At 61.3% G+C, this 56,348-nt stretch carries 60 protein-coding genes, 2 pseudogenes and 1 riboswitch (2 of these 63 cut by a window edge); of the genes and pseudogenes, 11 read left to right on the top strand and 51 right to left on the bottom strand.

What is annotated here, in order from left to right; all coding sequences use genetic code 11:
* From DW913_RS02195 to yqeB, 23 genes are all read right to left on the bottom strand, one after another.
* A protein-coding gene (locus DW913_RS02195) for an arginine repressor (protein ID WP_006235280.1) crosses the window boundary here: on the bottom strand, positions 1-31 show its 5' end (the start). Its footprint begins 407 nt before the window's first position; only the first 31 of its 438 coding nucleotides appear in the window; the start codon lies at positions 29-31; the stop codon falls past the left edge of the window.
* Between the two features lie 132 nt (positions 32-163).
* Complete coding sequence (locus tag DW913_RS02190) at positions 164-1,162, bottom strand: glycosyltransferase (RefSeq protein WP_158549267.1); 999 nt, start codon at positions 1,160-1,162, stop codon at positions 164-166.
* 203 nt (positions 1,163-1,365) lie between these two features.
* Positions 1,366-2,190, bottom strand: coding sequence for a tRNA pseudouridine(38-40) synthase TruA (gene truA, locus DW913_RS02185; RefSeq protein ID WP_117629206.1), 825 nt, complete (start codon positions 2,188-2,190; stop codon positions 1,366-1,368).
* A 92-nt stretch (positions 2,191-2,282) separates the two neighbouring features.
* Positions 2,283-2,750, bottom strand: coding sequence for a 50S ribosomal protein L17 (rplQ, locus tag DW913_RS02180; protein WP_006235277.1), 468 nt, complete (start codon positions 2,748-2,750; stop codon positions 2,283-2,285).
* A 30-nt stretch (positions 2,751-2,780) separates the two neighbouring features.
* Complete coding sequence (locus DW913_RS02175; RefSeq protein ID WP_006235276.1) at positions 2,781-3,722, bottom strand: DNA-directed RNA polymerase subunit alpha; 942 nt, start codon at positions 3,720-3,722, stop codon at positions 2,781-2,783.
* A gap of 32 nt (positions 3,723-3,754) precedes the next feature.
* Positions 3,755-4,351, bottom strand: coding sequence for a 30S ribosomal protein S4 (gene rpsD / locus DW913_RS02170; protein ID WP_006235275.1), 597 nt, complete (start codon positions 4,349-4,351; stop codon positions 3,755-3,757).
* A gap of 19 nt (positions 4,352-4,370) precedes the next feature.
* Positions 4,371-4,775, bottom strand: coding sequence for a 30S ribosomal protein S11 (rpsK, locus tag DW913_RS02165; protein ID WP_006235274.1), 405 nt, complete (start codon positions 4,773-4,775; stop codon positions 4,371-4,373).
* Between the two features lie 14 nt (positions 4,776-4,789).
* Positions 4,790-5,164, bottom strand: coding sequence for a 30S ribosomal protein S13 (rpsM, locus tag DW913_RS02160; protein ID WP_022094275.1), 375 nt, complete (start codon positions 5,162-5,164; stop codon positions 4,790-4,792).
* A 14-nt stretch (positions 5,165-5,178) separates the two neighbouring features.
* Entirely contained in the window at positions 5,179-5,292 is a 114-nt protein-coding gene (rpmJ, locus tag DW913_RS02155) for a 50S ribosomal protein L36 (protein ID WP_006363204.1), read from the bottom strand.
* 150 nt (positions 5,293-5,442) lie between these two features.
* Complete coding sequence (infA, locus tag DW913_RS02150) at positions 5,443-5,661, bottom strand: translation initiation factor IF-1 (protein WP_035137443.1); 219 nt, start codon at positions 5,659-5,661, stop codon at positions 5,443-5,445.
* Between the two features lie 104 nt (positions 5,662-5,765).
* The gene (gene map / locus DW913_RS02145) at positions 5,766-6,554 is read right to left on the bottom strand and encodes a type I methionyl aminopeptidase (RefSeq protein ID WP_117639640.1); all 789 of its coding nucleotides are present in this window, start codon (positions 6,552-6,554) and stop codon (positions 5,766-5,768) included.
* On the bottom strand, positions 6,551-7,177 hold the full coding sequence (locus DW913_RS02140) for an adenylate kinase (RefSeq protein ID WP_055252238.1): 627 nt from the start codon (positions 7,175-7,177) through the stop codon (positions 6,551-6,553). Before DW913_RS02140 ends, map begins: the two co-directional genes overlap by 4 nt.
* Positions 7,178-7,195: 18 nt before the next feature.
* Positions 7,196-8,482, bottom strand: coding sequence for a preprotein translocase subunit SecY (secY, locus tag DW913_RS02135; protein ID WP_035137447.1), 1,287 nt, complete (start codon positions 8,480-8,482; stop codon positions 7,196-7,198).
* Complete coding sequence (gene rplO / locus DW913_RS02130; protein ID WP_006235267.1) at positions 8,476-8,925, bottom strand: 50S ribosomal protein L15; 450 nt, start codon at positions 8,923-8,925, stop codon at positions 8,476-8,478. The genes secY and rplO overlap by 7 nt, the downstream gene beginning before the upstream one ends.
* A 3-nt stretch (positions 8,926-8,928) precedes the next feature.
* Positions 8,929-9,111 carry a 50S ribosomal protein L30 gene (rpmD, locus tag DW913_RS02125; RefSeq protein ID WP_006235266.1) on the bottom strand — a complete coding sequence of 61 codons (183 nt, stop codon included), beginning with the start codon at positions 9,109-9,111 and terminating at the stop codon, positions 8,929-8,931.
* Between the two features lie 2 nt (positions 9,112-9,113).
* Positions 9,114-9,638: a 30S ribosomal protein S5 gene (gene rpsE, locus DW913_RS02120; RefSeq protein WP_055252236.1), complete on the bottom strand. Its 525-nt coding sequence runs from the start codon at positions 9,636-9,638 to the stop codon at positions 9,114-9,116.
* Between the two features lie 14 nt (positions 9,639-9,652).
* Positions 9,653-10,021, bottom strand: coding sequence for a 50S ribosomal protein L18 (gene rplR / locus DW913_RS02115; RefSeq protein ID WP_006235264.1), 369 nt, complete (start codon positions 10,019-10,021; stop codon positions 9,653-9,655).
* A 75-nt stretch (positions 10,022-10,096) separates the two neighbouring features.
* On the bottom strand, positions 10,097-10,633 hold the full coding sequence (gene rplF, locus DW913_RS02110) for a 50S ribosomal protein L6 (protein ID WP_117564182.1): 537 nt from the start codon (positions 10,631-10,633) through the stop codon (positions 10,097-10,099).
* 33 nt (positions 10,634-10,666) lie between these two features.
* The gene (rpsH, locus tag DW913_RS02105) at positions 10,667-11,065 is read right to left on the bottom strand and encodes a 30S ribosomal protein S8 (RefSeq protein WP_006235262.1); all 399 of its coding nucleotides are present in this window, start codon (positions 11,063-11,065) and stop codon (positions 10,667-10,669) included.
* 119 nt (positions 11,066-11,184) lie between these two features.
* On the bottom strand, positions 11,185-11,370 hold the full coding sequence (locus DW913_RS02100; RefSeq protein WP_022094280.1) for a type Z 30S ribosomal protein S14: 186 nt from the start codon (positions 11,368-11,370) through the stop codon (positions 11,185-11,187).
* 79 nt (positions 11,371-11,449) lie between these two features.
* Positions 11,450-12,007, bottom strand: coding sequence for a 50S ribosomal protein L5 (gene rplE, locus DW913_RS02095; RefSeq protein ID WP_006235260.1), 558 nt, complete (start codon positions 12,005-12,007; stop codon positions 11,450-11,452).
* Positions 12,008-12,329: 322 nt separating this feature from the next.
* Positions 12,330-13,373: an XdhC family protein gene (locus DW913_RS02090; RefSeq protein WP_117639638.1), complete on the bottom strand. Its 1,044-nt coding sequence runs from the start codon at positions 13,371-13,373 to the stop codon at positions 12,330-12,332.
* Between the two features lie 9 nt (positions 13,374-13,382).
* Entirely contained in the window at positions 13,383-14,177 is a 795-nt protein-coding gene (gene yqeB / locus DW913_RS02085) for a selenium-dependent molybdenum cofactor biosynthesis protein YqeB (RefSeq protein ID WP_117639636.1), read from the bottom strand.
* 102 nt (positions 14,178-14,279) lie between these two features.
* Between yqeB and yqeC the strand changes: the two genes are divergently transcribed.
* Positions 14,280-15,014 (top strand): selenium cofactor biosynthesis protein YqeC, encoded by a 735-nt coding sequence (gene yqeC / locus DW913_RS02080; RefSeq protein ID WP_117639634.1) that lies wholly within the window; start codon positions 14,280-14,282, stop codon positions 15,012-15,014.
* Between the two features lie 119 nt (positions 15,015-15,133).
* On the opposite strand, the gene hydA is transcribed toward yqeC, so the two are convergent.
* The 5 genes from hydA to dpaL form a co-directional block, all read right to left on the bottom strand.
* Positions 15,134-16,501: a dihydropyrimidinase gene (gene hydA / locus DW913_RS02075; protein ID WP_117639631.1), complete on the bottom strand. Its 1,368-nt coding sequence runs from the start codon at positions 16,499-16,501 to the stop codon at positions 15,134-15,136.
* Between the two features lie 9 nt (positions 16,502-16,510).
* Positions 16,511-17,125 (bottom strand): nucleotidyltransferase family protein, encoded by a 615-nt coding sequence (locus DW913_RS02070; RefSeq protein ID WP_158549265.1) that lies wholly within the window; start codon positions 17,123-17,125, stop codon positions 16,511-16,513.
* A gap of 152 nt (positions 17,126-17,277) precedes the next feature.
* Positions 17,278-18,480, bottom strand: coding sequence for a knotted carbamoyltransferase YgeW (gene ygeW, locus DW913_RS02065; RefSeq protein ID WP_055252229.1), 1,203 nt, complete (start codon positions 18,478-18,480; stop codon positions 17,278-17,280).
* 201 nt (positions 18,481-18,681) lie between these two features.
* Positions 18,682-20,067, bottom strand: coding sequence for a YgeY family selenium metabolism-linked hydrolase (locus DW913_RS02060; protein WP_117797443.1), 1,386 nt, complete (start codon positions 20,065-20,067; stop codon positions 18,682-18,684).
* Positions 20,068-20,304: 237 nt separating this feature from the next.
* Positions 20,305-21,519 carry a diaminopropionate ammonia-lyase gene (gene dpaL, locus DW913_RS02055; RefSeq protein WP_117797442.1) on the bottom strand — a complete coding sequence of 405 codons (1,215 nt, stop codon included), beginning with the start codon at positions 21,517-21,519 and terminating at the stop codon, positions 20,305-20,307.
* 277 nt (positions 21,520-21,796) lie between these two features.
* On the opposite strand from dpaL, the gene DW913_RS02050 reads away from it, so the two are divergent.
* The 3 genes from DW913_RS02050 to DW913_RS02035 all read left to right on the top strand — a co-directional run bounded on the left by DW913_RS02050 (position 21,797) and on the right by DW913_RS02035 (position 24,287).
* Positions 21,797-22,450 (top strand): transcriptional regulator, encoded by a 654-nt coding sequence (locus tag DW913_RS02050; RefSeq protein ID WP_117797441.1) that lies wholly within the window; start codon positions 21,797-21,799, stop codon positions 22,448-22,450.
* Between the two features lie 123 nt (positions 22,451-22,573).
* Positions 22,574-23,557: a hypothetical protein gene (locus tag DW913_RS10245; RefSeq protein ID WP_158566172.1), complete on the top strand. Its 984-nt coding sequence runs from the start codon at positions 22,574-22,576 to the stop codon at positions 23,555-23,557.
* Between the two features lie 265 nt (positions 23,558-23,822).
* A riboswitch (SAM riboswitch) is annotated at positions 23,823-23,913 on the top strand.
* A gap of 8 nt (positions 23,914-23,921) precedes the next feature.
* The gene (locus DW913_RS02035; protein ID WP_117797438.1) at positions 23,922-24,287 is read left to right on the top strand and encodes a hypothetical protein; all 366 of its coding nucleotides are present in this window, start codon (positions 23,922-23,924) and stop codon (positions 24,285-24,287) included.
* Positions 24,288-24,365: 78 nt separating this feature from the next.
* Here the strand turns inward: DW913_RS02035 and DW913_RS02030 are convergent, their stop codons facing one another.
* Positions 24,366-25,187, bottom strand: a complete 822-nt coding sequence (locus DW913_RS02030; protein WP_158566171.1) for a 3'-5' exonuclease — start codon at positions 25,185-25,187, stop codon at positions 24,366-24,368.
* A gap of 1,099 nt (positions 25,188-26,286) precedes the next feature.
* Between DW913_RS02030 and DW913_RS02025 the strand changes: the two genes are divergently transcribed.
* Positions 26,287-27,285: a hypothetical protein gene (locus DW913_RS02025; protein ID WP_117797436.1), complete on the top strand. Its 999-nt coding sequence runs from the start codon at positions 26,287-26,289 to the stop codon at positions 27,283-27,285.
* Positions 27,286-27,630: 345 nt separating this feature from the next.
* Here DW913_RS02025 and xdh read toward each other — a convergent pair whose 3' ends face one another.
* The 5 genes from xdh to DW913_RS02000 form a co-directional block, all read right to left on the bottom strand.
* Positions 27,631-30,408: a selenium-dependent xanthine dehydrogenase gene (gene xdh / locus DW913_RS02020; RefSeq protein WP_117797435.1), complete on the bottom strand. Its 2,778-nt coding sequence runs from the start codon at positions 30,406-30,408 to the stop codon at positions 27,631-27,633.
* A gap of 12 nt (positions 30,409-30,420) precedes the next feature.
* Positions 30,421-30,900 carry a 4Fe-4S binding protein gene (locus DW913_RS02015; protein ID WP_117797434.1) on the bottom strand — a complete coding sequence of 160 codons (480 nt, stop codon included), beginning with the start codon at positions 30,898-30,900 and terminating at the stop codon, positions 30,421-30,423.
* Between the two features lie 11 nt (positions 30,901-30,911).
* On the bottom strand, positions 30,912-33,911 hold the full coding sequence (gene ygfK, locus DW913_RS02010; RefSeq protein WP_117797433.1) for a putative selenate reductase subunit YgfK: 3,000 nt from the start codon (positions 33,909-33,911) through the stop codon (positions 30,912-30,914).
* Between the two features lie 150 nt (positions 33,912-34,061).
* Entirely contained in the window at positions 34,062-35,417 is a 1,356-nt protein-coding gene (ssnA, locus tag DW913_RS02005; protein WP_117797432.1) for a putative aminohydrolase SsnA, read from the bottom strand.
* 195 nt (positions 35,418-35,612) lie between these two features.
* Positions 35,613-37,007 carry a uracil-xanthine permease family protein gene (locus tag DW913_RS02000; RefSeq protein WP_055285183.1) on the bottom strand — a complete coding sequence of 465 codons (1,395 nt, stop codon included), beginning with the start codon at positions 37,005-37,007 and terminating at the stop codon, positions 35,613-35,615.
* Positions 37,008-37,359: 352 nt separating this feature from the next.
* On the opposite strand from DW913_RS02000, the gene DW913_RS01995 reads away from it, so the two are divergent.
* A complete protein-coding gene (locus DW913_RS01995; RefSeq protein ID WP_232049564.1) occupies positions 37,360-38,016 on the top strand; it encodes a transcriptional regulator in 657 nt (218 codons plus the stop codon).
* 112 nt (positions 38,017-38,128) lie between these two features.
* On the opposite strand, the gene DW913_RS01990 is transcribed toward DW913_RS01995, so the two are convergent.
* Positions 38,129-38,506, bottom strand: coding sequence for a RidA family protein (locus DW913_RS01990; RefSeq protein ID WP_035137477.1), 378 nt, complete (start codon positions 38,504-38,506; stop codon positions 38,129-38,131).
* Positions 38,507-38,804: 298 nt separating this feature from the next.
* On the opposite strand from DW913_RS01990, the gene DW913_RS01985 reads away from it, so the two are divergent.
* The gene (locus DW913_RS01985) at positions 38,805-41,300 is read left to right on the top strand and encodes a U32 family peptidase (protein ID WP_117797431.1); all 2,496 of its coding nucleotides are present in this window, start codon (positions 38,805-38,807) and stop codon (positions 41,298-41,300) included.
* Positions 41,301-41,315: 15 nt separating this feature from the next.
* Entirely contained in the window at positions 41,316-41,975 is a 660-nt protein-coding gene (locus DW913_RS01980) for an RluA family pseudouridine synthase (RefSeq protein WP_233541970.1), read from the top strand.
* A 116-nt stretch (positions 41,976-42,091) separates the two neighbouring features.
* Here the strand turns inward: DW913_RS01980 and DW913_RS01975 are convergent, their stop codons facing one another.
* Together DW913_RS01975 and DW913_RS01970 are read right to left on the bottom strand one after the other, a co-directional pair.
* Positions 42,092-42,838 carry a DeoR/GlpR family DNA-binding transcription regulator gene (locus DW913_RS01975; RefSeq protein WP_117797430.1) on the bottom strand — a complete coding sequence of 249 codons (747 nt, stop codon included), beginning with the start codon at positions 42,836-42,838 and terminating at the stop codon, positions 42,092-42,094.
* Positions 42,839-42,841: 3 nt separating this feature from the next.
* Positions 42,842-43,921, bottom strand: a complete 1,080-nt coding sequence (locus DW913_RS01970; RefSeq protein ID WP_117797429.1) for a Gfo/Idh/MocA family protein — start codon at positions 43,919-43,921, stop codon at positions 42,842-42,844.
* Positions 43,922-44,551: 630 nt separating this feature from the next.
* On the opposite strand from DW913_RS01970, the gene DW913_RS01965 reads away from it, so the two are divergent.
* Complete coding sequence (locus DW913_RS01965) at positions 44,552-44,788, top strand: DegV family protein (RefSeq protein WP_158566170.1); 237 nt, start codon at positions 44,552-44,554, stop codon at positions 44,786-44,788.
* 116 nt (positions 44,789-44,904) lie between these two features.
* On the opposite strand, the gene DW913_RS01960 is transcribed toward DW913_RS01965, so the two are convergent.
* From DW913_RS01960 to DW913_RS01925, 8 genes are all read right to left on the bottom strand, one after another.
* Positions 44,905-45,789 carry an ROK family protein gene (locus DW913_RS01960; protein WP_199407873.1) on the bottom strand — a complete coding sequence of 295 codons (885 nt, stop codon included), beginning with the start codon at positions 45,787-45,789 and terminating at the stop codon, positions 44,905-44,907.
* A 79-nt stretch (positions 45,790-45,868) separates the two neighbouring features.
* The gene (locus tag DW913_RS01955; RefSeq protein ID WP_172676343.1) at positions 45,869-46,993 is read right to left on the bottom strand and encodes a glycoside hydrolase family 172 protein; all 1,125 of its coding nucleotides are present in this window, start codon (positions 46,991-46,993) and stop codon (positions 45,869-45,871) included.
* 12 nt (positions 46,994-47,005) lie between these two features.
* Positions 47,006-47,404: a PTS sugar transporter subunit IIA gene (locus DW913_RS01950; RefSeq protein WP_089572475.1), complete on the bottom strand. Its 399-nt coding sequence runs from the start codon at positions 47,402-47,404 to the stop codon at positions 47,006-47,008.
* Between the two features lie 26 nt (positions 47,405-47,430).
* Positions 47,431-48,264: a PTS system mannose/fructose/sorbose family transporter subunit IID gene (locus tag DW913_RS01945; RefSeq protein WP_089572476.1), complete on the bottom strand. Its 834-nt coding sequence runs from the start codon at positions 48,262-48,264 to the stop codon at positions 47,431-47,433.
* A 2-nt stretch (positions 48,265-48,266) separates the two neighbouring features.
* A complete protein-coding gene (locus DW913_RS01940; protein WP_089572477.1) occupies positions 48,267-49,052 on the bottom strand; it encodes a PTS sugar transporter subunit IIC in 786 nt (261 codons plus the stop codon).
* Between the two features lie 9 nt (positions 49,053-49,061).
* Positions 49,062-49,535, bottom strand: coding sequence for a PTS sugar transporter subunit IIB (locus tag DW913_RS01935; protein WP_089572478.1), 474 nt, complete (start codon positions 49,533-49,535; stop codon positions 49,062-49,064).
* A gap of 123 nt (positions 49,536-49,658) precedes the next feature.
* Positions 49,659-52,400, bottom strand: a complete 2,742-nt coding sequence (locus DW913_RS01930; RefSeq protein ID WP_117638025.1) for a PRD domain-containing protein — start codon at positions 52,398-52,400, stop codon at positions 49,659-49,661.
* A gap of 227 nt (positions 52,401-52,627) precedes the next feature.
* Positions 52,628-52,945: a 5'-methylthioadenosine/S-adenosylhomocysteine nucleosidase gene (locus tag DW913_RS01925; protein WP_229026325.1), complete on the bottom strand. Its 318-nt coding sequence runs from the start codon at positions 52,943-52,945 to the stop codon at positions 52,628-52,630.
* On the opposite strand from DW913_RS01925, the pseudogene DW913_RS10125 reads away from it, so the two are divergent.
* Positions 52,902-53,009, top strand: a pseudogene (locus tag DW913_RS10125) (hypothetical protein); the annotation flags it as partial. The gene DW913_RS01925 and the pseudogene DW913_RS10125 sit on opposite strands and share 44 nt — an antisense overlap.
* 292 nt (positions 53,010-53,301) lie before the next feature.
* Positions 53,302-53,403 carry an IS3 family transposase gene (locus DW913_RS10120; protein ID WP_231501554.1) on the top strand — a complete coding sequence of 34 codons (102 nt, stop codon included), beginning with the start codon at positions 53,302-53,304 and terminating at the stop codon, positions 53,401-53,403.
* Positions 53,404-54,170: 767 nt separating this feature from the next.
* Here the strand turns inward: DW913_RS10120 and rplX are convergent.
* From rplX to rpsC, 6 genes and pseudogenes are all read right to left on the bottom strand, one after another.
* On the bottom strand, positions 54,171-54,476 hold the full coding sequence (gene rplX, locus DW913_RS01915) for a 50S ribosomal protein L24 (RefSeq protein WP_099432059.1): 306 nt from the start codon (positions 54,474-54,476) through the stop codon (positions 54,171-54,173).
* Between the two features lie 13 nt (positions 54,477-54,489).
* On the bottom strand, positions 54,490-54,858 hold the full coding sequence (gene rplN / locus DW913_RS01910) for a 50S ribosomal protein L14 (protein ID WP_006235041.1): 369 nt from the start codon (positions 54,856-54,858) through the stop codon (positions 54,490-54,492).
* A 118-nt stretch (positions 54,859-54,976) separates the two neighbouring features.
* On the bottom strand, positions 54,977-55,237 hold the full coding sequence (rpsQ, locus tag DW913_RS01905) for a 30S ribosomal protein S17 (RefSeq protein WP_006235040.1): 261 nt from the start codon (positions 55,235-55,237) through the stop codon (positions 54,977-54,979).
* 16 nt (positions 55,238-55,253) lie between these two features.
* Complete coding sequence (gene rpmC, locus DW913_RS01900) at positions 55,254-55,469, bottom strand: 50S ribosomal protein L29 (protein ID WP_006235039.1); 216 nt, start codon at positions 55,467-55,469, stop codon at positions 55,254-55,256.
* Positions 55,470-55,576: 107 nt separating this feature from the next.
* Positions 55,577-55,972: pseudogene (rplP, locus tag DW913_RS01895) on the bottom strand (50S ribosomal protein L16); the annotation flags it as partial.
* On the bottom strand, positions 55,972-56,348 hold the 3' portion of the coding sequence (gene rpsC / locus DW913_RS01890) for a 30S ribosomal protein S3 (protein WP_006235037.1). It continues 334 nt past the right edge of the window; only the last 377 of its 711 coding nucleotides appear in the window; its start codon lies off the right edge, out of view; it ends in the stop codon at positions 55,972-55,974. The pseudogene rplP and the gene rpsC, both read right to left, overlap by 1 nt.

The following is a 56,348-nucleotide window of genomic DNA, read 5'->3' as shown; positions in this document are numbered from 1 at the left end:
CATCCTGGCGCCCATTGCGTTTTTTAGCCATACAAACCCTCTCTCCAAAAGATGGCGGAGACAATCAATCAGTGATTGAATAGTTTAACGCTATTTGAAGGCTTTTGTGTATAAGAACGCATTTCGAAACAATTCTATGCAAGTTTGTTTCGTAATGAGCCGTTTAGGCGGTTTTTGCGCCCGTCCGGTTAAGAAAAGCTGCCAGATGCGTACACATCACGCAGCGCGCGGGCTTGGCGCTGGCGATCGGCCCAAACAACAGACCGAGTCCCCGATGGTTATCCTTGAGCGCGGCGACCATCTGACGGGTTCGAGGCGCCTCGAGCATATCACGCATGCGGGCGGAACGCTCGATTGACGACACTCCATGCGGGCTCAGACACAAATTCTCGATGCAGGCGACCAGTCCGGCAAAGTAGAACTTTTGGCTTGCCAGCTTGAGCCGACCACCGCTATCTGCTTCCGAGAGTGAGTCCGCAAGCTCGTCGAGCGCCCGGGCGTCATCGGATACCTTGGCATACATGGTGGGATCAAAGGCATCTGTAAGCTTAGGCGCCGCCGCGTGGAAACAAGCGTCGCCGCATCCGGAGACGCGCTGTGCCTGCGAGAGCGCGCACGCCATAAACCCAACCGTGCGAAACGTCTTATCGCACAAAAGACATGCCTCAAACAGTGGACGGCTGTACATCACGCCAGAGACTTGAGCAACCAAGCCGCCTAAAATCAACTGGGGCAGCCCAGTCACCATAGAAGACTCGTCTTCTATGGCAATAGAGGCAGCATCCAAGACGCGCGAATGACGCTCGCGATGCGCATCGTATCGATCGAGCGACACCGAGGGGAGCACAATGTCTGCCGCAGTATCGCACGCGATATCGACCATCTTGGAAAGGGCCTGCGGAGCAAACCACTCATCGGCGTTCATGGCGATGATTTGAGAGCCGCGCGAGGCATCAAAACCGGCACGAAGACAAGCGCCGCGCTTCGCGTCCTCGACGTCAATCAAATCAATATGGATGTCCCTGTCGGCAGCAACTTGAAGCGAATGGCGCACACCGGGCACAGCATCGCGGCAGACAACGACAATCTGCAAATCATAGAGGTCTTGGTTCTGGATACTCTCGAGCGCACGCATCGCATAGCTGGGCGAACCTTCTACCACAAGGATCACCGAAAGTCGCGGATGCGAACAACGTCGAACCAAGTTTTCCATCCTCTCGATAGCACCAAATCAAACTGTCGTTCATGGTACACCCGAGCTATAAAAGCAAAGAGCCGCCTAACATGTTGCACGCCAAGAACAGATGTTGCACACGCGCAGCTCACACATAGTATGTGCAAGGCACAGACGCGCCGAGCACTCCCCTAGTCGAGAACGACAAGCTCGTCGGGGCCGTAATCCACACCCATAAACGTAAGGCCGCAGGCAGGCGCCGTGGGACCCGCAGCGGTTCGGTCACGGGCGTCAATAACCTCGCGCATCCACTGGGGATCGCGACGATGCATGCCAATCTCCACGAGCGTTCCTACAATGGTACGCACCATCGAGTGCAAAAACGCATTGCCCTCGATAGTGAAGGTCAGGATATCCTCGCCAAAAGCGACCTCGTGGCCAAACTCCGCACGCATCACGCAGCGGTGCGTGGGCTTGCCCACAGCAGAGGCAACCTTGCAAAAGCTCTTAAAGTCCTGCTCGCCCAAAAGCGCAGGGCAGGCGGCCGCCATCGCATCGACGTCGAGGGGATAGCGATGCCACCACACCGCACCGCGCGAGAGCACGGGGCGCGCATCGCGATCGGCAATACGGTACGTATACGTACGGGACCGCGCGTCAAAGCGGGCAGAAAAGCCCCTACGGGCCTTGTAGACCTCGTTTATGGCGATATCTTTGGGCAGGAGGGCATCCATAGCCCTCAGCCACCTACGGCGCGTCAGAGCAAGCTCAGCGTCCGTTACGGGCACGCTAATGTACTGGGCCACCGCATGCACGCCGGCATCGGTACGACCCGCACACGTCAGATCGATCGGGCGGCGCAGCAGCGTCTCGATAGCGCGGCGCAACTCGCCCGCAACGGTCGTCTGGCCCGGCTGCTCGGCAAATCCGCTATAGGACGAGCCATCATAGGCAACACAGAATACAAGCGTGGCATCGAGCTCAGGAATCGAATTGAAATCAGACGGCGCGGTCATGGGCGCTCCCAACAAACAATCAACGGTATCGCGACAAAAAAAGAGGGGTACGCGAACGTACCCCTCGAATATAGCCTATGCAGACGGATTGTCTACTCAGCGGTCTCCTCAGCAGGAGCCTCCTCGACGGCCTCGACCTTCTTGGGAGCAGCGGCCTTCTTGGGGGCCGGAGCAGCCTTCTTGGCCTTAGGCGTGCAAGGCTCGGTGACGAGCTCCATGATAACGATAGGAGCGTTGTCGCCCTTACGGTTGCCGAGCTTCATGATGCGGGTGTAACCGCCGTTGCGGTCCTGCCACATGCCCTGGGCAGCCTTGTCGAAGATCTCGGCAACGAGCTGCTTATCGCCGAGCTTGGCGATGGCCAGACGACGAGAGTGCAGGTCGCCCTTCTTGGCCCAGGTGATGATCGGGTCGACGACCGAACGCAGCGCCTTAGCGCGGGTCTCGGTGGTCTTGATGCGGTCGTTCTCGAAGAGGGCCTTGGCCAGGCTCTTCTTCATGGCCTTGGTGTGGCTCGCATCGGTGCCGAGCTTCAGGCCCTTCTTAACGTTGTGACGCATGGTCTAGTTTCTCCTCAAATATGCGAAGCATTAAGCCTTCAGGCTCAGGCCCATGGACTCAAGCTTGTCCTTCACTTCCTCGATCGACTTAACACCGAAGTTACGGATGTTAAGCAGATCGTTCTCCGAGAACTCAACGAGCTGACGGACCGAGTGAATGCTGGCGCGCTTAAGGCAGTTGTAGGAACGGACGGAAAGGTCCAGATCCTCGATCTGCTTGTCCAGCTCGGCGTTGTCGTTGGTGACCTCGGGAGCGAAAATCGAAGCCTCCTCCTCGACCTCGGGGGTCTCGGCAAGGTTCATAAAGGCAGCCATATGCTGGTTGATGATATTGGCAGCCTGGACCACGGCGTCGCGCGGAGCGATGGAGCCGTTGGTCTCGATCTCGAGGACAAGGCGGTCGTAGTCGGTGTGCTGACCGACACGGCAAGCCTCAACGAGCTTGGCGCAACGGGACACCGGCGAGTACAGCGAGTCGACGTGGATCACACCGATGGGATCGTTGTCGCGCTTGTTAGCCTCGCCAGAGACATAGCCGCGGCCATAGCCGATGCGCATGCTCATGGTGAGATGGCCACCCTCGGTAAGCGTAGCGATGTGCTGCTCGGGGTTGACCAGCTCAAACTCGGACGGAATAAAGAAGTCCGCACCGGTGACCTCGCAGGGGCCGTCAACAGAAATGGTGGCGGTCGCCTCGTCGGTCGTGCCGAGAGCCCTGAAGACAAGACCCTTGACATTCAGGACGATGTCGGTGACATCCTCGACCATGTTAGGGATGGTCATGAACTCGTGCTGTGCACCATCGATCTGAATAGCCTCGACGGCGGCACCCTCGAGCGAGGACAGAAGTACGCGACGAAGGGAGTTACCCAGCGTATCGCCGTAGCCACGCTCGAGCGGCTCGACGGAGACACGAGCAGACGTCTCGTTGATCTCTTCGACCTGAACCTGAGGCCTAATGAATTCTGACATGTATTACCTCCAGCCTCAGCAGCCCGGATGGACTACTTAGAGTAGAGCTCGACGATGAGCTGCTCGTTGATATCACCGCTGATCTGCTCACGCGTCGGCAGAGCGAGCACGTTACCAGACAGCTTCTCGATATCGACCTCGAGCCAGCCAGGGACCTCAAAGCGCTCGGAGGAAATCAGAGCCTCCTTGATGGGGAGGAGGTCACGGAACTTCTCGCCGACAGCGACGACGTCGCCGGCCTTGACGCGGTAGGACGGAATATCCACGCGCTTGCCGTTCACGGTGAAGTGACCGTGACGGACGGACTGACGAGCCTCTTTGCGGGTGCGGGCGAAGCCAAGACGGAAGACGACGTTGTCAAGGCGAGACTCAAGGATGATCATGAGGTTCTCACCGGTGACGCCGTTCATCTTACGGGCCTTGTTGAAGTAGCCGTGGAACTGCTTCTCCAGAACGCCATAGATGAACTTGACCTTCTGCTTCTCGCGCAGCTGCATGCCGTACTCAGATTCCTTGCGACGGCGCTTGGGCTGACGGATAGATTCCTTCTTGCTGCTGTAACCGAGCTCAGCGGGATCGATCCCGAGCTGACGGCAGCGCTTAAGAACAGGAGTCCTGTCGATTGCCATATTGATACGATCCTTTCAGTTACACGCGGCGACGCTTCTTGGGGCGGCAGCCGTTGTGCGGAATGGGGGTCTTGTCCTGGATGCTCGAGACCTCGAGGCCAGCAGCCTGGAGGGAGCGAATGGCGGTCTCACGACCGGAGCCGGGGCCCTTGACGAAGACGGAAACCTTCTTCATACCGTGCTCCATGGCCTGCTTGGCAGCAGCCTCGGCAGCCATCTGGGCAGCGAACGGCGTGGACTTACGGGAGCCCTTGAAGCCCACCTGGCCAGCCGACTTCCAGGAAATGACGTTGCCCTGGGGATCGGTGATCGAAACGATCGTGTTGTTGAACGTAGAACGAATGTGAGCCTGGCCCACGGAAATGTTCTTACGGTCCGCGCGCTTCAGACGGGCAGCGCGAACGTTCTTCTTAGCAGTAGCCATCTATCTAGCGCTCCTTATTTCTTCTTCTTAGCACCGATCTGACGCTTCGGGCCCTTGCGGGTACGAGCGTTAGTGTGGGTGCGCTGGCCGCGGACCGGGAGGCCCTTGCGGTGACGAAGGCCGCGGTTGCAGCCGATGTCCATAAGGCGCTTGACGTTCTGGTTGCGCTCACGGCGGAGGTCGCCCTCAACCATGATCTGGTTCTTATCGATATAATCACGGATGGCGTTAACCTCATCCTCGGTGAGATCCTTAACGCGCGTATCCACGTTAACGTTGCACTCGACGCAGATCTTCGTCGCAGTGGTGCGGCCGATGCCGTAAATGTAGGTCAGACCGATCTCAACGCGCTTCTCACGCGGGAGGTCGACACCATTAATACGGGCCAACGTAGTCTCCTCTCTTAACCCTGACGCTGCTTATGACGGGGGTTCTCGCAAATGACGAGGACCTTGCCATGGCGCCTAATGATTTTGCACTTATCGCACATCTTCTTGACCGAAGGACGTACCTTCATCGTTCTTCCTTTCGGTAGCGCTCAAACTACTTCCCTACTATCTACTCGCCCAGCCGCAGGCGTTTAAAACTATGGCTGGTCTTCACACACAATCCGACCGTAGGTTGAGCTAAGCCTGCAGTCGGAAATGGAGTGCGTGTATGCGTGCCGCTATTTGTAGCGATAGGTGATGCGGCCGCGGGTCAGGTCGTACGGGGAAAGCTCCACGACAACCCTGTCACCGGGGAGAATACGGATGTAATTCATTCGGATCTTGCCAGAAATGTTGCACAGAACCGAATGACCGTTCTCGAGCTCAACCTTAAACATGGCATTGGGCAACGGTTCCTTTACCGTACCCTCGAGCTCAATTGCGTCTTCCTTCTTCACAAGCAATCATCTTTCTCTAGAAAACGACAGCGATTGAGTATTCTACAACACGTATGCACGCATCGTAATAACTTCGTAATGGCTCCACAACTAAGTGGAACTTGTTACATTTCTCCGCCTTGGAGCGAACACCAAGCACCCTGGGCATCCGTGGTGAGAATCACCGGGCCGTCATTGGTAATGGCGACGGTGTTCTCGTAGTGCGCGGCGGGCAGGTGGTCGTTGGTCGTGACGATCCAACCGTCGGAGCCCGTGCTCACATGGTTGGAGCCCATCGTAACCATCGGCTCGATGGCAATGACCATGCCGGCCTGGAGGCGAACGCCTCTCCCCTTCTTTCCATAGTTAGGAACGTTGGGGTCCTCGTGCATCACACGGCCAATGCCATGGCCCACATAGTCGCGAAGCACGCCGTAACCGTGAGACTCGGCGAGAGACTGAACGGCATAACCGACGTCCCCGATATGGTTACCGGGAATAGCCTGCTCGATGGCAGCCTTAAGGCAATCGCGCGTGACCTCGCACAGGGCCTTGGCCTCGGGCGTAGGGGTGCCGACGAAAAACGTCCAAGCGTTATCGCCAACCCAACCGTCGACAACGGCTCCCGTATCGATGGAGATGATATCGCCATCGCGCAGGATCATGTCGGGGTTGGGAATACCGTGGACCACGGCATCGTTAATCGATGCGCAAATGGTACCGGGGAACCCGCCGTAACCCTTAAAGGCCGGGGTGCCGCCATGCATACGGATAATCTGCTCCGCGAGCTGATCGAGCTCAAAGGTCGAAACACCAGGGCGCACCATGGCTCCAACGTGGCGGAGCGCCATCTTAGATAGCGCTCCTGCCTTCTTCATCTGCTCGATTTGCGTTGCAGACTTAATCTTGATCATAGACCGAGAGCCTCTTTGACATCCCCGTACACGGTCTCGCGAGCCTGGTCACCGTTGACCGACTTGAGCAGACCCTGGCCACGATAGTAGTCGACGAGCGGGCTCGTGGACTTCTCGTAGACGTCGAGACGGTTCTTGATGGTCTCGGGCTTGTCGTCGTCGCGCTGATACATCTCGCCGGCGCACTTGGGGCAGGTAGCATCGGCAGCGGTGCCGGTGTAACCGCAGGCGCGGCAGGTGCGACGCGAAGACAGACGATCGATGATGACCTCGGGGGCCACGTCGACCAGAAGGGCGCAGTCGATCTCGCGACCCATGGCGGAGAGCTCGGAATCGAGCGTCACAGCCTGGGCGGTGTTGCGCGGGAAGCCGTCGAGGATGAAGCCCTGCTGGGCGTCATCGGCAGCAAGGCGCTCCTTGACAAGGTCGATCACGAGCTGGTCGGGAACGAGCTCGCCAGCGTCCATGTACTTCTTAGCCTGAATACCAAGCTCGGTGCCACCCTTGACGGCAGCACGCAGCAGGTCGCCCGTGGAAATGTGAGCGACGCCAAACTCGGCGACGAGCTCCTGTGCGACGGTGCCCTTACCGGCACCCGGAGCTCCGAGCAATACGAGGTTCATGAGCAATCCTCCTCTAGCCTATTTAAAGAATCCATCGTAATCATACATCTTGATCTGGCCTTCGAGCTTATCGACCGTGTCGAGCACGACGCCGACCATGATGAGGATGGACGTGCCGCCAAATGCCTGGATCAGATGGTTACCCGTGAAGGAGAAGATGATCGAAGGCACGATGGCGATGAGCGCCAAAAAGACAGCGCTGGGAAGCGTGATCTTGTTGAGCGCGTTCTTGATGTAGGCCGCGGTAGCCCTACCCGGACGGACGCCCGGAATAAAGCCGCCCTGCTTCTTAAGGTTGTCGGCCGTGTCATCGGGGTTGAACACCATGGAGGTGTAGAAGTACGCGAAGAACACGATGAGGACAACATTAAGCACCCAGTTGAGCCAACCGGTCGAAAGCGCAGAGGCAACTGCCTGAATCCAGCCGATGCCGGGGAAGAACACGGCAATCTGAGCCGGGAAGTACAGCAGCGCCGAAGCGAAGATGATCGGCACGACACCCGCGGTATTGACCTTGATGGGCAGGTAGGTGGTCTGGCCACCCATCATGCGACGGCCCACGACGCGCTTAGCGTAGGAGACCGGGATGCGGCGCTGGCCGCGCTCAAGAAAAACAATCAGCGGGATAACCAGCAGGATGATGGCGCAGATGATCACCATGGTGATGATGCCACCGGCATTACCCTCGGTGCTGGAGAAGATCGCCTGCGGCAGGCCGGCCATGATGTTCGCAAAGATGATCAGGGACATGCCATTGCCGATACCGCGCTGGGTGATGAGCTCACCAATCCACATGATCAGCATGGCGCCCGCAGTGAGCGTGCCGACGATCATGAGGTCGAAGATGATCTCGGGAGCGCCAGCGCCATTAAAGCTGATGCCGAAGCTCTTAAAGAGGAAGAGGTAACCCACGGAGTTGAGGATTGCCAGAGCCAAGGTGAGGTAACGCGAATACTGCGTAATCTTGGTCTGACCGACCTCGCCCTCGCGGGCAAGCTCATGCAGGGAAGGCACAACGGCCTGGAGCATCTGGAGGATGATCGAGCTGGTGATGTAAGGCATGATGCCCAGCGAAAACACCGACACATAGCTCAACGCGCCGCCAGAGAAAAGATTCAGGAGGGCCATAGCACCTGCGGCGACCGAATTGTTATCGGTCGAGAAAAGGCCCAGCATCCCCTGGAAGGGAATGCCGGGCACAGGAACGTGCGCACCAATGCGGTACACGACGAGCATAGCTATGGTAAAAAGAATCTTTTCGCGCAATTCTTTGATGCGGAAAGCATTCTTAAGACCATTTAGCACGGCAGCTCGACCTTTCCGCCGGCGGCCTCGATCTTGGCCTGCGCAGAAGCGCTGACCTTGTCGACCTTGACCGTGAACTTCTTGGTGAGCTCACCATTGCCGAGCACCTTGACGGGCTCGAACTCGCTCTTGGTGATGCGAGCGGCCTTAAGAGCGGCACCGTCGATCACAGCGCCGTCCTCGAACTTACGCTCGAGACGCTCGACGTTGACAGCGGTGTACTCGATACGACGGGGGTTGCGGAAGCCCGGGAGCTTGGGCAGGCGCATAGCCAGCGGAGTCTGGCCACCCTCGAAGCCGGCACCCTTGGTGCCGCCAGAGCGGGAACCCTGGCCCTTCTGGCCGCGGCCAGAAGTGGTGCCGTGACCCGAAGAATTGCCACGGCCGACGCGCTTGCGGTTCTTGGTGGAACCGGGCGCGGGAGTAAGATCGTGAAGCTGCATTTGCTACTCCTCTACAATCTCGACAAGGTGCTTGACCTTGAAGATCATGCCGCGGACGGACTCGTTGTCAGCAATCTCGCGAACCTCGCGGATCCTGTGGAGACCGAGGGCACGGACAGTACGGACCTGGTCCTGCTTGCAACCGTTGGTGCTGCGGACCTGCTTGATCTTGATGGTGTCAGCCATGCTTAGTTCTCCTTACCGACGAACATCTCGGAGACCGTCAGGCCACGGCGAGCCGCGACGTCCTCAGGGCTGGAGAGCTCCTTGAGGCCCTCGACGGCAGCCTTGATGATGTTGAGGCCGTTGTCGGTACCGAGGGACTTGGACAGGACATTCTTGATGCCAGCAAGCTCGAAGAGGGGACGCACAGCGCCGCCGGCGATAACGCCGGTACCCTCGACAGCGGGCTTGATGATGATGCGGCCGGCACCAAAGTGGCCGAGAACCTCGTGCGGGATGGTGCCCTGCTCGGTCACCGGCACGTGGAACATGTTCTTCTTGGCATCGAGAGACGCCTTGGAGATGGCCAGGGGCACCTCAGCGGACTTGCCCATGCCAACGCCGACGTTGCCCTTGCCGTCGCCAACGACGACGAGAGCGACGAGGCTCATGCGACGACCACCCTTGACGGTCTTCGACACGCGGTTGATGTAAACGACGCGCTCCTCGAACTCGGAGGCCTCGCGCTGCTGCTTCTGATTACGAGCCATGTGCTACATACCTCCTAGAACTCGAGACCGGCGGCACGAGCACCGTCGGCGAGGGCCTTGACGCGGCCATGGTAGATACGGCCACCGCGATCGAAGGCGACCTTGGTGATGCCGGCCTCGATGGCGCGCTTGCCAACGAGCTGACCGACCTTCTCCGCAGCCTCCTTGTTCGAGGTGTGGGTGCCCTTGAACTCGGCCTCGAGGGTCGAGGCAGAGACGAGCGTCAGGCTGGAGCCCTTGCTGTCGTCGATGATCTGGGCATAGATGTTGGCGTTAGTACGGGTCACGCGAAGACGCGGACGCTCGGAGGTACCCGAGACCTTGCCGCGAACACGACGCTGACGACGCTTGAGGCCTTCCAGCTTCGCCTTATGCTTGTTCATACGTAAACTCCTAAAAAGGTTGATCTTGCCAGCACCTGACGGGGTGCTGGTCTTATGCGAGTGAGTCGGTTACGACTACTTGGCGGCCTTACCCAGCTTGCGGCGGATGTGCTCGCCAACGTAGTGGATACCCTTGCCCTTGTAAGGCTCGGGAGGACGATGGCCGCGGATCTCAGCGGCGATCTGACCGACCTGCTGCTTGTTGATACCCTTGACGTTCACGTGGGTGTTGTCGGGAACCTCGAAGGTGATGCCCTCGGGAGCCTCGACGATCACGGGGTGCGAGAAGCCCAGGGAGAACTCGAGGTTCTTGCCCTTCTGCTGCACGCGGTAACCGACGCCGGCGAGCTCGAGCTTCTTCTCGAAGCCCTCGGAAACGCCAACAACCATGTTGTGGATGAGGGCGCGGGTGAGGCCGTGGCGGGCACGGGTCTCACGCTCGTCGTCGGGACGGGAAACGGTGAGGACGTTGTCCTCGATGTTGATAGCGAGCTTCTCAAAGACATCGAGCTCGAGCTGGCCCTTGGGGCCCTTGACGACAACGTTGTTGCCGTTGACTGCCACTTCGACTCCGGCGGGAATCTGGACAGGCTTATTACCGATACGAGACACGGTGATCTCCTTTCCTTCTACCTACCGAGCGAATTACCAGACGTAAGCGATGATCTCGCCGCCGACGTTGTGCTTGCGAGCATCGCGGTCGGTCATGACGCCATGGCTGGTGGAAATAATGGCGGTACCAAGGCCACCGCGGACGCGGGGCATGTCGGCAACGCCGGTGTACTTACGCAGGCCCGGCTTGGAAATGCGGCGGATGCCGTTGATGACCTTAGCCTTCTTGGGACCATACTTAAGCGTGATGTGCAGAGTCTTCTGGGGAACGGTGTCCTCGACATCGTAGCCCTCGATGTAGCCCTCCTCGTGCAGAACACGAGCGATCTCGACGAGCTTCTTGCTGCTCGGCATGGAGACCGTGGCCTTGTTCACAGAGTTAGCGTTACGGATGCGCGTAAGCATATCTGCGATCGGGTCTGTAAGGTTCATACAGATTCTCCTTCGTTCTTGATGAACACGTGCTCTTGGTTCTTCGCCGCCCTTAACGGCAAAGCCTTTTTAGCGCGTTTTCCCTGTTCCAAACTGATGCTTGAAACGCTGGTAGTGACTTACCAGCTGGCCTTCTTAACGCCGGGAAGCTCGCCCTTGAGTGCAAGCTCGCGGAAGCAGACACGGCACAGGCCGAACTTGCGGTACACAGAGTGCGGACGGCCGCAGCGCTGGCAGCGCGTGTACTCACGAGTAGAGAACTTCTGCTTGCGATTGCACTTGACGATCATCGATGTCTTAGCCACTTATATCCTCCTCACATAGAGTATTGTTCGCCCCAAGCGCCGCCCCCTTCTGGGAACGGCGCTCATAGGGCAGGTGAACCTATTTCTTGAACGGGAAACCGAAGGCGTCCAGAAGGGCCTTGGCCTCCTCATCGGTGTTGGCGGTGGTCACGAAAGTGATGTCCATACCACGCTGGTGATCGACGGAGTCGAAGTCGATCTCGGGGAAGATGAGCTGCTCGGTGACGCCCATGGAGAAGTTACCACGGCCGTCGAAGCTCTTGGCGGAGATGCCGCGGAAGTCGCGGATACGGGGGATCGCGACGGAGGTCAGACGATCGAAGAACTCCCACATACGGTCGCCACGCAGGGTAACCTTGCAGCCGATCGGCATACCAGCGCGCAGGCGGAAGGTAGCGATGGACTTGCGGGCACGGGTGATCATCGGCTGCTGGCCGGTGATGGCGCGCAGGTCGCGCACGGCACCGTCGATGGCCTTGGAATCGGTAGCGGCCTCGCCGACACCCATGTTCACGACGATCTTCTCAAACTTGGGGATCATCATGACGTTCTCGTACTGGAACTTGTCCTGAAGCTGCTGCTTGACCTCGTTGTTGTACTTGGTCTTCAGACGCGGCACATACTTCTCTTCTGCCATTGTTCACTCCTTCTTGGGGTTTTAAGCACGGGGCGTGGCCACGATGGGTTGTCCTCGTGCCTCCTGGCTGCATCCGCGCCGCTCATGGCATTTACGCGGTTTGGACTCGACGCAGCAGGAGCCGACAAAACAATCGGTACTATACGCGCATCGGGAGCGTATTTCCAGAAAAACCTCGTCTGCCTGCACAACTCCACAACTCCCCCGCACATATTGATCCCTAGGGGATCAAAATGGCAGTTGCGGTGAAATAGGGACTGTTTGACGGCTTAACCGGCTTAAACAGTCCGTATTTCGCCGCATCTTATTGATGGGGATGCGACTAGCGCTTGCGGGGGACGAGCTTGGTGCGGCGCAGGTGGATCATCTCGGCAGCGATGGAGATGGCAATCTCCTCGGGATCCTCGGCCTCGATGGCAACGCCGATCGGCAGGTGCAGCCCGTCGATCTGGTCCTGCGTAAAGCCCTCCTGCTCCAGGCGGGCGCGCACAAAGGCCGTCTTACGGCGCGAACCCAAGCAGCCCAGATAGGCTGGCTTGGCGCGCATGGCCTGAATCACCACGTCGATATCGGACTTGTGACCCGCCGTGGCGACGACCACTAGGTCACGCGGGCCGATGGGGCACTGCTTGCTCAGGCTCTTGTAGTCGACCAGACGACGGTCGTAGACACCGGGCACCCATTCGGGGGTCAGTGTGCCGGGGCGGTCGTCGCAAGCCACAACGGCAAAGCCCGCCGCCGTGAGCACCCGCGCCGTCGCAGCACCCACGTGGCCGCAGCCAAAGATATAGGTCAGGCCCTCGGGGCAGAGCGTCTCGATGTGCGCCGGGGGAATCTCGGAGGCGGCGTTGGTGTAGGTGACCTTACTCCCCTCCTCCACCAGCGAAAGCTCGGGGCAGCCGGCAATGGTATGGCGCGATGTCTCGCCATGGTACTCAACCACATCGCCCTCGAGCGCGCTCGCGATAAACGGCTCAAAGTCGATGACGAAGTCGCCGATGCGCCGATAGGCCAAGACGTCGGCAACCGACTGGAACAACGGTGCCTGAGTCGCATCCAAATGCAGGTAGCACAGGCAGATGGCTCCGCCGCAGATCATGCCGGTATCGGAGTTCTCGCCGCCCATGGTGTAGCGGACCAGACGCGACCGTCCCGCGCTCAGGAGCTCGCGCGCCTCATCCAGCGCAAAGAGCTCAATCTTGCCGCCGCCGATAGTGCCCGCCTGGCTGCCATCGGCAAAGACGGCCATCCAGGCGCCCACACCGCGCGGGGACGACCCCGCCGTACCGGCCACGACCACCAGCTCGCACGTCTCGCCAGCACGCAGGGCGGCAAGCGCCGCATTCACCACATCGAGCTTTTCCATTGCCGCCTTCTATCCTCTAAAGACATCGGTGAGCATAGCGAGTGCCTCGAGCACGCCGCCGCCGACCGACGTCGCTTTGTCCGAAATGTAGTTGATATAGCTGGCATCGCCGCGCGGGTCGACATCGGCGCATTTAAAGCCCTCAGTCACCTGCACGCCGTTCGCCAAAAGCCCGCGCAGACAGCCATCGATCTGCGTGCACATGGGCGTATCGCCCGCGTAGCCAATCACGTCTCCGGCGCTCACGATGTCGCCGATTGCGCGGTCGGACCGAAACACGCCGGCGGCGGGGCTGTGGATAACACGTTCCTTGCCATAGCCGGCGATAATGCCCGGCACGCCCGTGTTGGGCTGGGGCGAACCTTGGGTAATGACACGGCCGAGAAAATGCCCGCGCATGGTCTCGACCACGGCGTCGCAGTCAACCGGCGCGGTGAAGCCCGGTCCCACGGCAATAACGACAGGCGCCATATCGCGCGTGGTGCCCAAGTTGCGCTTGGCCAGAATCGCGTCCACCACGGCCGCGGGCTTCAGTTCGTCGAGCATCTTGGCCTGGGGGTCTACCACGACGGCGACGTCTCCGGCCTCGGTAATTGCAAGCACCTCTGCCGGCGTCTGCGCCAAGCGGGCGCAAATACCCTCGACCTGGACCTCGCCCAAGCGAATGGCCTCGCAAAAACTGATTGTGCGACGGATGCACGTGGGAACCGCGATATCGGCCATAACGACCGACACGCCGGCGCGCACCAAACGGGCAGCGACACCCGTGGCGATATCGCCGGCGCCGCGAACATAAACGAGCATTCCCGGGGCACCTCCCTGTGCTACGGTTTGAGCAGAGCAAAAGCGGTTCGACCGCTACTCTGATGATTATTTATTATCACAGTATTATACGGCGGTGAACAGATGGAAACGGTTAGCGGCAATCTTGCCTCGGCGCTCAGGATCAAGCCGGGCATTACCGCGATTATCGGCAGCGGTGGCAAGTCGACCTTGCTAAAGACGCTCGGCCTTGAGCTTATGCGCGCTGGCGGCCGCGCGCTCCTCTGCACCACCACGCATATGTTCCCCGTCGCCGGCGTGCCGTGGGACGGGTCGAGCCGTCGCCTGGACGCCGTGCCTTGGAAGCCGGGCGCCTCGCATGTCCCCGGTTGCACCTGCGAGGCATGCGCGGGCATGAGCCGCGGAAGTATCTGCCAGGCGGGTGTTTTGGACCCGGAGACGGGCAAGCTCTCCTCCCCTGCCGAGCCGCTCGACCAGCTGGCGCAGCGCTTTGACTACGTCCTGGCCGAGGCGGACGGCAGCAAGCGGCTCCCGCTCAAGGCGCACGCCCCGTGGGAGCCGGTCGTTCCCGCCGGGACGGTCAACGTTATCTGGCTCGTCGGCGCCTCGGGGCTCGGCAAGCCCATCAACGAAGCCGTCCACCGCCCCGAGCTCTTTTGCGAGCGTTGCGGCTGCGAGCTCACCGACATCGCCACGCCCGAGCGCGTCGCCCAGGTGCTCAATGCCGAGATGCAGGTGCTGAAACTCAGCACCGCACGCGTCATGCTCAACCAAGTCGATACGCTTGCCGACCCAACGATGGCAGATCGCTTCGAGGCTGTCCTCGGCCGCCCCATCGTCGCCACCAGCCTCAAGTAGCCGGCGCTGCCCCAGCAGGCCTATAAGTTGCGGTGGAATAGTTCCTGAAACGGCCTATTTGGCGGCTAAACAGGAACTATTTCACCGCAACTGCGGAGAGGGTCCGGCACCCCCCCCCGTTAGCGGGGAACGTAGCGACCGGGCTGGGCTCCGGTGGGCTCGCCGTCGCGCGCCGCCAGCACGCCATTCACAAACACGGCCTTGGCGCGGCCATGTGCCTCAAAGCCCTCGAGCGGCGTGTAGTCCACGGCCTGATGCTGCGTCGCGGCACTGATCGTCCAGCGCACCTTGGGATCCCACACGCACACGTCGGCATCGGAGCCCTCAGCAAGACAGCCCTTGCGCGGATACATGCCAAAGACGCGCGCCGGGTTCTCGCTCATCAAGCGGCACAGATCCTCGGGGCCCAGCTGTCCCTCAAAGCTCGTAGCGATCGCGACGGGGCGATGCTCCACACCGGGCCCGCCGTTGGGAATCGCGCGGAAGTCGTCGCGCCCGCGGTCCTTTTGCCCATGCAGGTTAAAGCTGCAGTGGTCGGTGGCGATGGTATCGATCTCGCCGGCCACAAGCGCCTCGCGCAGCGCGGCACGGTCACCGGCATGGCGCAGCGGCGGGCTCATCACATACTTGGCGCCCGCAAAGCCGTCCTCGCCCTGCTCCAAGTAGCACGTATCGTCGAGCATCAGATACTGAGGGCAGGTCTCGACATAGATGTTCTTCTGCCCGCGCGCCTTGGCAGCGCGAATGGCCTCGAGCCCCAGCTTGGTCGAAAGATGCACCACGTTGACCGGTGCGTCGCCGGCTAGGTGCGCCAGATACAGCAGGCGGCTCACGGCCTCGGCCTCACACACGTCCGGACGGCTGAGCGCATGCCCCTCGGGCCCATGAATCCCCTGCTCGTACACGCGCTTCTGCAGCTCATTCACCAACGTGCCGTTCTCGCAATGCACGCAGAGCATGCCGCCCACGCGTTTGAGCTCCTCCAGCACCTCGAGCGTCTCGGCATCGTCCAAGCGCAGGTGGTCGTAGGCAAAGTAGGTCTTAAACGACGATACGCCCGCCTCGCGCATGGCCGAAAGATCGGCGCGGTTGCGCTCATTCCACTCGGCGAGTGCCATATGAAAAGCGTAGTTGGCCGTGCAGGTTCCGTCGGCGCGATGATGCCACTCGGCAAGGACATCGGGCATGGTCACGCCGCGATCAGCCGTCGCGTAGTCCACGATGGTCGTCGTACCGCCGCAGGCAGCCGCACGTGTGCCGGTCTCAAAGCTATCGGCCGTCCAATCCATGCCAGTCCAGCACTGCATGTGCGTGTGGCCATCGACAAAGCCGGGGAACACCCAACAGGCGGTGGCGTCCTGGACGGTATCGCCCTCGGCCGGCTCAATCGCTGCGGCGATCCGCACAATCTTGTCGCCCTCCATGGCAAGATCGGCGCGGCGAAGCCCCTGGGGCGTCACGAGCGCGCCGTTTTTGATGATGATCATAATTGCTCCTTATTGATTGATGCAGTTGGCCACGCGATCAAAATACGAGCAGGCGGCGATATGCTCCGTTATGCGTCGCTGTCCCTTGGCGGTATCGACGTCCCACAGCTCGTAGGCACGCGCCTCGACTAACGCAACGTCGGTGCGGCCCTTGATAATCGACCCACCACCGTCCTTGCCCTCGAGAAGCACGAGCGAAGGGAACAGTCGCCTTGGGAAGAGCACCGGGCTCGAAGGCTCACCGTTGCACGCAAGACGCACCGGATGCTTGCGGCCACGCTCGTCAAATGCACGAACCATAGCCTCAAAAGAATCCAAACTCACGAGCGGCTGGTCGCCCGGCAAAAAGAGGCAACCTTTCCAGTTGCGTTCGACTCCCCACGAAAGGCCCGCACGGACGCTTTCGCTGCGCAACTCGCCATCGTGCAGCACGCACGGGCAATGCTTGTCCTCGCAAATCTGAGCGACCTCGGGCCAACGCGTCGAAACCACAACATCAAAGCCCCCGGGGACCGAATCGATGGTCCGGGCAATCAGCGGCTCGCCATAGATATCGGCGAGCATCTTGTTAGAGCCAAACCGCTTGCCCTCGCCCGAGGCCATAATGACGCAACCAAGTTTCATGGCGATACCTCCCCTGAAACCATCGTACCCATAACTCGCGCCGTGGGGCATCTGCATCGAAAGCGCTTATCCCGCACGCCCACGATGCAAAAAAGGGGGCACCCCGCCGGTTGGCAGAGTGCCCCTTTTACATGGCTTACCTCAACCCGGCTTTAGGCCTGGAACCAACGGGCGGTGTTGCGCTCGTCGAGGGCCTTGAGGGTAGCGGCGGGATCGGCAACCTTCTGCAGGAACATCATGGCTGCGATAGCGTACGGCTTGTAGCTGGCCTCCTTGTACATGCCCACACGGTGCATGTCGAAGACGTCGGCGTTGACCTCGCCGTGCTCGCAAGAGACACCGGAGATGTCGGCGGGCAGCGGGTGCATAAAGATGGTGTCCTGGCCGTTGGCAGTCTTCTCCATGAGCTCGGTCGTGGAGCACCAATCCTGATGCGTAGCGTTCTGAGCGAGCAGCTCCTTCTCGAGCGCAGCGATGCCGGCGTCGTCGCCCTCGGCGTACAGGTTGGTACGCTTCTCCATGGCGGCAAACGGAGCCCAGCTCTTGGGGATCACGATGTCGGCGCCCTCGAAGGCCTCGGCCATGGTGTTGACCTGCTTAAAGGTGGTGCCGGACTCGGCGGCGTAGCCCTTAGCGCGCTCGACGACCTCGGGCATGAGGTCGTAGCCCTCGGGGTGGGCCAGGGTGACGTCCATGCCAAAGCGGGGCAGCAGGCTGATCAGCGACTGCGGGCAGGACAGCGGCTTGCCGTAAGAGGGCGAGTAGGCCCAGGTGACAGCAACCTTCTTGCCCTTGAGGTTCTCGAGGCCGCCAAACTCGTTGATGAGGTAGAGCATGTCGGCAGAGGACTGCGTGGGGTGATCGGAGTCGGACTGCAGGGAGATGAGCGTGGGACGGTGATCCAGAACGCCGTCCTCGTAGGCCTGCTGCACGGACTCGGAGACCTCGGCCATGTAGGCGTCGCCCTTGCCGATGTACATGTCGTCGCGGATGCCAATGACGTCGGCCATGAAGGAGATCATGGTAGCGGTCTCGCGGACGGTCTCGCCGTGAGCGATCTGGGACTTCTTCTCGTCCAGGTCCTGCAGCTCAAGGCCGAGCAGGTTGGCTGCCTTAGAGAAGGAGAAGCGCGTACGGGTGGAGTTGTCACGGAACAGCGAGACGGCCAGACCCGAATCGAAGATCTTGGACGAAACGTTGTTCTCGCGCAGCTCGCGCAGGGCGTCGGCGACGATGTAGAGCGCCTTGAGCTCATCGGTGGTCTTGTCCCAGGTGTGCAGGAAGTCGCTGCCGTACATGCCCTTAAAATCGAGGCCGTTCAGCTGCTCGACGAGCTCGGTAAACTTAGCGTCCATGTAAATGTCCTTTCTAAAGGTGAAACGATCGCAATGAGTAGATGTGCCCCGGCATGCGCGTGTGGCTAGAACATGCAGAGCACCATGACGAGGACCCGCCACCGTTGAGGAAGCATGGGAGAAAACGACCGCGGGCCCCAAGTCAACAGGGGGTGCCGGGGATACGAGCGGCCCCCGGCTCAACAAGATCAAGGAATGGGACTAGTCGATCTTGTTGTTGGTCAGACCGGCGCGGAACACGGTGGCGTCGCCATCGGCCTTGCTCGGATCGTAGAGGTTCAGGGCAGCCACGTACATGGCAGCAGCGGTGACCAGGTCGTCCTTGTAGGTGACCTCGTTGGGAGCGTGAGCCTGAGACTCGGCACCCGGGCCGAAGCCGACGCAGGGGATGCCATAGCGGCCCTGGATGGAAACGCAGTTCGTGGAGAAGGTCCACTTGTCGCACAGCGGGCGACCGGTGCGCTTGTCCATGCTGGGCTCGCAGCCGATGCGCTTGTCACCGAACATGGCCTTGTGGGCGTCGACGAGGGCCTTGACGTGCGGAGCAGTCTCCTTGTTGATCCACGTGGGGAAGTAAGCCTCGGTCTCGTAGACCTCGCCGGTCCAGGACGGACGGTCATACATGTACATGGAGACCTTCACGTCGTCGCCGTACTTCTTGGCGGCCGGCAGGTTACGGATCTCGTCCAGGCAGGACTCCCAGGTCTCACCGGCGGTCATGCGACGGTCGATGGAGATGGCGCAGGAATCAGCCACGGCGCAACGGCTGGGGCTGGTGTAGAAGATCTGGCTGACGGTGCAGGTGCCGCGGCCCAGGAAGCGGGCGTCCTCGAAGTGCTCGGGGTTGTACTTGGGGTCGAGCATCTTGACGAGGCCCTTGATGTCGGTCGACTCGTCGCAGCCGTTGTTGTTGAGGGCGCGGACGTCGGCGATGATGTCGGCCATCTTGTAAATGGCGTTGTCGCCGCGGTCGGGAGCGGAGCCGTGGCAGGAGGTGCCGTGAACGTCGACGCGGATCTCCATGCGGCCGCGGTGACCGCGATAGATGCCGCCGTCGGTGGGCTCGGTGGAAATGACGAACTCGGGCTTAATGCCGTCCTTGTTGTAGATGTACTGCCAGCACATGCCGTCGCAGTCCTCTTCCTGGACGGTGCCGACGACCATGATCTTGTAGCCCTCGGGGATGAGGCCCATGTCCTTCATCATCTTGGCAGCGTAGGTAGCGGAAGCCATGCCGCCCTCCTGGTCGGAGCCGCCGCGGCCGTAGATGATCTCGTCGGTCTCGTAGCCCTCATAGGGATCGGCGTCCCAGTTCTCGATGTTGCCGATACCGACGGTGTCGATGTGGGAGTCGATGGCGATGATCTTGTCGCCCTCGCCCATAAAGCCCATAACGTTGCCCAGGCCGTCGACCTTGACCTCGTCATAGCCAAGGCTCTCCATCTCGGCCTTGATGCAGGCAACAACCTCACCCTCCTCGCAGGACTCAGAGGGGTGGGAGATCATGGCGCGCAGGAAGCGAGTCATATCAGCACGATGAGACTCCGCAGCAGCCTTAATGGCATCAAAATCGAGTTCTTTAGTCATAACAGTCAACCTTTCTACAAGGGTTTACCTACAGGTAGATATTTCAGATAGATCACTTGTGCCAAGCAGCGTGAGGTCGAGCACCCCACAAGCAAGTAACCATAGGAGGCGGACGGAGGACTTTGCTCCGTCGCGAGTTCCGCACGAGCCGGAGAGCACTTAATGTGCTCTCCGTGCGAGCAGGACTGTCCGAGCAGGGAGTAAAGTCCTCCGGCTGCCTCCGGACAGGTCAGTCTGCTAGCAGGTCGGATACTCGCCCTCCCAGACGATGCGGCGATACTGATCCGGATCGGTGTCGCCCTCGGTGGAGAAGCAGAGCACGGAGCTCGTCTTGTCCAGACCGATGAGCTCCTTGAGCTCGGCGTACTCGGGATCGAGCATGAGGGTCTCGACCAGGCCGGTGGTCACTGCGCCGGACTCGCCGGAGATGACGCGCGGGTCGCCCTTCTCGGGAGCGCCCAGGGTGCGCATGCCGCGAGCGGTAACCCAGTCGGGGCAGGACACGAAGGCGGTGGTGTGGTTGCGCAGGATATCCCAGCCCAGGATGTTGGGCTCGCCGCAGCACAGGCCGGCCATGATGGAGGGCATGTCGCCGTCCACGATGCGCGGATTGCCGTCGCCGGCGGCAGCGCCCTTGTACAGGCAGGCGGCAGGCGCGCACTCGACCACGACGAAGGTGGGCGGGTTATCGGGATACAGGTTGGTGAAGTAGCCCACCACAGCGCCGGCCAGCGAGCCCACGCCAGCCTGAACAAAGACGTGCGTCGGGCGGTTGATGGCCATCTCGCGCAGCTGCTCGGCAGCCTCGGAAGCCATGGTGCCGTAGCCCTCCATGATCCAGGACGGGATCTTCTCGTAGCCCTCCCAGGCGGTGTCCTGAACGATAACGCCGCGCTCGCAGGCATCGGCCTCGGCGGCGGCCATGCGCACGCACTCGTCGTAGTTGACCTCTTCGATGGTCACCGTGGCGCCCTCGGCGGCGATGTTATCGAAGCGGGGCTTGGTGGAACCCTTGGGCATGTGCACGACGGCCTTCTGGCCCAGCTTGTTGGCAGCCCATGCCACGCCGCGGCCATGGTTGCCGTCGGTGGCGGTAAAGAAGGTGGCCTGGCCAAAGTCCTTGGCAAGCTGATCGGAGGTCAGGTAATCGAAGGTGCACTCGGCAACGTCCTTGCCGGTCTCGTCGGCAATGTAGTTGGCCATGGCAAACGAACCGCCCAGAACCTTAAAGGCGTTGAGGCCAAAGCGATAGCTCTCGTCCTTGACGCACAGGTTGGACAGGCCCAGGCGCGCGGCCTGGCCATCCAGGCGGGCAAGCGGAGTGACGGTATATTGAGGGAACGACTGGTGGAAGGCGCGGGCCTTCTTCACGTGGTCGAGGCTCATGATTCCCAAGTGCTTGTCATCGCTCTTGGGCATCGTGTTGCCCGCCCACTGGATCTTATCGGCCATACGGTGAACTCCTTAAGTCCTCTCTTGCCGGCCCCCGCATACGCGTTTCAGTCCATTCCCATTCATGCGACTGAACTTTTATGTGGATGCCAAACAAAAAGTTTGTTAGCACTGTTCTATCACACTTTTTGATTGGCAAACCTAACAAATTGTTTGTTGCCGTAATCGGTACCTTTTCGTCGCCGAACGGTTACATAACGCAGCAACGCTTTCGTTATTTGCGAACAGGTGTGGTTTATGGCAAAGTGAGCCCAAACTAATTTTTAGGAAGGCACCCATGACCCCCGCACAGATTGAGTTTTATAAGCGCCTTGCACACGGCCTGGCGCTCCAATTTGGCCCCAACTGCGAAGTCGTCGTCCACGACCTGGAAACCGAAGACGTGGACCACTCCATCGTAGTGATCGAAAACGGCCACGTCAGCGGGCGCAAACTGGGTGACGGCCCCAGCCATATTGTGTTTGAGTCCATGCACGAGGGCACCACCGACGTGCACGACCGCGAGCCATACCTCACCAAAACCACCGATGGCAAGCTGCTCAAGTCCTCGACCATCTTTATCCGCAACGACGAGGGCAAACCCGTCGGCATTTTGGGCATTAACTTTGACATTACGCTCATGAAGGCTTTTGAGCGCTCGCTCGATGCCTTTACCGGCACCGGCGCCACGGGCTACACCGAGCCCGAGCCCATTACCAAAAACATCGGCGACCTGCTCGAAGATCTGCTGCGCGAGTGCGAGCAATACGTGGGCAAGCCCGCAGCCCTTATGACCAAAGATGAGCGCATTCGCGCCATTGGCTACCTCGACCGTCGCGGCGCCTTCCTCATTTCCAAGTCGAGCGAGCGCGCCTGCGAGTTCTTTGGCATCTCCAAATACAGCTTCTATAGCTACCTCAATGAGGCCAAGGCGGCAGCAGGCGACAAGTAGGCACTCGCCTGGATTGCCCCTCCCCTTTTGGGCGCGAGTTCTGGAAAGCATGAATCCAAGACCGAGCCGCTTGGAAAGTTCCATATAATCGATGTCATTAGTATTTCGAAAGGGTGGAACAGAATGGCGTTGAGCAAGGCATCATGCACCGGTCGCGGATTGATTCCGGCAATTGGTGGACATGTGCACCGCATGTTCGATGAGGGTGAAGACGACCTGTTTTCGCTGAGCCTTGACGACGTGATGGATGATCGCCCGTGGACCGCCGACGAACTCATGGGCGGCGGGGCTCGCCCGTCAAGCCCCAATCCCGCACTTGCGCCTAAGCCCGCATCTGCGCCGACTCCTGCGCAGTCGTCTGTTTCGACGCCCGCGCCTACGCCCGCACCCACTTCGGCGCCCACGCCCGCTCCCCGCCCTGCAAGCGACCCGTCCGAGACGGCGGCATTTCTCGCTGCAGCGACGCAGGGCAAATCGGCCGACAGCACCGTTATGTTCAACGCCCAGCAGTTGCCCGTTCCTGCGGCACGCAAGCCTCCGGTCACAAGGCTCGATGAGCCCGTTGCCCGTCAGGTTGCCTACGATTCCTGGGCTGCAGCCGATCTGGATGAGACCTCTACCGGCATGTCGGCGCTCGACGTTCCAGTTAACCCGCTTTTTGCCGCCAACACGAGCGCCGCGGACTATGAGGGCGGTGCGGCATATTCCGATTATTCCGATGGCTATGCTGGCACCGGTCGCATCGAGACCGAGGATTATGGCACCGCATCGAGCGATTATCTCAACGATCCGTACGCTGCCACGCCTGCACCGGAATATGACCCGGAGGCCGCGTCCGCACCGGCGTATACCAAAAGCACGGGCGAAGAGCGCTTCGCCGATTATTACGCCGAGGAAAAGGCACTGCGTTTCTCGGAATTTCCGCAGGCAGTCAAGGTTGCCTTTATCGCCATTGTCATTGCCCTGCTCGGTGTCATTGCGTTTGAGGGATTCCGGCTGTTCTCCGGCCCCACCCAAGCGGAGTCGGCAACGCAGGAAAAAGAGGACGACAACCAGTACCTGGACATCAACACCCTCAAGGGCGACCCCAACGACGGGGACGAGTAGCGGGGGTTAAGGCGGCCACAGGATTCCGCATCCAGCACCGGCTTCTAAGTGCTGTTTTGTCATCCAGCTACACTTTTCCGAAGTTTTAAGGTGCCTATTTCGACACTTTTCCGTACTTTTACACGGCTGATTTCGACACTTTTCCGGATGAAAGCCGAATAATCACTTGGGAAACCAACGCCGTTCACGCGTCATTTCGCAGGCGGCGCTTGATTTCTGTCCGTACACGTTGATAGACTTCCTCTTGCCCGCAAGGAGCGGGCGCATTTTATCCAGAGTCGGGGTAGAGAGTTGGCTCCACGATCCCGACGCCAACCGGCCAAGAGGCACGGTGGCCCTGCCAACATCGATGAAAGGAGTCCGTATGGACAATTTCTCCGTGCGCAGCGAGCGTAACTTCCACAACCTGATCGTCAAACCGAATCACATGCATCTTCTGGATAAGCCAAATGGCTACGCCTCGGCCATGATCAAGAGCAGCCTCTCCCACCAGATGCGCTTTACGGTGCAGGTGCTCGAGGAAGAACTCTGCGCCGCCGGCAGCCCGCACGTGCTGCAGATCAAGCTGCTTGGAGACGACTCTCGCGAGCCGTCTAGCTGGAAGCTCTTTGCTGACGGCGTATGCGTTGCGGACGGATCCGGCGCCTTTGCCCGAGAGTGCTTCTGCGAGGGAGCCGAGGCATTCCTGGACCTGTGCCGCGACGCCGTACGCACGGCCGAGCTGTACTAGTGGAGCCAGAGGGAGTATGAGCTGTTGAGTGCGGCCCGCGGGATTGCGGGGGCGTAGGCAGACAGACCAGACAGCTCGTCATACTGGTTGACGCTTCGATTCAAACAACAGGGCGGGCTCGCGCTTACAGCCCCGCCATGCCAAACCGAATGGCGTTCTCAAAAGGCCTACCCCCTCCGCCTTCAGCTTTAGCAGCAGGTCGCCCAGCTCGGAGCACTTGCTGGAAAGGCGCGTCTGAGCTCGCTCGCCCATCCCCCACCGTTGACGGACCTCCTGGGCGCGCGGGCTCACGCGGTAGTCCCCGTCCACCATCTGCTTGAGCAGCTTGGCGGTCACGCGCGCATCGGCTAGGGCGCTGTGGGCGTGACCCGTCGACTCGTCGAACTCGATGCCAAACCACGTCGCTGCGTCACTCAAAGAGACGCACCCGTGGCTGCTCATGTCCATGATCGAGGTGTAAAACGCCTGCAGGTCGGCCCAGTCCGTAGGAAATGCGGAAAGATCGATGTGCTTTGCTTGGCACTCGATCAAAAGCTGTCGACGATCCGCCCCGCTCCAACAGACCACCCGGGCGGAGTAGCGCCCGATCCAATCGCTGAGCCTTTTGATCACCATGTAGAGCGGATCGGCCATCGCGGTGCCCACGGCCGATATCCCTGTGAGCTCGCGGACGGGGAACGCAACGCCTTCGGTAAATTCCGTCTGTACAAACTGCGAGAACTCGCCCATAACGTTGCCGTGGTAATCGAGCTTGACGGCGCCGGCCTCGATAATCTCATTGCACAGTCCACGGCGCTGACGCTGCTTTGGCACCGGCGCAAACTCAAAGTCCAGCACAATCTGGCGCGCAAAGTTCGTCGTATCGATAGCCGAGATACACGGCGTCTTTTCAGCTGACACGGTTGGGCCTTTCTCCGTCAACTGCCGCTCGTTACATAGGCGGCTACATTGCCGTAAGGATAGGCGCCCGTGCGGACACAAAAGCGGGACGCAATGCCACGCGCGCCAGGCATACGCCATGCAGACGGCCCCAAGAGAATCGCCCGCTCTATTCAAATGCCTGAAAAAGATTTAGGCCCGGTGACTTGAATCAGAGGTCATCCCGGGCCCATCAGAGCTCGTAGAGCTCTTGGTTGCTTTGGTCTCGCTCTTCACGGCGCTTATCGAACTTTCCGAGGCACTCAAGCAGCATTCGAAGCATAAAAAGAGGGGTCGACGCCGTTAAGGCATTGACCCCTTAAACTGAGTAACGGCGCTGCCCAGCTCTTCACTACTTGGGCTGCCGTCGACTTTATTCTACCCACGGGTGCCAGGTTTAACAAATGGATTTTCGGTAACGAGGCCTCGGCAACCGCCGCCTTGATTGGCGACCCATGCTCTGCCACAGGCCGAGGGTTGTCGAAAAGTCGAACATTATAGCTACCCATAATATAGCCAGCTATAACGTCATTCGACGACCGGCGCAAACGCCCACGCGGACACGAAATGCGCTGCGGTGCCATTGGGGATTATGGGATGCGCTTTCCGCTCGAGGCCTCAACCGGAAACGGGATCCCGGTCTGAAGGTCAAATCCGGGGCGTAGTTTCCGCTTGAAGACCGATTCGGAAAGGTTGTCCCGTTCTGGAGCCAAATACTGGGTCGTAGTTTCCGCCAAGCATGCCATCCGGAAAGCGTGTCCCGTTCTGAGCCTGAATTCTGGGATGAACTTTCCACTGAAGCATCTACTGGAAAATGCATCCCGTTCCGAGGCTTAATTCTGGGATGCACTTTCCGCGGAGAGACTACCGTTTTTCGAAAAAGTACACGTCCCTAAACTTACCAGGTCTTCATAACTTGTTGCCGTTCACGGGAGCCGATTACCGCCCACCGATTCGGATGTAAAAATGTCGCCGAAAACAGGCCATCTACCTGCATGGTTAGATTTTGGTCAGCTTTTGGTCAGTTGAGCGGCAAGTTGCGGCTGATACGTTTTTGCTACCCAAAAGGAGGCGGTAGCTCATGACCCATTGCAATGACCAACTCATCGACCAACTGCTCACTCAAGCCGAACAAGAGAGGCGCTGTCTGATTCCCCCGAGCGCGGCGATCCGAAAAGCGCTCCTTCGGCGCATCGGCAGCGCGGTCGTCTCGCCCATGCCGGGACTGTTCGCGCGAAAAACGCGCTGGGATGAACTCAACCGAGCGCAACGCCATTGCGAGATTATTCGCGCCCTTGCGATCATCCACCCCGATTGGACGTTCTGCTCGTTTTCGGCCGCCTGTCTGCTGGGGCTCGAGGTCTCGTGGCGACACCTGAACATCGTGCATGTTTGCAGCTCGACAAAGCCGTCGGCTCGTCCGGGCGCACATATTCAGCGGCACCAGATTGAGCCGGCCGGAGCAATACGCAGAGCCGGCATATCGGTAACGCCGCCAATCCAAACGGTCACAGATTGCCTGCTGCAAACTGGTTTTGCCGACGGCATGCCCATTGCCGATTCGGCGATTTTAAAGCTCGGCCTTGCACGGGAACAGCTGATGGAGGCCGTTGAGCAACGAGCGACTGCCCGCAATGGTCGCGCGATTCGCACCGCCCTCACAACGCTTCGATATGCCGACGCCCGCGCCGAGAGCGGCGGGGAATCGGTCGCCCGAGCCGTCATGATCGAGACGGGCTTTGCGCCCGACTGGCTTCAATACGAGTTGACGGACCCCTTCGATTCGACCGAAAGCATGCGAACGGATTTTGCCTGGGAGCGCCAGGCGCGGGAACTCACGCTGGGCGAGCTCGACGGGCTCATCAAATATACCGACCAGACCATGCTGGCCGGACGCACCACTGCCGAGGCGCTCGTCGCCGAACGACAGCGCGAGGCGCATCTATCGCTCTACGGTCACCCTCTGCTGCGCTTTACCATGAACGAGGTCCGCTCGGCAGGAATGCTCGCCAAAAAGCTGCAGACGGCAGGCATCCGGCAGACCGCTCTGCCGGCATGGCTCAACGAGGTGGAGTTGTAGGAGCTGTTGAGCTTATGCCCGTCTGCCTGCCAAACCGGGACACACTTTCCAGTTGAAGCTCCAACCGGAAAGTGTGTCCCGGTTTGGAGCCGAATTCCGGGATGCGCTTTCCGCCAGAGGCTCTACCGGAAAGCGCATCCCATTCTGAGCATCGATTCTGGGATGTAATTTCCGCCGAGGGCTCCAAGGGAAAAGCGCGTCCCGTTCTGAGCGCTCATTCCGGGACACAGTTTCCGCTCCAAACAAAAGGCCCCGGCTCGCGATGGAGCTGGGGCCAAAAGCGCAGCATATGCAGTTGGTGTTGAGCGCGAACAGCTCGTCAGTAATGGCTGTCCGCGCCCTACCCTAGCCGCGGTGACGGGCACGGCTGTACGGGGTATCCACCATGGGCAGATCCGGACGCAGCTTGCCGTCGAATGCGCGATAGGCGTTCTGCACGGCGGGCGCCGTGGGGATCGTTGCAATCTCGCCGATGCCCTTGCCGCCGTATGCCACGGGCAGCAGTTCGTCCTTCTCCACGTAGATGGCGTGGATATCCGGAATCTCGGGCGCACGGAACAGCCCGAGCGTGCCGTACCTTGCCTGGGGCACGCAGTCCTTGAGCGGCCAGTCCTCGGTAAGCGCATAGCCCATACCCATGAGCACGCCGCCTTCGATCTGACCCTGGATGGAGATGGGGTTGACCACCTTGCCGGAATCGTGCGCGGCATAGACCTCGCTCACGCGACCGTCATCATCCAGAATGACCACATGCGTGGCAAAACCGTAGCAGATGTGGCTCTTGGGGTTGGGAACGTCAGCGCCCAGCTTGTCAGTCGGCTCCAGGTACACGTAGCCAAACTCGCATCCCTCGAGCGCCTTGATGGCGGCCGCGGGATCCTGAGGATGCATGCCCTGGCCGGCGACGAGCTCCTGCGTGCGCAACTGATAGGCTCGACCGTCGTCGTACTCGATCTTGACGCCGTCACCATGCGCGCTCACAGGAACATCGGGTGCAGGCTTGCCGGCCTCGATGTCAAGCATGGCATCGCGCAGCAGGAAGGCGGCACCGCGCACGGCCTCGCCGGTCACGACCGTCTGTCGCGAGCCAGACGTGGTGCCGGAGTCGGGAGCGTTCTCGGTGGAGCACTCGCCATTGGCAATGCAGCTCAGCGGCAGACCGCACGCCTCGGCAACGTCCTGCAAAAAGACCGTGTTGCAGCCCTGGCCGATGTCGGACGTGGCGGCGTAGACCACGGCGCGGCCATCCTCGACGCGAATCTTGCAGCGGCCGGCATCGGGCAGGCCCACGCCCACGCCGGCGTTCTTCATGGCGCAGGCGATACCGGCGTGTCCGGGATGCGCATAGTAGGCATCCTTGACCTCAAGCAGCGTCTCCTTCAGCGCCGTGGAGCAGTCGGCAATCTGGCCGTTGGGCAAAACCTCGCCCGGCTCGATGGCGTTTCTGTAACGAATCTCCCACGGGTCCAGGCCGACCTTCTCTGCCAGCAAGTCGATCAAGCTCTCGAGCGCAAACTCGGACTGGCAAACGCCAAAGCCGCGGTACGCGCCGGCGGGCGGGTTGTTGGTGTAGTAGCCAAAGCCGCGAATGTCGGTGTTCTGGTACTTGTAGGGGCCAACGGCGTGCGTACAGGCGCGCTCGAGCACCGGGCCGCACAGCGAAGCGTAGGCGCCGGTATCAAAGTTGATCTCGCAATCAAGGCCGGTAAAGTTGCCCTCGGCGTCGCAACCCAGCGTAAAGGTACCGTCCATGGCATGGCGCTTAGGATGGAACGCAAGCGACTCAGCGCGCGTGAGCTTGCACTTCACAGGACGTTGGAACTTATATGCGGCGAGCGCGGCCAGGTGCTGGATGGACACGTCCTCCTTGCCGCCAAAGCCGCCACCCACGAGCATGGTTTCGACGACCACACGCTCGGGTTCGCTATCCCAGCCAAACATATGGGCACACTCTTTGCGCGTGTCGTAGGCACCCTGGTCGGTCGACTGCACCTTAACGCCGTTCTTGTACGGGAAGGCAACGGCGCACTCGGGCTCCAAGAAGGCATGCTCGGTAAAGGGCGTGGTAAAGCGCTGCGTCACGGTAAACGCGCTCTCCGCCAGCGCCTTGGCGGCGTCGCCGCGCGTCACGTGACGGCTCTGGCACACGTTGTTCTTGAGCTCCACCGTGTTGCCAAAGGCAAAGAAGCTGTCGTGCAGGCGCGGGGCGTCGGCAGCCCTGGCCTCGACAATGTTACGCACGGGCTCCAGCGGCTCGTAATCGATCTTTACGAGCTTCTTGGCCTTCTCGAGCGTCGCCTCGTCCTCGGCAACCACCAGCACGATGGCATCGCCCACGCAGCGGGTGATATCGCCCTGGGCGATCATAACGTCCCAGTCCTGGATAAGGTGGCCGACCTGGTTGACCGGCACGTCCTCGGCGCGCAGGATGCCCACCACACCGGGCAGGGCCTCGGCCTTGGAGGTGTCGATGGAGAGCACGCGGGCGCGCGGATACTTGGAGCGCACGGCGCTGGCGTAGGTCAGACCCGGCTGATCGAGCTCGTCGATGTCATCGGGATACTTGCCCTCGCCGAGCACCTTCTTGCGCACGTCGATACGGAAGGCGCGCTTGCCCACGCCGTAGTCGTCGCCGCGCTCCAGGTCCTCGTCGATCTGCTTTTCGCCGCGGAGCACCGCAGCTGCCAGCGAAATGCCCTCGATGATCTTCTTGTAGCCGGTGCAGCGGCAGACGTTGCCGCGGATGGCGTACTTGATCTGCTCCTCGGTGGGCTCGGGATCCTCGGCGATCAGCGCCGCACCCGCCATGACCATACCGGGGATGCAAAAACCGCACTGCACGGCGCCCACGGCGCCAAAGGCGTACACAAAGGCCTCGCGCACGTCCTGGGGCAGGCCCTCGACGGTCACGATGTTGCGACCGGCGGCAAGGGCGGTGGTCAGCACGCACGCCTTGACGGCCTCACCGTCCACGTGGATGGTGCAGGTACCGCACGCGCCCTCGGAGCAGCCGTCCTTGGCGGAGTGAATGTGCAGGTCGTCGCGCAGGTAGCGCAGCAACGGTTTGTTTTGGGTCGTCGTGCGCTCGACGCCGTTAACGGTAAAAGTGAATTCCTGTGCCATGGTGATTCCCTTCTACACGCCGGCGGCTATGCCGGTGCGGTCGTGGATGGCGCCATGCGGGCAGACGACGGCGCACATGCCGCACGACAGACAATCCGCGCCATCAATATGGGCGCAGTTGTCCTCGATGCGGATAGCGCCGGCAGGGCACTTTTTGGCGCACATGCCGCAACCGATGCAGCTCGTGTCGCAGATCTTGCGGGCGATGGCGCCCTTATCGGTGTTGTTGCAGCGCACCAGGATGTTCTGGTAGCCGGGAACGAAGGCAATCACGCGCTGCGGGCACGCCATGCCGCACAGGCCACAGCCCGTACACTTGGAGCGATCCACGCGAGCGATGCCATCAATCAGCGCAATGGCGCCGTGGGGGCAGGCCGTGACGCAGGCGCCACAGCCAATGCAGCCTTCGCTGCAGTGGGCGTCGCCGCCTGCGGAGGCGCAACCGCTTCCGCAGGCAACGTAGGCCACGTTATGTTGAATGGATTTGGCCATAAGAGACTCGCCTATTTCTTAAGGAGATACGAATAGCTGTCGCGCACGGCCTTGATGGTCAGGCGGACGGCCTCGGGCAGACCGGTGTTGACGGCATCGACCGAGACGGTGCGGACCGTGCCGGCGACGCGGACCTTAAAGTGATCCTCGTCCACGGCCAGGAAGCCCTCGTTCTCGGAGTTCTCCATGTCCTGCTCGCTCCAGAACAGGGTGAGCTTGTCCTTGTAGGGACGACCCTCCTGGTAGGGGCAGAACACGGCGCAGTTGCCGCACTCGTTGCACATGCCATCGACATGGACGACCTGATGCTTGGCCAGGCCCGGCACCTTAATGGCAACGTTGGAGCGGTTGGGGCACACGTCGCAGCAGACCTCGCACACCGAGCCGCAGCCCAGGCAGCGAGTCTTGGTGCAGTTGCGCTTGTCGCGGCACAGCGACCCCTTGCGCTCATAGCAGGTGTCCTCGCGGCCGGCCTGCTCGTTGCAGTCGGCGTACTTGTTAAAGTCCACGTCGGCAATGGCACGGGCGACCTCGGCGGCGTCGGCGATAGCCTCGACTACGGTGGCGGGACCGCGGCGACAGTCGCCCGCAGCCCAGACGCCCTCAACACCGGTGGAGGTGGCGGCAAGACGGCCACGACGGTCATGCTCGACGCCCGCGGCATCGTACAGGCTGGCATCGATGCCCTCGCCCACGGCGCAGATCACCGTGGTGGCGGAAAGCTCGACGGTCTCGCCCGTGGCGACGGGGCTGCGACGGCCGCTTGCATCCGGCTCGCCAAGCTCCATAACGTCGCAGGTCAGCACGGCGCCGTTGAGTGCCTTGGGCGCCAGCAGCTCGCAGAACTCAACGCCGTCGGCAAGAGCAAGATCGAGCTCTTCCTCGTCGGCGGGCATCTGCTTCTTGGTGCGGCGATACACCAGACGCACGTTCTTCACGCCTGCCAGGCGCTTGGCCACGCGGGCGGCGTCCATGGCGGTGTTGCCGGCGCCAATGACCACGACGTCCTCGCCCAGCTCGAGTTTCTCGCCCTTCTTGGCGGCCTCGAGGAACTCCAGCACATCGAGCTCGGCACCCTCGCCTAGGCCCGCAGAGCCGGGCATCCAGGCACCGGTGGCCACGACCACGTCAGTAAAGCCCTGGGCCTTGAGCTCGTCAATGGACTCCACGCGGGCGTTGAGCTGAACCTTGGCACCAAAGGCCAGGCAAAGCTCGGCGTCGTGGGAGATATCGTCGCTGGCAATACGGAACTCGGGGATCACGTGACGGACCACGCCGCCGAGCGAATCGCGGGCCTCAAAGATGGTGACGGACACGCCGGCACGCGTCAGGAAGAACGCCGTCGCCAGGCCGGCCGGGCCGCCGCCGATAACGGCAACGTTGCGCTCGCCGTCGTTGGCGATGGCCTGGGCGCGCAGCTTGGGCAGCACGGTGGTCATGGCCTCGCGGGCGGCCTTGAGCTTGCTGGCGCGGATCTGGGCGCCCTCGGGCTCGTAGAATGCACGCTCGCAGGCACGGCCGCAGGGATGCGGGCAGATGGTGCCGGTAATGAACGGCAGGGCGTTGCGCTCGATGATGATGTTGAGTGCGTCCTCGTAGCGGCCCTCGTCAACAGCCGCCAGATAGGCGGGAATATCCTGCTGGATGGGGCAGCTCGTGCGGCACGGCGTGGTAAAGCAGTCGGAAAGCGGGCTCTTGCCGGCGACCTTGCGGTCGGGCAGCGGGCGCAGCGGCTTCTTGTAGAGCGGGTTGGTGAGCGAGTCGGTCTGGATCGCGGTCACGGCCTCGAGCGAGACGCCCGCGAACGGCTTGCCGTCCAGATCGGTAAACTCGCCGGCCATCTGGCTAAAGCGCTCGTAGCCACCGGGCTTGAGCACGTCGGTCGCCAGGGTAACGGGCCAAATGCCGGCATCGTACAGGGCACGGATGTTGTAGACCGTGGCACCGCCGGAGTAGCTGATGCGCAGCTTGCCATCGAACTGCTCGGTAATGCGGCGGGCGGCCTCGATGGTCAGCGAGAACAGCGAACGACCGGACATGTACATCTCGGTGGAGGGCAGCTCGTTCCTCGTCACGTCGACGGGGAACGTGTTGGTCAGCTTGACGCCAAACTCCAGACCGCGCTCGGCGCACAGGGCAATCAGGCGCTCGAACATGGGCACGGCATCGGCCCACTGCAGATCCTCGCGGAAGTGCGTGTCATCAAAGACGATGTAATCAAAGCCCAGCTCGTTGAGGCGCTGGCGGGCAAACTCATAGCCCAACAGCGTGGGGTTACACTTGATGTAGGTGTTAAGGCCCTTCTCGGTGATGAGGTAGGTCGCGATGCGCTCGATCTCGGCAGGCGGGCAGCCGTGCAGGGTAGACTCGGTGATGGAGTTGGAGACGCGCGCCGGGATGGACTCGACAAACGCAGCGTCGACATGCTCAAACTTGTCCAGGTTGGCGAGCGCCCATGCGCGGCACTCGTTCCAGACGTCGGAGCCGCTGGCGTCCTTCATGCCCTCGATGTACGCGTCGACCTTGGGGCTCTTAATGCCCTCCAGGTCATAGCCCACCGACATGTTGAAGACAAAGCCGTCCGGGCTGCCCAGACCGTACTCGCGAGCGATCAGGTGGCAGGCAAACCATGCCTTCACGTACTCGGCAAATGCCTGCGGAACCTCGAGCTCGGTCGACCACTCGCAGTTGTAGCACTCGTCCTGAGCCACGATGCAGGGCTTGTTGACGCACTTGGAGAGCTCCTCGCCGTCCATAACCTGGACGGTCTTGAGCTCAAAGAAGCGGGAACCAGCCACATAGGATGCCACGATGTTCTGGGCAAGCTGCGTATTGGGACCGGCGGCCGGGCCAAACGGAGTCTCGATGCGCTCGTCAAAAATGGGAAGCGCGCCCTCCTGGTTGGTCGTGGCCATCTTGCGCACGCCAAAGATGGCGTCCTGGGTCTTGTGCTCCTCGATGATCCAGTTCATCAGCTGCGAAAACGGGATCGGCCTCATGATGTCGCTCATAGTGAGCTCCTCTCTGTAACGCCCGGCGAGACCGCGCGGCGGGCGCAAATACGGTGCAGCGCTAGCACAGCGCCGGCGACCCCGCGGAGGCCGCCTATGCGCGCGTCGGATGCGGCGAAACATCCGACGCGCGCGAATCTCCAATTGGAATTAATACACGCGATCGTTGAGCGTGCTCCAGAGCTTCTTGGACTCGGCCATGGTCCACGCGTTGATCTTGTCCTCATCAATCTCAACGAACTCACGATCCTTGTACAGGACGCGGCCGTTGATGATGGTGGTGCGGCAGTTTTTGCCCATCATGCCAAAGAGCATGTGGCCGTCAATGTTCTCCTCGCTCAGCGGCGTAAAGGGCTTGTAGTCCATGACGATGACGTCGGCGGCAGCGCCGGCCTCGAGCACACCGAGCTTGCGATCGAAGTACTTGCTCGCCATCTTGGCGTTGTTCTCGAACAGCATGGTCATGGCCTCGCACCAGCCCACGTTGGACATGGCGGCGTTGTGGCGCTGAATGATCAGGAAGACCTTGAGGCTCTCGAGCATATCGTGGGTGTAGGCGTCGGTGCCCATGCACACGGGGATGCCGCGGCGGAAGAACTCGAGCACGGGGGCGCAGCCCACGGCGTTGCCCATATTGGATTCGGGGTTGTTGACGAGCCAGGTACCGGACTCCTTGACGATATCCATCTCGGCGGGCGTCACGTGGATGCAGTGGCCGAGCATGGTGTCGGGACCCAGCAGATTGTGCTGCAGCAGGCGCTCGACGGGGCTGATGCCACCGCGGTTGAGGCGGGAGTCCCACACGTCATTCATGCCCTCGCACACATGGATGTGGAAGCCGGTCAGGCCGTTGTTGGCCTCGGCCATCTTATCCATGGTCTCGTCCGACAGCGTAAAGGTGGCGTGACCGCCAAACATGGCGGCAATCATGTGGTTGTCGTTATCGCGACGCTCCTTGGCGGCCCACTGGGCAAACTCGGCGTTCTCGGCAATGGCCTGGTCGCATTTTTCCTGACCGCGGCGGTCGGAGACCTCGTAGCACAGGCACGAACGCATGCCCAGCTCCTGAGCTGCATCCTTAATGGTAAAGAGGCTTCCCGGGATCTCGCAGAAGCTCGCATGGTGATCGAAGATCGTGGTGACGCCATCGCGGATGGAGTCCAAAATCGTGGCATAGGCGCTGGCCTTGGTGCCGTCGAGCGTCAGGTTGTCATCGATCTTCCACCACTGCTGCTCAAGATTCTCCAGGAAGTTGGTGGGGTTGCAGCCCTTAATGGCAAGGCCGCGGGCCAGACCCGAGTAGATGTGGGTGTGGCAGTTGATGAGTCCGGGCATGATGAGGTTGCCCTGGGCGTCGACGTACTCGGCATCCGGGTACTTGGCCTTGAGCTCGCACTCGGGGCCCACTTCGACGATCGTATCTCCGTCAATGGCGACCGCACCGTTTGGAATAAACGGGGTCTGAGCGTTGCGGGTAAAAACGGAACCGTTAGCGACCAGAAGCATGGATGCTCCCTTCAACATCAGAGGCGGGGTTTGACACCTCTGACATGGCGGAGTGCGAAGCGCCGGCCTACACCGGAAACGGGCCCTCTCCCGTCAACGCTTCACCAAAGGGACAAACCCTTTGAAGTGCGGCTTGGCGCCGCATGGCGTCGGCGGACGAGGCGATGCGCCCGCCGACGAATAGCACCGAATTGGTTACTTCTTGCTCTCGGGCAAGACCAGATCCACGGCAGCGTCCTTGGCAGCATCGATGTGTTGAGCCACGACCGGCGTCTGCGGAAGGATCAGGTTAAGGACAATGGCCATGATGGCGGTGGGGGTTACGGCATTGGAACCGATGACGGTGGACACCCAGGCGGGCATACCCTCGCCGGCAAGGCAACCGCTGGCCATCCAGATACCCAGGCCAAAGACGACGGAGGTACCGACGATGGTGGTAGTGCGCTGCGTGAGGCCCTCGCGGGTGAACATGCGCACGCCGTTCATGGTGATGGTGCCAAAGACGCCGACGGTCGCGCCGCCGATAACGGGCTGCGGGATAGCGGAAAGGACGGCAGAGAGCTGCGGGAACAGACCGGCGATGGCAAAGACGGCCGCGATGATCACAAAGACCCACTTGTTAACGACCTTGTTGGAGCAGATGATGCCCACGTTCTGGCCAAGGGCGCTGGTGGGAAGACCGCCCAGCAGGCCGCCGACCATAGAGGTGAGGCCCTGCGACACGATAGCGCCGGAGAGCTCGCGCTCGGTGGGCATACGGTCGATGGAGCCCAGGCAGGCGGCGGAGACGTCACCGATAACCTGGATGGCAACCATGGGGAACACGACGGCGAGGGTAATGCAGACCTCGGGATCAAACTCGAGCGCGTAGGGCATGAGCTTGGGAAGGGCGAAGACCTGGGCGGTGGCGACGCTGGAGAAGTCGATCATGCCAAAGGGGATGGAGACGATCATACCGACGATCATGCCAAAGAACACGGATCCCAGCTTGAGCGTGCCCTTGCCAAAGTTGGCGAGCGCAAAGACCACGGCAAAGGTGATAAGAGCGACGCACCAGGCCTGCGGGGTACCCCACAGCGGCGTACCCATACCGCCGGCCATATACTTGACGGCCGTGGGATAGAGAGAGACGCCAATGGAGAAGATGACCGTACCGGTCACGACGGGCGGGAACAGCCACTTGATCTTGCTGTAGGCCAGACCAAAGAGGACCGCGACGGCGCCGCCGACGATCTCGCCTCCCAACAGCGCGCCAAAGCTAAAGCCCGAGGCGCCCATGGCCTGCAGGGCCGGGAGGAACGCGAACGAAACGCCCATGACGATGGGCAGGCCGCCGCCGATGCGACGGAAGGGAGCGAAAGCCTGAAGGGCCGTGTCGATCGCCGAAAGAATGAGCGCGACCTGAATGATATCGGTGCTCTGCTGGCTATTAAAGCCGTAGACGCCGGCCATGATGACCGCCGGGGTAATGATGCCGGCAAACGATGCCAGTACGTGCTGAAGGGCACACGGGATCATTTCCTTAACGGGAGGCATGCCTTCGCGAGTGAACAGGGCTTCAGTGCCGTTCGTAACCGTCTCCTGGGTCATTTGACCACCAATCCTCGAAATAGTTGTTTTCGCATCTAACGCTCTATTGTGACGCAGTGCGGGGTTGAGGTTGTGCCTTCGTTGGATATCGTATTAAAGATGGTTCTTATTCTCAATAATAATTTTTTGTTATCAGACTATTCTTAAGCTGAAATAACTCGTTTCCGCAGGTCAGGAATGTGTCTGGTCTAAATAACATCTTACTTTTCTTTTGGTCGACCGTTTACCGCCAAAATCATACCGTTCGTCTGCATTACGCAATGTACCTGCGGACATACGAGATGATGAGCAGCGTGTTACCATGAGAAAAAATTGTTATGAACATTTCCGATTTCACCCAAAGGAGTTACCCGTGAACGAGACCGTACGCCGCTTTTTGCCGATGGTCGATTTCTTGGAGCAGATACTCGGTAAGAACAGCGAGATCGTGCTGCACGATTTCTCGGATCCCGACCACGCCATCGTCGATATTCGCAACGGCATCGTGAGTGGCCGCAAGGTCGGCGGTCCCGCCACCGATCTGGCGCTCAAGATCATGCACGACCCCAAGTATCGCGACCTGCCGTTTATTACGGGCTACGAGGGCCGCGGCGCCGGAGGCAAGACGCTGGAGTCCGCGACGTTCTTTATCCGCGAGGATGACGAGATCGTCGGTATGCTCTGCGTCAACACCGACCTCTCGACCGTGCGCTCCATCAACGCCATGGCGCAGCAGCTCATGGCGTGCTTCGACGCGGCGCCGACGCGCACGGAGCCCGCCCCTATCGAGGTCGAAAGCCTTTCGGAGTCCACACAGGAGCTCATCGACCGCAGCATTGCCGAGTTGCTGAGCGCGCGCGGGCTGGATGTAGCGTCGCTTGGTCAGAGCGACCGCGTGGACGTCATTCGCCACCTCAACGGCAACGGGGTGTTCATGCTCAAGGGCGCCGTGGCCTGTGCCGCCACCGCGTTGGGCATCTCGGAGCCCAGCGTGTACCGCTACCTGCAAAAAGTCCGCAAGGAGGGCTAACGAGCAAAATGGAGCGCGGCTCCACAAGCGATTCGTCACTTGACAAAAGACCCTGCAGCTCGCACGCGCTGCAGGGTCTTTTTGCATGTCATGTTTAGTTGTGGCCAACGCCTTAGAGAGCGGCGACGACCTCGATCTCGACCAGACCGCCAGCCGGAAGAGCGGCAACCTGAAAAGCGCTGCGCGCGGGGAACGGGGCCTCGAACTTGGAGGCGTAGATCTCGTTTACGGCAGCGAAGTCGGCAATGTCAGCCAGGTAGACTGTGGTCTTGACGACATCGGCAAAGGTGGCGCCGGCAGCGGTCAGCAGGGCCTCGACGTTAGCAAGGGACTGCTTGGCCTGGGCCTCGACGCCCTCGGGCATCTTGCCAGTTGCGGGATCGATGCCCAGCTGGCCGGACAGGAACACCATGTTGCCGGTCTGGATACCAGGGGAATACGGGCCGATGGCTGCGGGTGCGTTATCGGAAGACACGACGGTCTTGCTCATGTTTTTCTCCTTACAAGTAAAAGGGAACGAGAGCGCGGCGTTCACACCGGGAGGCACAGTTCGGTCTGAACACCGCGCTTGATTGGGATAGTACTCAAGGTTTCCGCGCGATGCAAGATTATTATCACGTTGCGAGAATATTTTATCGTCCAACGGTTTCCCTGGACCGCTGAACGGTTCTCCACGGGGTCAGCCAGCCCAAGCTGCTGAAGACTTTATCCCGCTTGGAGCACGGGCATCGCCTGCCGCGACGGCACCACTATACTTTCGAGTATCTGAGCATTTTGAAAGGCAGGATATGACCGCAACCGCCAGTCGAACCACCAACCGCAGACCCGAGCTTTTAGCGCCCGCCGGAGGGCCCGAGCCCTTTGCCGCCGCACTCGCCGCCGGGGCAGACGCCATCTACTGCGGCATGGGCAGCTTCAACGCCCGCCGCAAGGCAACGAACTTTACCGACGAGGCCTTTGAGCAGGCCTGCCGTGCTGCACACCTGGCCGGCTCGCGCGTCTACGTCACGGTCAACATCGTCATCAAGGAATCCGAGATGAGCGATGCGCTGCAGCTCATCCATCGCTGCTCCACGCTGGGCGCTGACGCCTTCATCATCCAGGACTGGGGCCTGTTCTTTGAGGTCAAGCGCACCATGCCCGGCATCGAGGCGCACATCTCAACCCAAGCAAACATCCACGACGACCGCGGAACCCTTTGGTGCCGTGAGCAGGGCGCCGACCGCGTGACCCTCTCGCGCGAGCTTTCCATCGACGAGATTGCCACCATTCACGACGCTGCGCCCGATGTTGACCTTGAGGTCTTTAGCCACGGCGCCATCTGCTTTTGCTACTCGGGTCTGTGCCTGCTGTCGAGCTTTGCCATGGCGGGCCGCTCGGCCAACCGCGGCATGTGCGCTCAGCCCTGTCGCCTACCCTACGAGCTAATTGACGAGAACGGCCGCTCGCTCTCCCCTGCCGGTCGCGAGCGCGCACTGTGCCCGCGCGACACCAACACTTCGCAGCTTGTTCGCCGTCTGTATGACGCCGGCGCCGCATCGCTCAAGCTCGAGGGCCGCATGAAGGCTCCCGATTACGTGTACTCCATCGTCGATGTGTACCGTCACCAGATTGATGACATGCTTGCCGATGTTTCGACCTCTAAGGATGAGGATGCCGCCCGCCAGCGCCAGCTCAAGCGCTGCTTTAACCGCGACTTTACGCACGCCTACCAGGATGGCACCTCGGGCGACGAGATGATGAGCTATGAGCGTTCCAACAACCGCGGCCAGATTGTGGGCACGGTGCTGGGCAGCCGCCTGGCCAACCGCGATGTACGCGGACTCAAGCCCGACGATCGCCGTCGCCGCGCCGCCATCGCCCGCATTGAGCTGTTTGAGCCCGTGGGCAAGGGCGACCTGCTGGAGCTTCGCCACGATAACGAGTTTGACCAGTTCCTGACCACCATTGCCGCCGATGATGCCGCTGCCGGCGATGTTATCGAGTGTCGCGTGCCCCGTAGCATGCCCGAGGGCTGCCGCGTGCGCGTGATTCGAAGCCAGCGCGCCATTGACGCCGCCGGCGCCGCGCTCAAGCGCGATGTGCTGCGCCGCCGCGCCGTAGACGTGTCCGTTGTGGCGCGTCTGGGCGAGCCGTTTGCCGTTGCGCTCACCTGTTGCGACGATCCTTCGCTTACGGCCACGGCCACGGGCTTTACCGTCGAGGCTGCCAAGACCCGCGCCGTCGAGGCATCCGATCTGGTTGAGCACGTCGGGCGCATGGGCTCCTCCCCCTTTGAGGCCGCAAGCTTTGACGTTTCGCTCGACGCCGGCTGCGGTATGGGCTTTTCCGCCGTGCACAAGGTGCGCGCCGCCGCTTGTAAGGCGCTGGAAGAGGCCATTCTGGCACCGTACGAGGAGCGCACGAAAACGCTCGAGCTGCCGGCGATTGTAACCAGTGATTCCCGCCCCGCGCCCGAGCACTACCGCGATGAGCCGCAGATCTGTGCCACCGTCACCTCGCTCGAGGCCGCCGAGGCCGCTCGCGCCGAGGGTGTAACGCGCATCTACATGACCACCGACGCGCTCGATGCGGCCGAGCTCTCCCCCGCCGATGCATTTGAGCAGGGCATCGTACCCGTGCTCGACGAGGTCTGCCGCGCCGTTGACCACGTACGCGTCGACCCGTGGGTTGTTGCCGGCGCCACGGTCGCTATTGGCAACATCTCTGAGCTTGCCCTGGCCGCCCAGGTTGGCGCTACGGCCGAGATTCGCTCTTGCCTGCCGGTACACAACACGCCCTGCATGGAGGCGCTTGCCGAGCGCGGAGCCGGTGCGTTTTGGCTCTCGCCCGAGATCACGCTCGACGAGATTGTCTCGCTCGGCACCGCCGCGCCCGCGGCTCTAGGCATCACCGTCTTTGGCCGCCCGCGCGTCATGACAAGCGAGCATTGCATTCTGCAGGTTGCCAACGGCTGCATCCACGATTGTGCCAACTGCCGCTTGCGTGCCCGCAAGCTCTCGCTCAAGAATATCGACGGAAAGGTCATGCCCGTCCGCACCGACATCCACGGCCGCTCTCGCCTGTACGATGCCTACCCCATCGACCTCACGCCGCAGGTTCCTCAGCTGCTCGATGCTGGCGTGCGTCGTCTCATGGTGGACGGAACGCTGCTCGAGACGGATGAGGTGGGCCGTGCCGTCGCCCGCGTCCGTCGCGCCGTCGAAGCAGCGCAGGCCGGCCGCAAGCCCGCCGCCCGCCTGCGCGGGGCGACCTCGGGCTGCATGTTTGTGGGAATTAGCTAACCGAAAGGCTTACACGTGAACGAAGAACCTCAAGTCCTCTACTGCGACGCCTGGCTCATGGCCATCGACAAGCCCGCCGGCATGATCGTCCACGGCGACGGCACCGGCGAGCGCACGCTCACCGACTACGCCAGCGACCTGCTGCTGGCGATGGGCGACGGCTTTGCCGCGACCGACATGCAGCCGCTCAATCGCCTGGACCGCAACACCACCGGCGTGGTGCTGTTCTCGCTCGACAAGCAGACGCAGCCCGCCTTTGACCAGATGGTCATCGACCGCGCATTCGAAAAGCACTATCTGGCGCTCGCCGAGGGCAAAATCGACTGGAACGAGAAGCTCATCGACAAGCCTATCGCCCGCGACCGCCACGATAGCCGCAAGATGCGCGTTGGCGCCAGCGGCAAGCCGTCTCAGACGCGCGTCAAGGTACTCAAGCGCCTTAAGAGCCGCCGCGGCCTGCCCGCGCGCTCGTATATTGATGTCGAGCTGCTCACCGGCCGCAAGCATCAGATTCGCGTGCACCTGGCAAGCGAGCATCATCCCCTGGTTGGCGACGACCTGTACGGAACGCCGCGCCCCTGCGGCCTCATGCTCCATGCCCACAGCGTGTCCTTTACGCATCCCGTAACCGGCGAGCACATCCACATCGAAGCCCCCTGCCCCTGGGAGCCCTAAAACCTGCCAAAAAGGGACAGGTTTATTTTGGCAGGTTTTATCTGGACAAACGTCAAAACCACCACAAAGGTTCCTGCCCCTTCGCGGTGGTTTTGGTCTTAGCCCGTCCCTTGCTGTTAGACCGTGATGACGTTGTCCATTGCCCGGTACTTGGCAGGGACATCGCCTGCGGTAATAATCGTTGCGTCACGGAAGTCCGCGAACTTGACGGGCGCCACCATGCCAAATTTACTGGCGTCCGAGATTACGAAGCGCTTGGCCGTATGGCGCATCGAGATACGCTTTACTTGCGCCTCCTCGATATCGGGCGCCGTGAAGCCCTGCTCGGCGGCAATGCCGTTAGAGCCCCAAAAGCCGCAGTTGAAGTTGTAGCGGTCTAAGGTTGCCAAGGCATCGGGACCGACGAGCGCCTCGGTCTCGGGTTTGAGCTCGCCACCCAGCACCACGGTACGCATGCCGCGCAAAGCAAGGCGTTGAGCATGGAGCACGGAATCGGTCACATAGGTGACATCTTCAAGGTGTGGAAGATGCTCGATGAGCCTGAGCGTCGTCGAACCCAAGTCGATGTATACAAAGCTCTCGGGCTCCACAAGTGCCGCCGCACGGGCGCAGATACGTTCCTTGTCGTCGTTATGGAGGTCGCTGCGCTCATTAAGCGTTAGGTCGCGCGTCACGTGCGCGCGCTCAAGGCTCGTCGCCCCACCGTGCACCTTGGCGATACGGTGTGCGCGATTGAGCATCTGCAGGTCGCGCCGAATGGTAGACGCCGTCACGCCCAGGGCTTCGGCAAGCTCCGGCACGGTAACCGAGCCGGTCTGCTGAACCATCGACACGATCGCGTTGAGCCTATCTTCCGCTAGCATCGCTTACTCCTCCTCGGGGTACACGACTCCCCAGTCGGCGCGTAGCTTGGTCATCAGCTCCATAACATCAGAAGCATAATCCAGCAGCTCACGCTTAGAGTCGTCGCCGGCAACGGCCTTCTCAAGATCGGCCATCTCATAGCAAAGGGCGTAAGCCTCGGTGCCGGCGTGGACCTCCTCGCGGTGGCCGTCCGCAGTCCACACGATGGTCGCGTGATCGGCGCGCGGATACTCGTTGACCTCGATATAGCACTTATCGAAGCTAATAATCGAGCGCTTGGGTTGCTTGGAGTGGAGCGTGAGGCTCACAACACCCAGCTGCTGCTCGGCATTACGGCAGACGATGCCGCCCGCAACGTCAACACCGGTCTCACAGGTGTTGCCCAACGAAACGACCTCAATGGGCTGGCTTGCCATAAAGAGACGCATGACGGACAGGGCATACACGCCAATGTCGAGCATGGCACCGCCAGCAAGGTTGCGGTTGTAGAAGCGATTGGTCAGATCGCCGTACTCCTTGTAGCTACCAAAGTTGAGCTGGGCGAGGTTCATGCGGCCGAACTCACCGGCATCCATGCGACGGCGCAGCTCTTGATACAAGGGCATATGAAGCACCGTGGTGGCGTCCATGAGGACGACGTTGCGCTCGTCGGCGATGGCACGCGCCTCGTCGAGCTCAGCGGAATTGAGGGTAATGGCTTTCTCGCAGAGCACGTGCTTGCCGGCGGCCAGCGCGTCACGCAGATAGGTGATATGCGTGTTGTGCGGCGTGGTGATATAGACGGCGTCGATGCCCGGATCGGCGTAGAGGTCCTCAACCGATTCATAGACCTTCTCGATGCCATACTGCTCGGCAAAAGCCTGAGCCTTGGACAGCGTACGGTTGGCGACGCCCGCAAGCTTGCGGCCGGCAAGAGCGAGAGACTGGGCCATCTGGTTGGCGATAACACCGCACCCGATCACAGCCCAACGAAGCTCGGGAGCCGTAAAGATATCATCGGGGAATGGCTTGTCCTGGACCGAAGCGAACGCTGCTTTTGCGGCTGCCGCGGAGTCGAGTGGAGCCTGCTTGGAATCTACCATATGTGCCTCCTGTGTCATAGAACGTCTTGCATTTCGGATAGCTCTATATTCGCACAAACACGCGCGTCTGTGCGCGATTTTGCGTATCTCACCGCTAAACGGTCATTTTTGTCCCGTAAACGGCGCATCTATACGCATATTCACGCAATCCCACGCACGCAAATACGCACAAATGCGAACCGGTCATTGCTCAGAGACAGGGGCTTATGCTTAGAACTCAAAAGACAGGATGATCCGCTTCGCCTTCGCTCATGGCGCGCTGCAGCTCTAAGGACCGTCCCAAACTGCCGACAGAAAAGGAACGTTCCAAACTGCAGACAGAAAAAGAACGTCCCCAGGCGCCGGCATTTCAAGAGCACTCATTTAAGTCTGTCCCCAATGAGTGGGAGTAATCAGAGACCCTTTGCGAGGGAGGCCGGACGTGGCCTTCCTCGTTTTTATTCATGGACTTTAGTCCGTGCCGCGCGGCACGCGCGGCATAGAAAGCCACCCGCTCAGCGGGTGGAGGCCAATTTCCGCTACGCGACAAAAACCTTCCCCCTAGCATGAGGATTGTTCAGGTCATCATACTAGGGGGAAGGTGATTGCTGTGGCCCAGAAAGCCAACAGCCTCGCGTACACGAAATGGCTGTGCAAGTACCGCATCGCACCGAGGTCAAGCTCATCGCCGCCATCGTCGAGAAGCACCCCAAGGTGCGCTTTGCCGCGAGCCGCACCTCGGCCCACGCCGACCTCTACGACCGCATGGAGCAGGCCCTGTGCGAGTGCGTGGCCAACGCGGTGGAGGTCGTCCGCTCCGACATCAGCCCCGCGTTTCTTGTCCACACCGGTCCAAACCTCGTGGGTGTGGCGGTCCAGGGACTCTAGCGGAGGCGGGGCGTCCTGCCCCAAAAACAAATGCAAAAGACGAGCGCTTCTTGCCGCTCAATTGGCAAGAAGCGCTCGTCTTTTCTTAACGCGTTGTATGGCGGAGAGAGCGCAAGTTACGCGAGCGCCCTTCTTGCCAGCTCGGCCGCGCCGAGGATTCCTTGGTCGCCGCCGCAGCCCGGGGCGCAGATGTAGCTCTCCATGTCCTTAAGCTCGGCGGTCTGGATGTAGCCACCCAGATATTCGAGGGTCTTCTTGCGGACGATGCCGTAGAGCTGCTCCTGGTGCATCACGCCGCCGCCGAGGACGATGCGGCGAGGCGAGTACATGAGCACGAGGTTCGCGCACATCTGCCCCAGATAATCCCCCTCGAGCGCCCACACCTCATCGTTGTCCGCGAGCTCGGCCGCGGGCTTTCCCCAGCGCGCGGCGATGGCGGGGCCGGAGGCGAGCCCCTCGAGACAGCTCGCGTGGCTCGGGCAGACGCAGCGTCCCTCCTCGGTGGGACGGGTCCTTACCAGCATGTGACCGGCCTCGGGGTGCAGCATGCCGTGAAGGAGTCTGCCCGCGCACATGACGCCCGCGCCCACGCCGGTGCCGATGGTCACGTAGACGGCGTCCTCGAGCCCCTTGCAGCAGCCGAAGACCACTTCGCCGAGGCAGGCAACGTTCACGTCCGTGTCGTAGGCCACCGGAATCCCGAGGGCGTCGGCGAACGCGGCGCGAAGACCATGGCCTCGCCACGCGAGCTTGGGCGTCTGGAGGATGGAGCCGTAGCGCTCGTCGTTGGGGTCGACGCAGGTCGGGCCGAAGGCGCCGATGCCCAACGCGTCCACATCGCGGGCGGTGAACCACTCGATCATCTGCGGGACGGTCTCGGCGGGCGTAAGCGTCGGGGTCTCCATACGGTCGAGGACCTCGCCGTCGCCGGACACCACGGCACAGACCATCTTGGTCCCGCCGGCTTCGAGGGCGCCGAGCCTCATTTGCTTTTCGCTCATGTGATCCTCCTTACAAAGGGACGCCCGCAGTCATGGTCAACCGCGGGCGCCCATAACGTTGGCTTGTTTCGAGGCGACCCTACCTGGGCACGCGGTCCTGCCTTGCGGCAAACGGGGCGAGCACGGCGTGCGGCTCGCTTTGGTACCAGTAGGCGACGGTGGAGATGTCGTCCTCGCGCTCGTAGAGCTTGATGTCGTCGTTGCCGAGGTCCTGGAACGTCACGCGCAGGTCCTCCTTGAACGAGATCGGGTCGGGAAGGTGCCACCTGTAGAGGCCGTGCCTGGGCAGCGCGTCGTCGTTAGTCGCGAGCATCGGATTCGGGTTCGGCTTGCCCGCGCTGAAGCGGTCGCGCGTGGCGTCGCGCGTCGAGCGGTACGGGTAGCCGGCGAACAGCGTGTTGAAGCACTGCGCCTCGGGCAGCGCGTGGGGCGGCCTGTCGAGGAAGGCCCAGGCACCGCCGAAGTAGTCCTCGGCTCCCGTCGAGGTGACCGTGGGGAACTCCTCGTCGCCGTCGAGGAAGAACTTCATCTCGCCCTCGCCCCACCAATAGCGCTCCAGGGCGCACAGGGCCATGTAGGTGCCGACGTAGTAGCCCTTGCCGCGCACGCCGTCGAGCACGGTGTAGTCGACGCCCCTGCGGGTGCTGCGCTCGCGGTTAAAGCGGGCGTGGAAGTACATGGCGTCGTCCGGCACGTCGGTGAGCGCGTAGTTGAACGTGTAGAAGATGTACTTAATGAACCCGGGGTGCTCGCTCGTAAGCGTGACCTTGGCGTGCTTCCTGAAGGGCATCTCGAAGTAGCAGTTCATGCCGCCCGTCGGGTTCACGCAGATGGGCATCGAGTTGACGATGGCGCGCTCACCGAAGCCGTTGCAGAAGAAGTCGCCGACAGGGCACTCGACCGAGGGGGTCTCCTCGTCGTCCCAGTAGAAGCGCAGCACGAGGTCACGCATGACGAAGCTGCCAGCGGCGGTCTTGTCGGGGACGGTCATCCAGATGTGGCGGATGATGCCGGGGCCCTCGATGTCCGCGAGCGTGATGGTCTCGCCGGACTCAAGGGGCACGCAGCACGAGCCCTTGCGGCCGACGCCGAGGTGGCTGGCCGACATGGCGGCGCGGCCCTTCTCGCCCGTGATGTTCTCGGGGGTGATGGCGCGGCTTTCCTCACCGCCGTGCATCCACACGTCCTTAAGGAACTCTCTCATCGTCGACCTCCTCTATTCGTCGTCGTCGCACTCGGCGGAACTGGCACCGTTCACGTAGATGATCTGCTGGCGCGCCTCGTTGACGAGGGCGTCGAAGTCGAGTTTCTCGTCGGGGCGCGCGAGCGCGACCGTCATGGCGAGCGGGAGGTTGACACCCGCGATCACGTGGATCCGGTCGGAGGCGAAGCGGGAAAAGCGCTGGTTCACGCTGCCGCCGTACGCGTCGGTGAGGACGACGACCTCGTCAGTGCCCGAAAGAGCCGCCTCGACCGCCGCGTCGAGCCCCTCGCCGTTGTCGTTCACGTAGGCGCACACGGCGTTGACGGCGTCGCCCTTACCCGTAAGGAACTCGAGGGTGTCCTTGAAGCCCTGGGCGAGAAGGGAATGGCTCGCCACAACTATCTTTCTCATTGATTCACCAATCTCTTGGGTCGAAGCTAGGCGAGGATGCCGGCGGCGGAGGCGACCATCGCGAGGACGATCACCACGAGGATGAGGGCCGTCATGCTCGCGTTCTTCTTGGTAAGAAGGTAATACGCGCTTCCCGTGATGGCGGCGGGGATCATGGCAGGCAGGATCTTGTCGAGCAGCGGCTGAATCTCCATCGCGACGTCGCCGAAGCTGAAGCTAATCGGGCAGGTGACGCCAATGACCGAGGCGATGAGGCAGCCGACCACGGTGAGGCCGAGCACGGAGGCGGCGGCAGTGAGGTTGGGAAGCTTCTCGCTGAAGTCGGTGACGAGCTTCACGCCCTGCTTGTAGCCGAACTCGAGGGCGTGCATGCGGACCCAGAAGATGGCCAGGATGAGCGCGAACCAGATGCCGGCTCCCACGGGGTTGCCCTCGATGGCCATGTAGGCGGCGATGGAGCCCATGATGGTCGGGATCATGGTCATGAGCAGGGAGTCGCCGACGCCGGCGAGCGGTCCCATGGTGCCGATCTTCAGGTCTTGGACGGCGTCCGCCGCCGCTAGGCCGTCGCGCTCCTCCATGGCCACGCAGGCGCCAAGGATGATGGCGGCGAGCCAAGGCTGGGTGTTGTAGTAGCGGAAGTGGTTGTTGAGCGCTTGCTTATAGTCCTCGTCGTTCGTGTAGATCTTCCTCAGGACCGGCGAGAGGGCGTAGGCGACTGAGGCGCCCTGCTGGGTCTGGTAGTTGAAGGTGCACACGCTCATGAGCCAGCGCCAGTTCGCGTTGCGCAGGTCCTTCTTGGTGACCTTGTAGCCGGAGGGCTTGCCCTCGGCGACGGCGGTGATGTTCTCGTTTTCCATGGTTACTCATCCTCTCCGATGAAGGCGTCTGCGGAAGCGTGGGCGGCGAGCTCGGTGTCCCTCTCGGCACGCTGGTAGAACGCAATCGCGAGGGCAACGCCGACGATGGCGGCGCCGATGATGGGCACGTTCAGGAAGGCCGAGAGGAAGAAGCCGGCGAGCAGGTACTGGAAGTACTTGGCGGTTGGCATGTAGCGGAGCAGCATGGCGATACCGACGGCCGGGAGCATCTTGCCGGCGAGGGTGAGGCCGGAGAGGAACCACTGGGGCATGACCTCGAGGAGCCAGTTGACGGCGGGCTGGCCGAGCGTCACGGAGACAAAGACGGGCAGGGCGGCGCACAGGCCGAAGAGCGCGGGGCAGACCCACAGGATGGCGTTCATCTGATTGAACTTACCCTCGTTGCAGAACTTCTGGGACTTCTCGACGACAAAGCCGTTGAGGATCTTGGCGACGACGTCGAGCTGGATGCCGAGCATGCCGACCGGCAGGCCGATGGCGAGGCCCGTGTCGGAGCCCAGGGTCACGCCGTAGGCGGTGGCGATGATGGCCATCGTGCCGTAGTCGGGAATGGAGGAGCCGCCGAAGCCCGCGACGCCGAGCTGCATGAGCTGAATGGTGCCGCCGATGACAAGGCCGGTCTTCCAGTCGCCCATGACGACTCCGGTGATGAGGCCCCAGAAAACGGCGTAATTGACGAAGATCATCGGGATGCCGTAGTAGTCCACGTGCTTGATGAAGGCCAGCAGGGTCAAAAGGACGACCTGCAGGATAGTGAAGTTGACCATATTTCCCCCTTAGATGAGGTCTGCGACGGAGACGGGCTTGTCGGCGGGCACGAACTGGGCCGTCACCTTGACGCCACGGGCGATGAGCGCCTTGTAGCTCTGGACGTTCTCGGCGGAGGCGTAGGCGCGCTGGGTGAGCTGGATGCCGTCCTCCTTGACGAGCGAGCCGCCGACGACCAGCGACGGGAGCTCGACGCCCGACTCGACCAGGCGAAGCATCGTCTCGGGCTCCTTGGCGATGACGAAGACCTTCTCGCGGTCGTACTTGCCCGCGGCGAAGTTCTTGAGCGCGGTCTGCTCGGAGATGATCGAAACGGCCATGCCCGCGGGGCGCGCCATCCTCATGGTGGACTTCAGGACCTCGTCGCCAGCGACCTTGTCGTCGATGACCATGACTCGGGTCGCGCCCGACACCGGGGCCCACTGCGTCACGATGATGCCGTGAAGCAGGCGATTGTCGATTCGTGCCATAACAACACTCATGTTTGCTCCTATCAAATGAAGTTTTGCGTTCGGTACTGCCTCGGCGCTATCCGGATTCGCGCCGGGCAAGGGGTTATCGGATTATTGAGGACGCGCGGTCAGCTTGCGGCGGCGCGGGGAAGGTCACTCGTCGAGCAGGAGGTCCGAGGAGCCGAGGCGCTCTTCTCGCGCCGGGGCGGCGCTCACGCTTATGTAGTCGAAGACATATGCGATCTCGCTTACGGGAACCTCTACGCGATAGCGCGTCGAGATGCTCGAGAAGCTCTGCCTGAAGGACTCGATGAAATCGGCGCGTTCCTCCTCGAAGCGGTCCTGGCCAACGTAGGTCTCAATGGGGTTTCTGGTAACAAGGCGCTCGACGAGACAGCAGAGGTGAACGTAGAGCCCAATGATGGCGTTGCTGCCGATCTTCTCGCCTGTCCTGCGCTGAAGCTCGTGCACGGCGCTCTCGATCTCATGGAATAGCCGCTCCGGGTCGAGGATGGTGATGGAGCGGATGACGTTCTGCAGCGTCATGTTCGAGAGCAGCTTCTCGTGGAAAGAAGAGAGCTCGGAAGCGTCAAGCCACCTGCCGAACACGACATCAACCTTAGAGGCGGACGCCGTCGACATGATGTCCTCGAGGGCGACGAAGGGGACGGAGGCGACCCCGGGGTCTCCCGTGCCGATGACGGCGCAGACGCGGTGCTCGGAGAAAACGGCGTCGTTCGACCCGTTCGCGACGAGCTGCTTGAAGGGCCTCGTGAGCAGGCGCGCGCCTATGGTGCGCGGGAGGCTCTGCGAGACGAGCTGGCGTATCCTCTCCGCGGCGTCGACCCCGGACTCGGAGCAGAAGACGATGGCGTCCTCACGGTTGACGCGCTCGATCACCTTGCAGTGCGTCACGCACGCGGCGGTCGCATCGCCAAGAACCTCGGCGATGGACTTGCCGCCGAGCAGCCCGACCCCGATCTCGAGCGCAAGACCGGTAGAGACGTTGTTCACCACGCCGATAGTGGAGTCGGTAACGTTCTCGAGGGCCTTATAGGCCTCCTCCAAGGAGCCCATGTCGACGAGGAACACGACCCCGGTGCAGTAGGAATGGCGGTCGACGAGGCGCTGGAGCGGACCGACGATGTCCTTCAGCTGCTGGTCGTAGGGCATGTCGACAGCCTCGTACACATGCATGCCGAGCATACGGTTCGCCGCGTCGGCGATGCTCGTCGCCGTTGAGTAGCCGTGGGACAGGATGACGCAGAGCGTCCGAAGGGCCTTCGCATCGCGAGACTCCGATGCGACGCACAGCGTCAGAAGCGTCTTCGTGAAGTGATCGAGCGAGATTCCCAGCGCCCCTTCCACGTCTGCGGCGACCTGATCGGAGACACTCGAGGCAAACGGCAATTCGGAGGTCACGGCACCGAGGAGATGGGAGATTTGCTCCGCACAGGCAGACTTTCGCTTAGCCAGGCCGATACCCGGCCACAACTGCAGGCAAATCTCCTGGGCCAGTAGAAAAGCGACCTTCCTCGAAAGCTCGATGCCATAAGAAGAGCCTGCGTCGGCAAGGACCGCGCCCACGACGCGCTCGAAGGCGCGCGACCTCGAGGAGGCGACGCCGTGGTCGAAGATCAAGTGATCCTCAACGCCGCGCACAGCGGAGACAGCTTGCGAGACAAGCTCGGAGACAGAGAGCTCCCCGGCGCAGAATCGCTCATCGAGGGAGCACAGGGCATCGAGCGCCTGCTCGACCGGCCCTGTGCTCTCGGCGGCATCCAGAGACGCGTCGATCAGAACGCCATCGTCGGGCTGTTGATCGATCTGCGCGGAGGAGAGGAGCCCGCTGGGAAGAAGATACGGGCGAACGACGACGTAGTCGCCCTCGCGATTGAGGAACGCTTTGGCGCAGCAGTTCGTCACGCAGGCGCGCAAGCCGGCGATGTTATCGGAAAAGTCCGCGTTCACGAGGCAACGGTATGCGCCGCGGCTGATCTTCACATCAGAACCGATTCGGCACCCCTCGCTGCGCAGGAAGCTCAAGATGAGATCCTCGCGCTCCTCGGGGGTCCGCTCCTTGAGTGAGGGGACGCGGGCACAGATGGGCATTTTGCTGTAGGCCGAGGAAACCTTCAGGTCATCGGCGGATAGCGTCGTCGAAAGAACGAGGCGAGCGCGCGGCGCATCCTGGGAGGCATCGAGCCCGAGGGCCGTCGCAAGGCAGTGCTCCATCGCAGAGGGAGAGAGTGCCTCGATGCCGTTGACAAAGACCACACCCCCGCGCGCATTCGCGATCGACTCGTCAAGAAGCCCGTTGAACGAGGCGGCGTCCGGGACCCCGGCGCAGTCGATGCGCACATAGGAGGAGTCGCGGGACAGCAAGCCCTGGTTCTTGCCGTACTCGTACACAAGGCGAGAAAGGAAAGACTTACCGACACCCACGCCGCCGCTCAAGAGGATGGGCAGGCCAAACGGAGGGTACTGAACCGCAGCCTTGCACTGCTCGACAACGGAGCTGAGGCTCATGTCGAAGCCCACGGCACGCGCGAAGTCGCGGTGATCGGCGATTCCCGTCGCCTGGATGAGGTCGGCGAGCGAGGCGTACTCGCTTGCAGAGAGCTTTACCTGAAAACGCTTCTGGAACGCGCGGCGATGAAAATAACGGACAGGCCTGCCCGCCACCTTAACCACAAGACCGGCGCGAACAAGGTCGTTGAGGTACTGGCTCGCCAGGCTCCTGGAGATGATGAGTGTCTCGGCGATGTCGGAGGTGGACAGACGGGCAAGGTCGTCGAGCGAGACGGCAGAGGTGAGGGCCTCGAGATGCTCGAGAATCCTGTCCCTCATGTCGACGGGTTTCTTTGCCAAGCTGTCCTGTGTGGTCTTGTCCATGACTTCTTACCTCCTCGTACAAGGAGTATAAGGGGAGAACAGAGAACGGAAGGGGGCGCGTGGGGGAATCAACAGCTCCGAGGAAAAGTCCACCACTTGAGGGGCAGAAAACAACGGCCATTGAACATTCAGGGCCGACGCTCAACACTTCGGCTCGACACTTCGCTTTGGAAAGGGCCCCGGCGCGCCGGGGTCCCAACATAAAGAAGGGCCCCGGCGCGCAGGGCCTAAAGCTTAACCATGCGCGCGGCGATGCGGGCGCAGTCGCAGGCGGCCTTCTTCTCGAAGGTGTTGTAGTCGACGACCCGGCCCTCGGCGCAGGGCTTGTCGCTGATGGCGCGCACGACGACGAGGGGCACGCCGTTGAGATAGGCGGCCTGCGCGATGGTGCAGCCCTCCATCTCGCAGCACAGGTCGCCGAAGGTCGCGAGGATTCGCTCCTTCTGTTCCGCGGGCGAGACGAACTGGTCGCCGGAGACGACGCGGCCCTTGAGGACCTTAATGTCGGGGGCGACGGCGGCCGCGGCGGCGCACGCCGCCAGCAAGGGCCGGAACGGATCGCGCAAGATCAAGGCGTCGCCCGGGAGGTCGGGCGTTACCGTCAGCCGGCGCCGCGTCTGCCGCATCATGAGGGAGAACGGCCTGGCCGGCGCATACGGCAGGAAGAGGTTCAAGGTGCACCCCGGGGCGGTCAACGAGGCCGACGTGTCGAACGTCGTCGCGCGCGGCTTCGGCGGCAGGGCGCCGTGCACCCATATATGCAGCGACTTGGCCTGCGTGCGCGTCGGGACGTCGTGGAACTACGTCTGCCTGCTCGTCGACCTCTGCAACGGGGAGATCGTCGGCCACTCCGAAGGACCGAGGAGGGACGCGCGAGCTCCGAGCCAAGCTCTTGGATTACGTGCACTGGTACAACAACTTCAGGATCCACTCGACGCTGGGCTACATGTCGCCGGTCGAGTTCAGGGAGGCGGGGCCGTCCCTCCCGGAATCGTCCAAATAAGTGTTGCCAATCCATAGCCAATCCAGCCATCATCTCCGCGAAGGCGGACGTCAGGAAAAGCTCGGCTTGAGCTCGGTCGGACGCGGTCTGTGGGGCATCATTCAGGCTCAGGGGGTCTCCTTGTCTTCTTCGGTCGCAACCTGAATGATAGGGACGGCCCCTTCTCTCTTTCCCCTTCGTTTTCGACGCGTCACCCTCTCGGCGGGCTTAAGGCCCGCGCTCGCGGGTGCAGGGGCTACGCCCAAACCCCAAAAACGTAACGCCGTGCTCGAAGCGTTTCCGGACGTCAGCGTAATCTCAAATCCCGTTCGTCAACTCATGGGCAAGCCACCTGAGACTACTCATTTCTCCTACTGGCAATGAAGACCTGCGACCTGCAGTTTTGCAAACTGCTTGAAAGCCACCTGCGTTGATTCACTTCCTATTGCAGCTGGCGGCTTGCACGCGAAAAGGCATTTAAGTTTCAAAACGGGCGTTTTCGGCGCTATCGAGCCTCCAAAGGCATCCCGCCGCGCCCTTTGGGACAAAAACAAAAACTCAAAGCCCTGAGTTCGAAAATAGTTTTTGGAGTTGTCCCGACTTTTGTCCCCGAAGCCGACGAAACGCGACAGGGTGTCACCTGGCGGCACTCGATTCGAGACGGCACCGAAAACTGGATGCAACCGGAATGACGGGACGGCAGAACCGAAGCCATCGAGTGGGGATAGAAAAAGGCCCGGGTGCCGTGGCATCCGGGCCTTTGCTAGCAACTTGATGTTGCGGGCAGCTTAGAACTTGTGACCGCACTTCTTGCAGACGCGCAGCTTGTTCTTGCCGTCCTTCTCGTGACCGACGCGGGTAACCTTACCGCACTCGGGGCAGACGAGATTGACGTTGGAGGCGTCGATGGGAGCCTCCTGCGAAACGATGCCGCCCTGCTGGTTGGCAGCGTTGGGCTTGACGGCCTTCTTAACGACCGAAACGCCCTCGACAACGACCTTGTTCTCGGCGGGGAGAGCACGCAGGATAACGCCCTGCTTGCCGCGATCCTTACCAGAGAGAACCTGGACCTTATCGCCCTTCTTGATATACATATATCTCCCCTAACTACAGGGTCTCGGGAGCGAGCGAGACGATCTTCATGTACTTCTTGTCACGAAGCTCGCGAGCGACGGGCCCGAAGATACGGGTGCCGACGGGCGAACCATCGTTGTTGATGACAACGCAGGCGTTCTCATCAAAGCGAATGTAGGAGCCATCCTTGCGGCGGATCTCCTTAACGGTGCGAACGACGACGCAACGGACAACGTCCTTCTTCTTGACGTTGGCGCCAGGGGTAGCCTCCTGGACAGCACCGATGAACACATCGCCGATGCCTGCATAACGACGCTTGGAACCGCCAAGCACCTTGATGCAGCGAATCTTGCGAGCGCCGGAGTTGTCGGCGACGTTCAGCATGGTTTGCATCTGAATCATGGTAGATGTTCCTCCGAACTAAGAACCGAAGAGAGGTGCGCAGCCTTTATACGGCCCGTGGTATGCAAGCCAGACATACGCACATCTTCGGAAACGTACAAGTCGTAAGAGCGACTGCTTATTTGGCGCGCTCGACGACCTCGATGAGGCGCCAACGCTTCATCTTGGACATAGGACGGGTCTCCATAACGCGGACGGTATCGCCCACGCCAGCCGTGCACTCCTCGTCGTGAGCGTGCAGCTTCTTGGAGCTGGTCATCATCTTGCCGTACTTGGGGTGACGCTTGCGCTCGGTGATGGTGACAACAATGGTCTTGGCACCGGAGACGGAGGTAACGACACCCGTACGGACCTTACGCGAGTTACGCGAATCAGTCATGTTCTCTCCTTAGGTCCTACTCGGCGACAGCGGACTTCTCCGCTGCGATCTCGCGGGCGCGCTGCTCCGTGAGGACGCGAGCGATGTCCTTCTTCACGGTGTTTACGCGAGCGGTGTTGTCCAGCTGGCTGGTGGCCATCTGGAAACGAAGGTTAAAGAGCTCGGCGCGCATTTCCTTCAGCTTCTCAACGAGCTGAGCGTCCGAGAGCTCACGAATCTCTGCGGGCTTCATTAGTTCTCCTCCTTGGCGGCGGCGGCGTCCTCAGCAGCCCACTTGGCCTCGAGAGCGGCCTCCTCAGCCATCTCCTTCTCGATGCGCTGCTCAGCGTTCTTAGCAGCAACAATCTTGGTCTTGATGGGAAGCTTGTGCTGTGCAAGACGCAGAGCCTCGCGAGCGACCTCCTCGGGCACGCCCTTGACCTCGAACATGATGCGGCCGGGCTTGACGACGGCCACCCACTCCTCGGGGTTACCCTTACCAGAACCCATGCGAGTCTCGGCAGGCTTCTTGGTGATGGGCTTATCGGGGAAGATCGTGATGTAGACACGACCGCCACGCTTCATGTAGCGGGTCATGGCAATACGAGCGGCCTCGATCTGACGGTTGGTGATCCAATGGGCCTCGAGAGCCTGGATACCAAACTCACCGAAATGCAGCTCGGTATTACCCTTGGCCTGGCCCTTCATGGAGCCACGCTGCACCTTGCGGTGAAGAATACGCTTAGGGGCAAGCACTACTGACCCCTCCTCTCGGAGTTACGACGACGAGGACGGGAAGAGCCCTCAAGTGCAGGGTTGGGAACAGGCTGGCCCGGGAGCTTCTCGCCCAGGTAGATCCAGACCTTCACGCCGCAAGCGCCCATGGTGGTGCTGGCGACAGCCGTGCCGTAGTCGATCTTGGCACGGAGGGTGTGCAGAGGCACGCGACCCTCGCGGTACCACTCACGACGGCCCATCTCGGCACCGCCGAGACGACCGGAGCACTGGATACGGATGCCCTTAGCGCCGGCCTTGCGGGCAGACTGGACAGCCTTGCGCATAGCGCGACGGAAGGCAACGCGGCCCTCGAGCTGCTCGGCGATAGACTGAGCAACGAGGTTGGCGTCGAGCT

The sequence above is a fragment of the Collinsella sp. AM42-18AC genome (assembly GCF_003467965.1).
In the GTDB taxonomy this organism is placed as follows: domain Bacteria; phylum Actinomycetota; class Coriobacteriia; order Coriobacteriales; family Coriobacteriaceae; genus Collinsella.
Note: the sequence above shows the minus strand (reverse complement) of the source record. Positions and strands in the feature narration are given on the sequence as shown.

Bases quoted from the DNA above. Each gene is read 5' to 3' on its own strand.
- truA (WP_117629206.1), bottom strand. From the start codon at position 2,190: ATGACCGCGCCGTCTGATTTCAATTCGATTCCTGAGCTCGATGCCACG.
- rplQ (WP_006235277.1), bottom strand. From the start codon at position 2,750: ATGCGTCACAACGTTAAGAAGGGCCTGAAGCTCGGCACCGATGCGAGC.
- DW913_RS02175 (WP_006235276.1), bottom strand. From the start codon at position 3,722: ATGTCAGAATTCATTAGGCCTCAGGTTCAGGTCGAAGAGATCAACGAG.
- rpsD (WP_006235275.1), bottom strand. From the start codon at position 4,351: ATGGCAATCGACAGGACTCCTGTTCTTAAGCGCTGCCGTCAGCTCGGG.
- rpsK (WP_006235274.1), bottom strand. From the start codon at position 4,775: ATGGCTACTGCTAAGAAGAACGTTCGCGCTGCCCGTCTGAAGCGCGCG.
- rpmJ (WP_006363204.1), bottom strand. From the start codon at position 5,292: ATGAAGGTACGTCCTTCGGTCAAGAAGATGTGCGATAAGTGCAAAATC.
- map (WP_117639640.1), bottom strand. From the start codon at position 6,554: ATGATCAAGATTAAGTCTGCAACGCAAATCGAGCAGATGAAGAAGGCA.
- DW913_RS02140 (WP_055252238.1), bottom strand. From the start codon at position 7,177: ATGAACCTCGTATTGCTCGGAGCTCCGGGTGCCGGTAAGGGCACCGTC.
- rplO (WP_006235267.1), bottom strand. From the start codon at position 8,925: ATGCAGCTTCACGATCTTACTCCCGCGCCCGGTTCCACCAAGAACCGC.
- rpmD (WP_006235266.1), bottom strand. From the start codon at position 9,111: ATGGCTGACACCATCAAGATCAAGCAGGTCCGCAGCACCAACGGTTGC.
- rpsE (WP_055252236.1), bottom strand. From the start codon at position 9,638: ATGGCTCGTAATCAGAAGCAGCAGCGCGAGGCCTCCGAGTTCGAGGAG.
- rplR (WP_006235264.1), bottom strand. From the start codon at position 10,021: ATGAACAAGCATAAGGCGAAGCTGGAAGGCCTCAAGCGTCGTCAGCGT.
- rpsH (WP_006235262.1), bottom strand. From the start codon at position 11,065: ATGAACCTTACAGACCCGATCGCAGATATGCTTACGCGCATCCGTAAC.
- rplE (WP_006235260.1), bottom strand. From the start codon at position 12,007: ATGGCAGAAGAGAAGTATGTGCCGCGTCTGAAGACCAAGTACAACAAC.
- DW913_RS02090 (WP_117639638.1), bottom strand. From the start codon at position 13,373: ATGGAAAAGCTCGATGTGGTGAATGCGGCGCTTGCCGCCCTGCGTGCT.
- yqeB (WP_117639636.1), bottom strand. From the start codon at position 14,177: ATGCTCGTTTATGTTCGCGGCGCCGGCGATATCGCCACGGGTGTCGCT.
- yqeC (WP_117639634.1), top strand. From the start codon at position 14,280: ATGGAAACGGTTAGCGGCAATCTTGCCTCGGCGCTCAGGATCAAGCCG.
- hydA (WP_117639631.1), bottom strand. From the start codon at position 16,501: ATGATCATCATCAAAAACGGCGCGCTCGTGACGCCCCAGGGGCTTCGC.
- DW913_RS02070 (WP_158549265.1), bottom strand. From the start codon at position 17,125: ATGAAACTTGGTTGCGTCATTATGGCCTCGGGCGAGGGCAAGCGGTTT.
- ygeW (WP_055252229.1), bottom strand. From the start codon at position 18,480: ATGGACGCTAAGTTTACCGAGCTCGTCGAGCAGCTGAACGGCCTCGAT.
- DW913_RS02060 (WP_117797443.1), bottom strand. From the start codon at position 20,067: ATGACTAAAGAACTCGATTTTGATGCCATTAAGGCTGCTGCGGAGTCT.
- dpaL (WP_117797442.1), bottom strand. From the start codon at position 21,519: ATGGCCGATAAGATCCAGTGGGCGGGCAACACGATGCCCAAGAGCGAT.
- DW913_RS02050 (WP_117797441.1), top strand. From the start codon at position 21,797: ATGACCCCCGCACAGATTGAGTTTTATAAGCGCCTTGCACACGGCCTG.
- DW913_RS10245 (WP_158566172.1), top strand. From the start codon at position 22,574: ATGGCGTTGAGCAAGGCATCATGCACCGGTCGCGGATTGATTCCGGCA.
- DW913_RS02035 (WP_117797438.1), top strand. From the start codon at position 23,922: ATGGACAATTTCTCCGTGCGCAGCGAGCGTAACTTCCACAACCTGATC.
- DW913_RS02025 (WP_117797436.1), top strand. From the start codon at position 26,287: ATGACCCATTGCAATGACCAACTCATCGACCAACTGCTCACTCAAGCC.
- xdh (WP_117797435.1), bottom strand. From the start codon at position 30,408: ATGGCACAGGAATTCACTTTTACCGTTAACGGCGTCGAGCGCACGACG.
- DW913_RS02015 (WP_117797434.1), bottom strand. From the start codon at position 30,900: ATGGCCAAATCCATTCAACATAACGTGGCCTACGTTGCCTGCGGAAGC.
- ygfK (WP_117797433.1), bottom strand. From the start codon at position 33,911: ATGAGCGACATCATGAGGCCGATCCCGTTTTCGCAGCTGATGAACTGG.
- ssnA (WP_117797432.1), bottom strand. From the start codon at position 35,417: ATGCTTCTGGTCGCTAACGGTTCCGTTTTTACCCGCAACGCTCAGACC.
- DW913_RS02000 (WP_055285183.1), bottom strand. From the start codon at position 37,007: ATGACCCAGGAGACGGTTACGAACGGCACTGAAGCCCTGTTCACTCGC.
- DW913_RS01990 (WP_035137477.1), bottom strand. From the start codon at position 38,506: ATGAGCAAGACCGTCGTGTCTTCCGATAACGCACCCGCAGCCATCGGC.
- DW913_RS01985 (WP_117797431.1), top strand. From the start codon at position 38,805: ATGACCGCAACCGCCAGTCGAACCACCAACCGCAGACCCGAGCTTTTA.
- DW913_RS01975 (WP_117797430.1), bottom strand. From the start codon at position 42,838: ATGCTAGCGGAAGATAGGCTCAACGCGATCGTGTCGATGGTTCAGCAG.
- DW913_RS01970 (WP_117797429.1), bottom strand. From the start codon at position 43,921: ATGGTAGATTCCAAGCAGGCTCCACTCGACTCCGCGGCAGCCGCAAAA.
- DW913_RS01960 (WP_199407873.1), bottom strand. From the start codon at position 45,789: ATGAGCGAAAAGCAAATGAGGCTCGGCGCCCTCGAAGCCGGCGGGACC.
- DW913_RS01955 (WP_172676343.1), bottom strand. From the start codon at position 46,993: ATGAGAGAGTTCCTTAAGGACGTGTGGATGCACGGCGGTGAGGAAAGC.
- DW913_RS01950 (WP_089572475.1), bottom strand. From the start codon at position 47,404: ATGAGAAAGATAGTTGTGGCGAGCCATTCCCTTCTCGCCCAGGGCTTC.
- DW913_RS01945 (WP_089572476.1), bottom strand. From the start codon at position 48,264: ATGGAAAACGAGAACATCACCGCCGTCGCCGAGGGCAAGCCCTCCGGC.
- DW913_RS01940 (WP_089572477.1), bottom strand. From the start codon at position 49,052: ATGGTCAACTTCACTATCCTGCAGGTCGTCCTTTTGACCCTGCTGGCC.
- DW913_RS01935 (WP_089572478.1), bottom strand. From the start codon at position 49,535: ATGAGTGTTGTTATGGCACGAATCGACAATCGCCTGCTTCACGGCATC.
- DW913_RS01930 (WP_117638025.1), bottom strand. From the start codon at position 52,400: ATGGACAAGACCACACAGGACAGCTTGGCAAAGAAACCCGTCGACATG.
- rplX (WP_099432059.1), bottom strand. From the start codon at position 54,476: ATGTATATCAAGAAGGGCGATAAGGTCCAGGTTCTCTCTGGTAAGGAT.
- rplN (WP_006235041.1), bottom strand. From the start codon at position 54,858: ATGATTCAGATGCAAACCATGCTGAACGTCGCCGACAACTCCGGCGCT.
- rpsQ (WP_006235040.1), bottom strand. From the start codon at position 55,237: ATGACTGATTCGCGTAACTCGCGTAAGGTCCGTACGGGTGTCGTTACC.
- rpmC (WP_006235039.1), bottom strand. From the start codon at position 55,469: ATGAAGCCCGCAGAGATTCGTGAGCTCTCGGACGCTCAGCTCGTTGAG.